This is a genomic window from Nonomuraea bangladeshensis, from assembly GCF_039529455.1.
In the GTDB taxonomy this organism is placed as follows: domain Bacteria; phylum Actinomycetota; class Actinomycetes; order Streptosporangiales; family Streptosporangiaceae; genus Nonomuraea; species Nonomuraea bangladeshensis.
Genome location: NZ_BAAAMV010000001.1, coordinates 788859 through 842496, shown reverse-complemented (window position 1 = coordinate 842496; position 53638 = coordinate 788859). Strand labels below are relative to the sequence as shown.

62 protein-coding genes (2 of these 62 only partly in view) are annotated in these 53638 nt (G+C 72.1%); 31 read left to right on the top strand and 31 right to left on the bottom strand.

Annotated features, from left to right (window positions below; all coding sequences use genetic code 11):
- Positions 1 to 860, bottom strand: partial view of a serine hydrolase domain-containing protein gene (locus ABD292_RS03730; RefSeq protein ID WP_344205196.1) — the 5' portion only. The gene continues 334 nt to the left of window position 1, outside the view; 860 of the gene's 1194 nt are visible here — the first part of the coding sequence; its start codon is at positions 858 to 860; its stop codon lies off the left edge, out of view.
- 28 nt (positions 861 to 888) lie between these two features.
- Here ABD292_RS03730 and ABD292_RS03725 point away from each other — a divergent pair, with 28 nt between their 5' ends.
- The gene (locus ABD292_RS03725; RefSeq protein ID WP_344205195.1) at positions 889 to 1797 is read left to right on the top strand and encodes a cyclase family protein; all 909 of its coding nucleotides are present in this window, start codon (positions 889 to 891) and stop codon (positions 1795 to 1797) included.
- Positions 1798 to 1819: 22 nt separating this feature from the next.
- Here the strand turns inward: ABD292_RS03725 and ABD292_RS03720 are convergent, their stop codons facing one another.
- From ABD292_RS03720 to ABD292_RS03710, 3 genes are all read right to left on the bottom strand, one after another.
- Complete coding sequence (locus ABD292_RS03720; RefSeq protein ID WP_344205193.1) at positions 1820 to 2176, bottom strand: helix-turn-helix domain-containing protein; 357 nt, start codon at positions 2174 to 2176, stop codon at positions 1820 to 1822.
- A complete protein-coding gene (locus ABD292_RS03715) occupies positions 2173 to 2544 on the bottom strand; it encodes a type II toxin-antitoxin system RelE/ParE family toxin (RefSeq protein ID WP_344205191.1) in 372 nt (123 codons plus the stop codon). Before ABD292_RS03715 ends, ABD292_RS03720 begins: the two co-directional genes overlap by 4 nt.
- A 115-nt stretch (positions 2545 to 2659) precedes the next feature.
- Positions 2660 to 3805: a cytochrome P450 gene (locus ABD292_RS03710; RefSeq protein WP_344205190.1), complete on the bottom strand. Its 1146-nt coding sequence runs from the start codon at positions 3803 to 3805 to the stop codon at positions 2660 to 2662.
- A 98-nt stretch (positions 3806 to 3903) separates the two neighbouring features.
- Here ABD292_RS03710 and ABD292_RS03705 point away from each other — a divergent pair, with 98 nt between their 5' ends.
- Complete coding sequence (locus tag ABD292_RS03705) at positions 3904 to 4515, top strand: TetR/AcrR family transcriptional regulator (protein WP_344205189.1); 612 nt, start codon at positions 3904 to 3906, stop codon at positions 4513 to 4515.
- Here the strand turns inward: ABD292_RS03705 and ABD292_RS03700 are convergent.
- From ABD292_RS03700 to ABD292_RS03675, 6 genes are all read right to left on the bottom strand, one after another.
- Positions 4491 to 5987, bottom strand: coding sequence for an AMP-binding protein (locus ABD292_RS03700; protein ID WP_344205187.1), 1497 nt, complete (start codon positions 5985 to 5987; stop codon positions 4491 to 4493). The two genes, ABD292_RS03705 and ABD292_RS03700, sit on opposite strands and share 25 nt — an antisense overlap.
- A gap of 21 nt (positions 5988 to 6008) precedes the next feature.
- Positions 6009 to 7064 carry an LLM class flavin-dependent oxidoreductase gene (locus ABD292_RS03695; RefSeq protein WP_344205186.1) on the bottom strand — a complete coding sequence of 352 codons (1056 nt, stop codon included), beginning with the start codon at positions 7062 to 7064 and terminating at the stop codon, positions 6009 to 6011.
- A gap of 358 nt (positions 7065 to 7422) precedes the next feature.
- On the bottom strand, positions 7423 to 7734 hold the full coding sequence (locus ABD292_RS03690; RefSeq protein ID WP_344205184.1) for a helix-turn-helix domain-containing protein: 312 nt from the start codon (positions 7732 to 7734) through the stop codon (positions 7423 to 7425).
- A gap of 100 nt (positions 7735 to 7834) precedes the next feature.
- Positions 7835 to 8134, bottom strand: coding sequence for a DUF6247 family protein (locus ABD292_RS03685; protein WP_344205182.1), 300 nt, complete (start codon positions 8132 to 8134; stop codon positions 7835 to 7837).
- 105 nt (positions 8135 to 8239) lie between these two features.
- Positions 8240 to 8464, bottom strand: a complete 225-nt coding sequence (locus ABD292_RS03680; protein ID WP_344205180.1) for a DUF397 domain-containing protein — start codon at positions 8462 to 8464, stop codon at positions 8240 to 8242.
- Positions 8451 to 9272, bottom strand: coding sequence for a helix-turn-helix domain-containing protein (locus ABD292_RS03675; RefSeq protein ID WP_344205178.1), 822 nt, complete (start codon positions 9270 to 9272; stop codon positions 8451 to 8453). The genes ABD292_RS03680 and ABD292_RS03675 overlap by 14 nt, the downstream gene beginning before the upstream one ends.
- Before the next feature lie 203 nt (positions 9273 to 9475).
- On the opposite strand from ABD292_RS03675, the gene ABD292_RS03670 reads away from it, so the two are divergent.
- Positions 9476 to 9922, top strand: a complete 447-nt coding sequence (locus ABD292_RS03670; protein WP_344205176.1) for an ATP-binding protein — start codon at positions 9476 to 9478, stop codon at positions 9920 to 9922.
- Positions 9923 to 10024: 102 nt separating this feature from the next.
- Here ABD292_RS03670 and ABD292_RS03665 read toward each other — a convergent pair whose 3' ends face one another.
- The gene (locus ABD292_RS03665) at positions 10025 to 10807 is read right to left on the bottom strand and encodes a hypothetical protein (protein ID WP_344205174.1); all 783 of its coding nucleotides are present in this window, start codon (positions 10805 to 10807) and stop codon (positions 10025 to 10027) included.
- A 93-nt stretch (positions 10808 to 10900) separates the two neighbouring features.
- Here ABD292_RS03665 and ABD292_RS03660 point away from each other — a divergent pair, with 93 nt between their 5' ends.
- Positions 10901 to 11692: a class I SAM-dependent methyltransferase gene (locus tag ABD292_RS03660; RefSeq protein ID WP_344205172.1), complete on the top strand. Its 792-nt coding sequence runs from the start codon at positions 10901 to 10903 to the stop codon at positions 11690 to 11692.
- 80 nt (positions 11693 to 11772) lie between these two features.
- Positions 11773 to 12060 (top strand): hypothetical protein, encoded by a 288-nt coding sequence (locus tag ABD292_RS03655; protein WP_329583460.1) that lies wholly within the window; start codon positions 11773 to 11775, stop codon positions 12058 to 12060.
- Between the two features lie 4 nt (positions 12061 to 12064).
- Here the strand turns inward: ABD292_RS03655 and ABD292_RS03650 are convergent, their stop codons facing one another.
- The 3 genes from ABD292_RS03650 to ABD292_RS03640 form a co-directional block, all read right to left on the bottom strand.
- Positions 12065 to 12664 (bottom strand): dihydrofolate reductase family protein, encoded by a 600-nt coding sequence (locus tag ABD292_RS03650; RefSeq protein ID WP_344205170.1) that lies wholly within the window; start codon positions 12662 to 12664, stop codon positions 12065 to 12067.
- Between the two features lie 71 nt (positions 12665 to 12735).
- Positions 12736 to 14175 (bottom strand): ATP-binding protein, encoded by a 1440-nt coding sequence (locus tag ABD292_RS03645; protein ID WP_344205169.1) that lies wholly within the window; start codon positions 14173 to 14175, stop codon positions 12736 to 12738.
- Positions 14172 to 15821, bottom strand: a complete 1650-nt coding sequence (locus tag ABD292_RS03640) for an NAD(P)/FAD-dependent oxidoreductase (protein WP_344205167.1) — start codon at positions 15819 to 15821, stop codon at positions 14172 to 14174. Before ABD292_RS03640 ends, ABD292_RS03645 begins: the two co-directional genes overlap by 4 nt.
- A gap of 107 nt (positions 15822 to 15928) precedes the next feature.
- Between ABD292_RS03640 and ABD292_RS03635 the strand changes: the two genes are divergently transcribed.
- On the top strand, positions 15929 to 16501 hold the full coding sequence (locus ABD292_RS03635; protein WP_344205165.1) for a TetR/AcrR family transcriptional regulator: 573 nt from the start codon (positions 15929 to 15931) through the stop codon (positions 16499 to 16501).
- Between the two features lie 59 nt (positions 16502 to 16560).
- On the opposite strand, the gene ABD292_RS03630 is transcribed toward ABD292_RS03635, so the two are convergent.
- A complete protein-coding gene (locus ABD292_RS03630) occupies positions 16561 to 17322 on the bottom strand; it encodes an SDR family NAD(P)-dependent oxidoreductase (RefSeq protein ID WP_344205163.1) in 762 nt (253 codons plus the stop codon).
- Positions 17323 to 17329: 7 nt separating this feature from the next.
- Positions 17330 to 18223, bottom strand: coding sequence for an RNA polymerase sigma-70 factor (locus ABD292_RS03625; RefSeq protein ID WP_344205304.1), 894 nt, complete (start codon positions 18221 to 18223; stop codon positions 17330 to 17332).
- A gap of 86 nt (positions 18224 to 18309) precedes the next feature.
- Between ABD292_RS03625 and ABD292_RS03620 the strand changes: the two genes are divergently transcribed.
- The gene (locus ABD292_RS03620) at positions 18310 to 18984 is read left to right on the top strand and encodes a ThuA domain-containing protein (RefSeq protein ID WP_344205161.1); all 675 of its coding nucleotides are present in this window, start codon (positions 18310 to 18312) and stop codon (positions 18982 to 18984) included.
- Here ABD292_RS03620 and ABD292_RS03615 read toward each other — a convergent pair.
- Entirely contained in the window at positions 18968 to 19387 is a 420-nt protein-coding gene (locus tag ABD292_RS03615) for a TIGR03668 family PPOX class F420-dependent oxidoreductase (protein ID WP_344205159.1), read from the bottom strand. The genes ABD292_RS03620 and ABD292_RS03615 overlap by 17 nt on opposite strands.
- Positions 19388 to 19458: 71 nt before the next feature.
- Between ABD292_RS03615 and ABD292_RS03610 the strand changes: the two genes are divergently transcribed.
- Positions 19459 to 20346 (top strand): hypothetical protein, encoded by an 888-nt coding sequence (locus ABD292_RS03610; RefSeq protein WP_344205157.1) that lies wholly within the window; start codon positions 19459 to 19461, stop codon positions 20344 to 20346.
- A gap of 4 nt (positions 20347 to 20350) precedes the next feature.
- Here the strand turns inward: ABD292_RS03610 and ABD292_RS03605 are convergent, their stop codons facing one another.
- Together ABD292_RS03605 and ABD292_RS03600 are read right to left on the bottom strand one after the other, a co-directional pair.
- Positions 20351 to 20968, bottom strand: a complete 618-nt coding sequence (locus ABD292_RS03605; protein ID WP_344205156.1) for a MerR family transcriptional regulator — start codon at positions 20966 to 20968, stop codon at positions 20351 to 20353.
- A 31-nt stretch (positions 20969 to 20999) separates the two neighbouring features.
- The gene (locus ABD292_RS03600) at positions 21000 to 21848 is read right to left on the bottom strand and encodes a LysR family transcriptional regulator (RefSeq protein WP_344205155.1); all 849 of its coding nucleotides are present in this window, start codon (positions 21846 to 21848) and stop codon (positions 21000 to 21002) included.
- 256 nt (positions 21849 to 22104) lie between these two features.
- Between ABD292_RS03600 and ABD292_RS03595 the strand changes: the two genes are divergently transcribed.
- The 9 genes from ABD292_RS03595 (at position 22105) to ABD292_RS03555 (ending at position 30803) form a co-directional block, all read left to right on the top strand.
- Positions 22105 to 23184, top strand: coding sequence for a thiolase C-terminal domain-containing protein (locus ABD292_RS03595; RefSeq protein ID WP_425564978.1), 1080 nt, complete (start codon positions 22105 to 22107; stop codon positions 23182 to 23184).
- Between the two features lie 81 nt (positions 23185 to 23265).
- A complete protein-coding gene (locus ABD292_RS03590) occupies positions 23266 to 24135 on the top strand; it encodes a MurR/RpiR family transcriptional regulator (protein WP_344205154.1) in 870 nt (289 codons plus the stop codon).
- A complete protein-coding gene (locus ABD292_RS03585; RefSeq protein ID WP_344205153.1) occupies positions 24132 to 24878 on the top strand; it encodes a sugar isomerase domain-containing protein in 747 nt (248 codons plus the stop codon). The genes ABD292_RS03590 and ABD292_RS03585 overlap by 4 nt, the downstream gene beginning before the upstream one ends.
- Before the next feature lie 87 nt (positions 24879 to 24965).
- Positions 24966 to 26315 carry a cellulose binding domain-containing protein gene (locus tag ABD292_RS03580; RefSeq protein ID WP_344205151.1) on the top strand — a complete coding sequence of 450 codons (1350 nt, stop codon included), beginning with the start codon at positions 24966 to 24968 and terminating at the stop codon, positions 26313 to 26315.
- Between the two features lie 11 nt (positions 26316 to 26326).
- A complete protein-coding gene (locus ABD292_RS03575) occupies positions 26327 to 27574 on the top strand; it encodes an extracellular solute-binding protein (RefSeq protein ID WP_344205150.1) in 1248 nt (415 codons plus the stop codon).
- On the top strand, positions 27574 to 28458 hold the full coding sequence (locus ABD292_RS03570) for a carbohydrate ABC transporter permease (protein WP_344205149.1): 885 nt from the start codon (positions 27574 to 27576) through the stop codon (positions 28456 to 28458). The genes ABD292_RS03575 and ABD292_RS03570 overlap by 1 nt, the downstream gene beginning before the upstream one ends.
- Positions 28455 to 29273 carry a carbohydrate ABC transporter permease gene (locus tag ABD292_RS03565; protein ID WP_344205147.1) on the top strand — a complete coding sequence of 273 codons (819 nt, stop codon included), beginning with the start codon at positions 28455 to 28457 and terminating at the stop codon, positions 29271 to 29273. The genes ABD292_RS03570 and ABD292_RS03565 overlap by 4 nt, the downstream gene beginning before the upstream one ends.
- An 85-nt stretch (positions 29274 to 29358) precedes the next feature.
- On the top strand, positions 29359 to 29904 hold the full coding sequence (locus ABD292_RS03560; protein ID WP_344205146.1) for an RNA polymerase sigma factor: 546 nt from the start codon (positions 29359 to 29361) through the stop codon (positions 29902 to 29904).
- A complete protein-coding gene (locus ABD292_RS03555; protein ID WP_344205145.1) occupies positions 29901 to 30803 on the top strand; it encodes a hypothetical protein in 903 nt (300 codons plus the stop codon). Before ABD292_RS03560 ends, ABD292_RS03555 begins: the two co-directional genes overlap by 4 nt.
- A gap of 96 nt (positions 30804 to 30899) precedes the next feature.
- Here ABD292_RS03555 and ABD292_RS03550 read toward each other — a convergent pair whose 3' ends face one another.
- On the bottom strand, positions 30900 to 31880 hold the full coding sequence (locus ABD292_RS03550; RefSeq protein ID WP_344205144.1) for an N-acetylglucosamine kinase: 981 nt from the start codon (positions 31878 to 31880) through the stop codon (positions 30900 to 30902).
- A gap of 79 nt (positions 31881 to 31959) precedes the next feature.
- Here ABD292_RS03550 and ABD292_RS03545 point away from each other — a divergent pair, with 79 nt between their 5' ends.
- From ABD292_RS03545 to ABD292_RS03520, 6 genes are read left to right on the top strand one after another with little or no spacing between them, the layout of a single operon-like run.
- Positions 31960 to 32829 (top strand): MurR/RpiR family transcriptional regulator, encoded by an 870-nt coding sequence (locus ABD292_RS03545; RefSeq protein ID WP_091092422.1) that lies wholly within the window; start codon positions 31960 to 31962, stop codon positions 32827 to 32829.
- On the top strand, positions 32830 to 33564 hold the full coding sequence (locus ABD292_RS03540; protein WP_344205142.1) for a sugar isomerase domain-containing protein: 735 nt from the start codon (positions 32830 to 32832) through the stop codon (positions 33562 to 33564).
- Positions 33565 to 33600: 36 nt separating this feature from the next.
- Positions 33601 to 35010 carry an N-acetylglucosamine/diacetylchitobiose ABC transporter substrate-binding protein gene (gene ngcE / locus ABD292_RS03535; RefSeq protein WP_344205141.1) on the top strand — a complete coding sequence of 470 codons (1410 nt, stop codon included), beginning with the start codon at positions 33601 to 33603 and terminating at the stop codon, positions 35008 to 35010.
- Entirely contained in the window at positions 35010 to 35921 is a 912-nt protein-coding gene (locus tag ABD292_RS03530) for a carbohydrate ABC transporter permease (RefSeq protein ID WP_344205140.1), read from the top strand. Before ngcE ends, ABD292_RS03530 begins: the two co-directional genes overlap by 1 nt.
- Before the next feature lie 2 nt (positions 35922 to 35923).
- Positions 35924 to 36838 (top strand): carbohydrate ABC transporter permease, encoded by a 915-nt coding sequence (locus ABD292_RS03525; RefSeq protein WP_344205138.1) that lies wholly within the window; start codon positions 35924 to 35926, stop codon positions 36836 to 36838.
- Positions 36839 to 36896: 58 nt separating this feature from the next.
- Entirely contained in the window at positions 36897 to 37742 is an 846-nt protein-coding gene (locus ABD292_RS03520) for a phosphotransferase family protein (RefSeq protein WP_344205136.1), read from the top strand.
- A 7-nt stretch (positions 37743 to 37749) separates the two neighbouring features.
- Here the strand turns inward: ABD292_RS03520 and metE are convergent, their stop codons facing one another.
- Complete coding sequence (gene metE, locus ABD292_RS03515) at positions 37750 to 39912, bottom strand: 5-methyltetrahydropteroyltriglutamate--homocysteine S-methyltransferase (RefSeq protein WP_344205135.1); 2163 nt, start codon at positions 39910 to 39912, stop codon at positions 37750 to 37752.
- 81 nt (positions 39913 to 39993) lie between these two features.
- On the opposite strand from metE, the gene ABD292_RS03510 reads away from it, so the two are divergent.
- Complete coding sequence (locus ABD292_RS03510; RefSeq protein WP_344205134.1) at positions 39994 to 40842, top strand: LysR family transcriptional regulator; 849 nt, start codon at positions 39994 to 39996, stop codon at positions 40840 to 40842.
- A gap of 13 nt (positions 40843 to 40855) precedes the next feature.
- On the opposite strand, the gene ABD292_RS03505 is transcribed toward ABD292_RS03510, so the two are convergent.
- On the bottom strand, positions 40856 to 41443 hold the full coding sequence (locus ABD292_RS03505) for a CGNR zinc finger domain-containing protein (protein ID WP_344205133.1): 588 nt from the start codon (positions 41441 to 41443) through the stop codon (positions 40856 to 40858).
- A 115-nt stretch (positions 41444 to 41558) separates the two neighbouring features.
- On the opposite strand from ABD292_RS03505, the gene ABD292_RS03500 reads away from it, so the two are divergent.
- Genes ABD292_RS03500 through ABD292_RS03490 form a run of 3 tightly spaced genes read left to right on the top strand, consistent with a single transcriptional unit; the run spans position 41559 to position 43099 of the window.
- Positions 41559 to 42011, top strand: coding sequence for a VOC family protein (locus ABD292_RS03500; protein ID WP_344205132.1), 453 nt, complete (start codon positions 41559 to 41561; stop codon positions 42009 to 42011).
- 8 nt (positions 42012 to 42019) lie between these two features.
- Positions 42020 to 42898, top strand: coding sequence for a pyridoxamine 5'-phosphate oxidase family protein (locus ABD292_RS03495; RefSeq protein ID WP_344205130.1), 879 nt, complete (start codon positions 42020 to 42022; stop codon positions 42896 to 42898).
- Between the two features lie 9 nt (positions 42899 to 42907).
- Positions 42908 to 43099 (top strand): ferredoxin, encoded by a 192-nt coding sequence (locus tag ABD292_RS03490; protein WP_344205128.1) that lies wholly within the window; start codon positions 42908 to 42910, stop codon positions 43097 to 43099.
- A 13-nt stretch (positions 43100 to 43112) separates the two neighbouring features.
- Here the strand turns inward: ABD292_RS03490 and ABD292_RS03485 are convergent, their stop codons facing one another.
- From ABD292_RS03485 to ABD292_RS03465, 5 genes are read right to left on the bottom strand one after another with little or no spacing between them, the layout of a single operon-like run.
- Complete coding sequence (locus tag ABD292_RS03485; RefSeq protein WP_344205127.1) at positions 43113 to 43721, bottom strand: hypothetical protein; 609 nt, start codon at positions 43719 to 43721, stop codon at positions 43113 to 43115.
- Complete coding sequence (locus ABD292_RS03480; protein WP_344205126.1) at positions 43718 to 44332, bottom strand: RNA polymerase sigma factor; 615 nt, start codon at positions 44330 to 44332, stop codon at positions 43718 to 43720. The genes ABD292_RS03485 and ABD292_RS03480 overlap by 4 nt, the downstream gene beginning before the upstream one ends.
- Before the next feature lie 46 nt (positions 44333 to 44378).
- The gene (locus tag ABD292_RS03475; RefSeq protein WP_344205125.1) at positions 44379 to 45050 is read right to left on the bottom strand and encodes a pentapeptide repeat-containing protein; all 672 of its coding nucleotides are present in this window, start codon (positions 45048 to 45050) and stop codon (positions 44379 to 44381) included.
- A gap of 3 nt (positions 45051 to 45053) precedes the next feature.
- Positions 45054 to 46610: a glycoside hydrolase family 3 protein gene (locus ABD292_RS03470; RefSeq protein WP_344205123.1), complete on the bottom strand. Its 1557-nt coding sequence runs from the start codon at positions 46608 to 46610 to the stop codon at positions 45054 to 45056.
- 26 nt (positions 46611 to 46636) lie between these two features.
- Positions 46637 to 47812, bottom strand: coding sequence for an acetyl-CoA C-acetyltransferase (locus ABD292_RS03465; RefSeq protein ID WP_344205121.1), 1176 nt, complete (start codon positions 47810 to 47812; stop codon positions 46637 to 46639).
- Positions 47813 to 47909: 97 nt separating this feature from the next.
- Between ABD292_RS03465 and ABD292_RS03460 the strand changes: the two genes are divergently transcribed.
- The gene (locus ABD292_RS03460) at positions 47910 to 48578 is read left to right on the top strand and encodes a TetR/AcrR family transcriptional regulator (RefSeq protein ID WP_344205119.1); all 669 of its coding nucleotides are present in this window, start codon (positions 47910 to 47912) and stop codon (positions 48576 to 48578) included.
- A complete protein-coding gene (locus tag ABD292_RS03455) occupies positions 48575 to 49279 on the top strand; it encodes a DNA alkylation repair protein (RefSeq protein WP_344205117.1) in 705 nt (234 codons plus the stop codon). The genes ABD292_RS03460 and ABD292_RS03455 overlap by 4 nt, the downstream gene beginning before the upstream one ends.
- Here ABD292_RS03455 and ABD292_RS03450 read toward each other — a convergent pair.
- Genes ABD292_RS03450 through ABD292_RS03435 form a run of 4 tightly spaced genes read right to left on the bottom strand, consistent with a single transcriptional unit; the run spans position 49233 to position 52520 of the window.
- Positions 49233 to 50261 carry an NAD(P)H-dependent flavin oxidoreductase gene (locus tag ABD292_RS03450; RefSeq protein WP_344205115.1) on the bottom strand — a complete coding sequence of 343 codons (1029 nt, stop codon included), beginning with the start codon at positions 50259 to 50261 and terminating at the stop codon, positions 49233 to 49235. The genes ABD292_RS03455 and ABD292_RS03450 overlap by 47 nt on opposite strands.
- Complete coding sequence (locus ABD292_RS03445) at positions 50258 to 50980, bottom strand: CoA-transferase subunit beta (protein ID WP_344205113.1); 723 nt, start codon at positions 50978 to 50980, stop codon at positions 50258 to 50260. The genes ABD292_RS03450 and ABD292_RS03445 overlap by 4 nt, the downstream gene beginning before the upstream one ends.
- Positions 50980 to 51747 carry a CoA transferase subunit A gene (locus ABD292_RS03440; protein WP_329592613.1) on the bottom strand — a complete coding sequence of 256 codons (768 nt, stop codon included), beginning with the start codon at positions 51745 to 51747 and terminating at the stop codon, positions 50980 to 50982. The genes ABD292_RS03445 and ABD292_RS03440 overlap by 1 nt, the downstream gene beginning before the upstream one ends.
- Before the next feature lie 44 nt (positions 51748 to 51791).
- Positions 51792 to 52520, bottom strand: coding sequence for an enoyl-CoA hydratase family protein (locus tag ABD292_RS03435; protein ID WP_329583358.1), 729 nt, complete (start codon positions 52518 to 52520; stop codon positions 51792 to 51794).
- Between the two features lie 54 nt (positions 52521 to 52574).
- Between ABD292_RS03435 and ABD292_RS03430 the strand changes: the two genes are divergently transcribed.
- On the top strand, positions 52575 to 53327 hold the full coding sequence (locus tag ABD292_RS03430; protein WP_344205111.1) for an SDR family oxidoreductase: 753 nt from the start codon (positions 52575 to 52577) through the stop codon (positions 53325 to 53327).
- A protein-coding gene (locus tag ABD292_RS03425; protein WP_344205109.1) for a hypothetical protein crosses the window boundary here: on the top strand, positions 53324 to 53638 show its 5' portion. It continues 9 nt past the right edge of the window; only the first 315 of its 324 coding nucleotides appear in the window; it begins with the start codon at positions 53324 to 53326; its stop codon lies beyond the right edge, outside the window. The genes ABD292_RS03430 and ABD292_RS03425 overlap by 4 nt, the downstream gene beginning before the upstream one ends.

Below are 53638 nucleotides of genomic sequence, written 5' to 3'. Positions count from 1 at the left end.
GTGGTCACCAGGCCGGCGGCCGGCCAGCCGGCGCGCAGGATGATCGGGTTGTTCGCGCCGCCCTGGACGCGGTGCATGGCGGGGTTGCCGAGGGCGCGGTTCATGAGGCTCTGAGGGTCGAGCGCGGCTTTGGTCATCGCGGCCAACACGTCATCGGGCCGCCCCTGCCCGTTGGGGGCCGCACCGCTCGCGTCCGGCCCCGCACCGGCCTCGGTGACCTTGAGTTCCTGGGGCCGTTCGGCCGCCTTCAACCGGGCCGTCCTCGAGATCACGTCGTCCGGCGCGCCCACCCACATCTCCAGTCCGAGCGGCCCGGCGATCTCCGCCGCCACCAGCTCGCCCACCGACTTGCCGGTCACCCGCCGGACCACCTCGCCCACCAGGAACCCGTACGTCAGCGCGTGATAGCCGTGCGCCGTCCCCGGCTCCCACAGCGGCTCCTGCCCGGCGAGCCGGGCCGCGATGGCGGCCTGGTCCTCGAACTCCTCCACCGGCACCGGCTCCTCCAGCACCGGCAGCCCCGACTGGTGGGTGAGCAGGTGCTCGACGGTGATCGCCCCCTTGCCCCGCGCCGCGAACTCCGGCCACACCTCGGCCACCGGCGCGCTCACGTCCACCAGCCCGCGCTCGGCGAGCCGCAGCAGCACGGTCGCGGTGACCGCCTTCGTGCAGGAGTAGGCGAAGGCGGGCGTGTCGCGCTCCCAGGGCCGTCCGGTGTTCCGGTCGGCGACGCCGTCCCACAGGTCCACGACCAGCTCGCCGTCCTGGTAGACGGCGAAGGCCGCGCCGAGCTCCTCCCCGTCGGCGAAGTGCCGTTCGAAGACCTCGCGTACGCGGGAGAAACGGGGATCGCAGTGCATCGGACCTCCACGGAAAGGGAGCGCTTACGTGGTTCACGAGCCTAACAACTGGGGACGATTCGGCCCAGACGATCAGCGCGGCACCCTGAACCTCCTCACCCCGTCCGTGGTGCTCGACGCCCTGCGCGCGGCCACGACCGGCGAGGTGCTGAGCCTGGCCCTGCCGATCCGCGGCGCGACCTCCTCGCCCGCGCCCACGACCGTGCCGCACCTGCGGGGCCGGCCGCTGCCGCAGCACTTCATGTCCGTGGACGGCGGCGACTACGCGGCCGGCGCGCGGCCGATCGGCGAGGGCCTCTGTGTGGCGGACGACGCCCTCGTCGTGACCCCGCACGGCACGACCACCCACATGGACGCCCTGTGCCACATGTGGTCCGGCGACCGGCTCTACAACGGCCATCCGGCGGCCCGCGTCCGCTCGTACGGCGCCACCCGGTGCGGCATCGAGCGGGTCGGCGGCGTGGTCGCCCGGGGGGTGCTGTTCGACGTGCCCCGGCGGCTCGGCCTCGACCACCTGCCCGCCGGGCACCGGATCGAGCCCGGCGAACTCGAGGAGATCGCCGTGCCGCGCCCCGGGGACGTGGCGGTGATCCGTACCGGCTGGCCGCAGGTGTGGGAGCGGTCGCCCGAGGAGTACTGGTCGGGCCAGCCGGGCCTGTCGGCGGCGGCCGGTCGCTGGCTCGCCGCCCACGACGTCGCCGCGGTGGCCGCCGACAACGCCGCGATCGGCGGCCTCGACGCGCGCGGCCTGGCCGGCGAGGGCCTGGCCGACGACCTGCACCTCATCCTGCTCCACCGGCACGGCATCCACCTGATCGAGCTGCTGTGGCTGGAGGAGCTGGCGGCGACGGGCCGCACGGAGTTCGTGTTCGTGGCTGCCCCGCTGCGGGTCGAGGGCGGCACCGGCAGCCCGTTGACCCCGCTCGCAATCCTCTAGCTTCTCGGGACGAGCAAGTCCCCTATGCGTTCGCGAGCTGTCGGTGATGCACGGTTAGAGGCTCGATTTCAGTGGTGTCGTCGTCAACGACGAGCTCGACGCGGAATCGAACCCCCATTGCCGCGCCGAGGCGCAGCAGTGTCGCTATATCCGGAATGCCGCCACCACCCTCGATCCGAGACAGGGCGGGCTGGGACATCCCGGCGCGCTCCGCCACGACCTTCTGCGACAAACCTCTGCGCTTGCGGATCTCACGCAGCTGGTTGCCGAGCTCCAGGTCGCGGCCCGCCTGCTCGTATTCGGCGTGGGGCTGCGCATCCGCCTCCATCTCGCGCAGACGCTTCGCCTTGTAGGTTTCCCAGCGGCTGTGACCCATCATGCGCTCCTCTCGAACACGTGCGTGGTGGCTAGGTCGTGCTCTGCTTCACATCGCTTCTTGGCAGCGATTGCACGATCGATATCGGCGGTCTGCGTCCCATCCTGTGTCTTGCGGAAGACTGTCAGGATAACGATCACCTTGTCGGCCGGCTTCCAGAAGGTCAACCGCCAGGTCGTGCGGTCAAGAGCAACACGCAGCTCGTGAACACCTTCGGCGTCCTTCAGCTTCTTCACATGATCCCCATCAGGGATGCCACCTGTGACGAGGTAGTCGTCCACGTTCCGCATGACCCGCTGGTAGAGCGGAAAAGAAAGGCCGTCCAGCCAAGACTCCACCTCCGGTTCCAGGTCGATCCCCCACTGAGACATACCATCAATAGTATATGCACTTGATGGTAACTCGTGGCGGTGGTGAACACCACGCCTGGCCCGCACTCACTCCTCGATCTTGGTTGTCGTGCCAGATCAGCCGTTACCAGATCCTTCAATCCCAGGTGACCGGGAGGCGGCCGACGCCGAACACCACCGCGTCCTGGCGGAGTGGGACCTCGGTGGCGGGGACGGCCAGTCGCAGGTCGGGGAAGCGCTCGAACAGGGCGCGGTAGCCGATGCGCAGCTCGTTCCTGGCGAGTTGCTGGCCGAGGCACTGGTGGACGCCGTGGCCGAAGGCCAGGTGGCGGCGGGCGTCCGGGCGGGCCGGGTCGAGGGTGTCCGGTGCGGTGAAGAAGGCCGGGTCGCGGTTGATCATGGGCAGCGACAGCGCCACCGTCTCGCCCTTCGCGACCCGTACGCCGGCCACCTCCACGTCCTCCAGCGCGGCCCGGCTGGGCGCGCCGAGGTGCAGGATCGACAGCCAGCGCAGCAGCTCCTCCTCCGCGCCCTCCTCGTACGTCAGGCCGGACGTGAGCAGGGCGAGGACGCCGAGGGCGAGCATGTTCGCGGTGGTCTCGTGCCCGGCGACGAGCAGGATCATCGCGACGTTGGCCAGCTCGTCGTCGGCGAGCTCCCCGGTCAGCCCGCTGATCAGGTCGTCGCCGGGCTCGGCCCGCTTGCGGCGCACCAGCTCGGCGAGGTAGGCGTGCAGGTCGGCGTTCGCGCCCGCGGCGTCCCCGTCGGGCGCGACCAGCTCGCGGCTGCGTTCCTGGAAGAAGTCGTGGTCGGCGTACGGTACGCCGAGCAGCTCGCAGATGACCATGGACGGGATCGGCAGCGCGTACGCGGTCACCAGGTCGGCGGGCGGCCCCGCCGCGGCCATGGCGTCGAGGTGGTCGGCCGCGATGCGCTCGATGCGCGGCTCCAGCAGGCGCATCCTGCGCACCGTGAACTGGCCGGTGAGCATCCGCCGGTAGCGGGTGTGCTCGGGCGGGTCGGTGGTGGCGAAGAAGCCCGGCGGCGCGGGGCGGCCGGACCCGGCGACGGCGACCGACGACCGTACGGCGGGGTGCTTGAGCTCCTGCCGGGCGCTGAACCGGGGGTCGCCGAGGACCACGCGGGCGGCGTCGAGCGTGGTGGCGAGCCAGCCGAGGTGGCCGTCGGCCATCTCCAGGCGGGTCATGGGCGGCAGGCCGCGGAGGGCGGGCGGGGGGTCGAGGGGGCGTCGCGGGTCACGTTCGACGGGAAGTCTGCGCATGATTGTGAGAGTAGACTCTCAAATCGGAGTTGACTAGCGAAAGTTGGAAATGGGCCGTGAGTGGACGTGCCGGGGCGAACCCTCCAGAATGCGATGTCATGAGCGACGGACCGGGCCTCCGGGAGCGGAAGAAGGCCAAGACCAGGGCCCTGATCCAGAAGGCGGCGCTGCGGCTGTTCCGCGAGCGGGGCTACGCGGAGACGACGGTCGAGCAGATCGCGGAGGCGGCCGAGGTCGCCCCCAGCACCGTGTTCCGCTATTTCCCGACGAAGGAGGATCTGGTGCTGGTGGACCAGTACCCGCCCTTCATCGAGGCGCTGCGGGCCGCGCCGCCCGAGCTCAACCCCGTCCAGGCCGTACGCGCCGCGATCGGCCAGGCGTTCGCGGCGCAGACGCCGGAGGAGCGCAACGACGGCCTGGAGCGTGAGCGGCTCATGTTCACCGTCCCCGAGCTGTGGACGGCGAGCATCGACAACATCCGCGGCGTCCTCGCCGGCCTGCGCGCCGAGCTGGCCGCGCGCGAGGGCCGCGGCCCCGACGACCCCGAGATCCGCAACGTCACCGGGGCGGTCTCGGGCGTGATGCTCGCGGTGTGGTTCGAGTGGGCCGCCGATCCCGCGCTCGACGCGCCCGCCGCGTTCGACCAGGCCCTCGCCCACCTGGAGGCGGGCCTGCCGGTCGCCCGTCAGGCGGGCGGCGAACCGGGATAGTTGCCGCCGCCGTGGGCGGCGTCGAGGGCGTCGTAGTCGGGGGTGAAGCCGCGCTTCGGGATCTCCGCGACGAACGCCACCTCCCGCGGCCTCTTGTACGCCGCGACCTGCGCCCTGACGTGCTCGATCAGCTCCTCGGCGGTCGCCGCGGCCCCCTCGCGCAGCGCCACGACGGCCTTGACCGCCTGGTGCCAGGCCGGGTCCGGGACGCCGATCACGGCGGCGTCCGCCACGGCCGGATGGGACTTGAGCGCACGCTCGACCTCCGCCGGGTAGACGTTCTCGGCGCCGGACTTGATCATGCGCAGTTTGGGGCCGATGAAGGTGATGGTGCCGTCGGGTTCGCGGCGGCCGAGGTCGCCGGTGTGGTGCCAGCCGTTCCGCAGTTTTTCCGCATTTAAGTCGGGCCGGGCGAGATATCCGGAGAAGAGGGTTTTGCCGCGGGCGCAGATCTCGCCCACCTCGCCCGCCGCCACCTCCACGTCGTCCGGCCCCATGATCCGCACCTGCGCCAGCGGCGACGGCCGCCCCGCGTACCCGGCCCCGCCCTCCGCCAGCCCGAGGAACGTCAGCATGCCGCCCACCTCGGTCTGCCCGTACCCGCCCATCTTCGACCGGCACCACGGCGAGTCGTCGACCGTGATCATCGCGTTCCACTCGTCGGAGGCGGCCACGAAGCGCAGCGAGGAGAGGTCGTACTTGCCGCCCGCGTTCGCCTTCACCACCGCGTCGATCATCGGCCCGAACAGGAACGCCTGCGTCACCCGCTCGGCGTCCACCAGCCGGCACACCTCCTCGGGGTCGAAGGCGGGGGTGAAGACGTTCGTGCCGCCGATCTGCAGCGTGGCCAGGCAGAACATCATCGTCCCGACGTGGAAGAGCGGCCCGTTGTTGAGGAAGGTGAAGCCCGGCTCCATCTGGCGTACGACGAGCAGCGACGTCGCGTGCGCCACCAGGGCGGCACTGCTGAGCAGGGCCGCGTTCGGGCGCCCGTCGAAGGCGGCGGTGTAGAGCGCGAGGACCGGCTCGGTGTCGGCGACCTGCGGGAACTCCCGCTCCGTCCCGCCCGCCACCAGCTCCTCGTAGTCCGCCCCCGCCCGTACCCACCGGTCGTCGTGGTCGAGGGCGCCGACGGTGTCCGAGTGCTCCCAGACCACGGCCGCCGGGGCGAGATCCTGGAGCACGAAGCGTAGCTCGTCCGCCGACTGCCGCCAGTTCGCCGGGCAGAACACCGCTCCCAGGCGGCTGCACGCGAGCAGCAGCTCCAGGACGGCGTGGCTGTTCTGGCCGAGCCACAGCACCCGGTCGCCGGCGCCGACGCCGCGTCCGGCCAGCGCGCCGGCGAGCCGGGACACGCGGGCGTCCAGCTCGGGATAGGTGAGCCGGAGCTCCCCGTCCACCACGGCCGTCGTACCGGGGCGGCTGCGGGCGTGCTCGGCGAGTACGTCGGACAGGGACAGGCTGTGGATCATCGTCAGCCTCCGGGAGGGGGGTTACTTGAAGGCGGGCATGACCTCGGCGGCGAAGAAGCGCATGACCCGCTTCATGTCCGCGAGCGGCATCGGGCGGGTGCTGCCGAAGTCGCAGAGCAGGTTCGAGAACCCGGCGTCCCTGAGCAGCGTGATCTGCTCGACGACCCGCGCCGGGTCCCCGATGACCTCCAGCTGCTCCCACCGGAAGTCGGCCGAGACCGTGCCGCCCTTGAGATAGCGGTCCTGGTAGTACTCGAAGCCCTGGGCGGCCCGGCCGGTCCTTGGGTCGATGGGGGCGCTGCGGTCGTTGAAGATGCGCGAGCGGTCGAACGACGCCTCGAAGCGCTCCTGGTCCTCGCGGGCCCGTTCGAGGGTGGGGGCGACGTACACGCTGCGGGCCACCACCAGCTCGGCCCCCTCCGGATGTCCGGCCCGCGCCGCCGTCTCCCGCCACGTCTCGGCCGCCTTGACGACCTTCCTGAACGTCGCCGCCGGGTCGGCCAGGATGGGCAGGCCGCGCTCGGCGTACATGGTGACGGTCTCGGGGGAGACCGCCGCGACGTGCAGCGGCGGATGGGGGGCCTGCACGGGCCGGGGCACCAGCGACACTTCCGTCCCGGTCCGGTAGAACTTCCCCTCGTGCCGGTACGCCTCCCGCGTCCAGAGCCCGACGATCACCTCCAGCGCCTCGTTGAACCGGTCGCGCGCCTCGGCGAGATCGATCCCGAACCCCTCGAACTCGTAACTCTGGTAGCCGCGCCCGATGCCGAGCTCCAGCCGCCCGCCGGACAACACGTCCACCTGCGCGGCCTCTTCGGCCACGTGAACGGGGTTGTGCAGGGGCAGGACGACGATCCCGGTGCCGAGCCGCAGCCGCTCGGTGCGGGCGGCGGCGTGGGCGAGCATGGTGAACAGGTTGGGGACGACGCCGTAGTCGCGGAAATGGTGCTCGGCCAGCCGTACCCCGTCGAAGCCCAGCTCCTCGGCCAGCTCGATGAGCTCCAGGTGGTAGTCGTAGACGTCCTTGAAGCTCTGGCCGTCGAAGCGGTGGAAGAGGTGGAAGGTCGAGAACTTCATGCGGCGGCCCCTCGGAGGTAAACCAAGCGCTCGCTTGGGAGCGTATCACGCTCGGACCTAAAAGCACGGCCTTCCGTCCGGGGGCGCTTCGCGCCAAGAAGCTCCAGACAGCACCTCCCAGGGGGGCTCCGCCCCCCTTCGACCCCCCGCAAGCACTCGCCCGCTGCCTAATTACCGGGGTGACCGAAGAGGGAAGGCGAAATCGTCTTTGACTTCATCCCGCGGAACGCGCAGGAAGCCCGCCACGGCCGACGAGGGTACGACTGGGCCGGTCAGCGACCAGCCCGCCCCGAGCAGATGGATCTTCCCGGTCGTCTGATCGGTGTTGCCGGGATTCGCGAGGACGAGGAATCCTTCATCAGGGTGCTGCCGGCCTGAGGCTGATGCTCGCCGTGCCGGAGGTTTGCGACCTTGCCGGCTCCCAGCCGCACGCCTGGATCTTGGCAGGTGTGGAGCTTGGCTGGCTGACTTCTCCTGGCACGCTCACCGAGTGGAAGACGTCCACGCCGATGGCCAGCGCGTAGCGCCGGATGGTGGACAGATGAGGGTCGCCCCCAAGCCGTTCGAAGTCGGACACCGCCGACTGGCTGCGGCCCATGCGTTCCGCGACGTCGCTCTGTGTCAGACCGCGTTGCCGGCGGATGCCCACCAGTGTCTCGATCAGTCGCATGTCTCGATCGATCGCGGCGTTCTCGCGCTGGACTGCGGGATCGTCAAGGTCGATGCCCAGAAGTTCGGCGATGTGCGGGTTCGTGCGGGTGCGCCGCGCATCACGGATGAGAAGCGCGGGCTCGTAGCGGCGTCTCTACCCGGCCGAAGTCGCCGGTCGTAGGTTCAAGGGCCTCTGCGTAGTGCTCAGGGTCGGCCTTGATCCGTGCGGTCGCCCGCCAGCCTGCGATGATCTCCCCGACTGTGGCATCCGGGTTCTGCGGGGACGCCGAGTCGTGCAGCGCTTGCGCAAGTTCCAGGGTGAACGCTTGCATGTCCTCCGCCGTCAGATGGCGTATCCACTGGAGGCGTCCGGGCGCGACCTCGCTGCAGTTATGCGTCCCCCGGTCCGTGGTGCCCATACGGGTGGCTGTATGGCAGGACACCGTTCTGTCAGCGCCTGTTCACGGGAAACGAAGGCCCTTTCAGCGGGTCACTCAAAGGGCCTTCGGCCGGCTGGTCGGAGGTCAGAAGTCGAATTCGCCGTCTTTGGCGCCCAGGACGAAGGCGCGGAAGACGCTGCCGCGCACGACCCACGGGGTCAGGTCCGGTCGCTCGGTGTCCCGTATGCCGATGCGGTCGCCGCTCAGTGGGGCGACTTCGATGCAGTCGCCGCCGTTCGCGCCGCTGGAGGAAGCCTTGCGCCACTCCGCACTTCGGAGTTCGGTGGCTAGTTCGTCACTCATTTTCATACATCACCATCTTCTCGCGAATAGCGTCCGCGGTCTCGTTGACGGGTCTGGCGTATGACCGGATGGCGTCGAATCTGACACTAACCCGACGAATGCGATCCTCGCGATCCGTCACTTCGCCGTCATCGGCGGAGTCCAGATAGAGAGCGTCTGGTCCTGAGACCTGCTGTGAGAGCACGAACCCGCCCAACAAGCCGATTGTCGGAACGGAGGTCATGGGCACGATCTGCAGGGTGATGCACGGGTGTGCCAGCAGCTTGAGCAGATGCTCAAGCTGCTTCCGCATCACCTTTGCACCACCGATAGGGCGGCAGAGGACCGCCTCGTCGATGATCGCCGCATACATGGGCGGCTGTGGACGGTCGAGCACGGCTTGCCGTGACAGCCGAACCTCGACGGCTTCCTCCACCTGCTGGTCTGTGATGCCCGGTTGGCCGCGCAGGATCGCACGGGCGTAATCGCTGGTTTGCAGAAGCCCTGGAACCACGAGTGGTTGCCAGGTTCGGAGGCTGTGGGCGTTCGCCTCGATCTTCGGCCATTGACGGAACCAGGTCGGCCCTGTCTTGAGTACCAGAGGAAGAAGGCGAAGGAGGTCGCCTCGCAGATCGAGAAGGGTCTCGACCTGCTCGGTGAAGTCCCACTGCGGGGTGCGCTTGGCGTTCTCGATCTGACTCACCAGGCTCTTGCTGACGTGCGCATAGTCCGCGATCGTCTCCTGGGTCACTCCCCTTTCCTCCCTCAGCCTCCTCAATTCGGCACCGAAAAGGGCGAGAGGACTCGCTCCTGGGTCCAGTTCGCTGACGCTCATCGACGCATCACAGGTCCGTTCACAAGTACACACACATCCGTGAACCCGATGTGTGCGGCAAGTGTGTTACTAGCCGACTACTAAAAGTAGCCCTCATAGGTCAACCTGTGGAGAGTCCTTCGAGAAGAAGTTGCTCAGCCGAGTTCACAGCGTGATACGCGCCGGTGACTTGGGCGAAAGGTTCACGAGAGGTGGTGAGATGAATGTCGACGAGTGTCGTTTTTCTGGCTTTTCCGGATGTGTACAGATGGAAATTCGTGACACTGACCCGCGCTGCCGAATCGTCGCGGCGTGCTCGGGAAACGGTGGCCCAATGGTTGACGGACGGCCCTCAGGAGGTCCGGGACGATGCCGCGCTGGTGGTCTCGGAACTGGTGACGAACGCGGTCCGGCACGTCCCCGGTGGCGTTCGTCGTGACTGGGTGGACGTGCAGCTCGGTTTCGGGCGGGGCTTTGTGCGACTGGAAGTCACAGACCCCGGTGTCGACACGTCGGCGCCCTGCGTCGGCGAAGACGATCTCATGGCGCAGTCGGGACGAGGGCTTCGTCTCGTGGCGGGGCTGGCCGTGCGCTGCGGCACGTGGCGTACTGGCCACGGTTGCCGCGTCGTCTGGGCTGATCTGGCGTGCGCCGGAGCGGGCGATCTCTGATGTGCGGATGGAAGCCGTACATCTCGCACGGTCGTTTGCGGGTGGTCGAGGCGTCGAGTTGTGAGACGTACGTCCTGTGTTACGAGGAGGGCACGTTTTTCGTCAGACGGCGGACCGCTGGTCGGGAGAGTTATGAGGAGACCGCCCGAGGAACCTTCGCCCTGGCATCCGCGGCCTGGATATCCCTGACCGCCACCTGCTGTACCTCATGCCGGTGACCGTGTCACGCAAGTTCCGGGGCGACCCTGCCCTAGGCGGATGCGCCGCCCTCGTCCGGTCCAACTCGCTGAGCACATCGTCCCAGGTGGGCATGCGTCTGTCATAGGGGGCCGACGGATCGAACATCAAGGTCACGCCCATCTGGCGCAGCGCGTGGAGGCTGTTCTGGAAGGCGAGGTGCCGGGCCAGGGCGGGTTTGAGCATGGGGACGGCCACGATCGGCACGCCGTAGCCGGTCAGTTCGCACAGCAGGCCGATCGCGAAGTTGCCCGTGATACCCAGAGCCCATTTGTTGATCGTGTTGAAGGTCATCAGTGCCGCTATGACCGCGTCGGCCCTGGCCAGTTCCCTGCCCTCTCCGGGCATCCGGACATCACGACATGCGAGATGCCAGAGCAGCCGTTCCAGGCACTTCCGCCGCGCTCGTCGCTGCTTCGCCGGCATGAGGTGGGTGCCGATGACGATGACCGTGTTCGGGCGGAGGGCCGCCACAGCGTGAGTGATCTCGAGACGGCGTTTCGGCCGTTCGTCGCGCCAATGCAGCCGGGGTTGTTTCCCCAGCAGCAGAGCGCGCAGCGCGGCTCGGTGCTGGTCCGCATACTCGCAGGGCACGATGACAGCGGCCAGTACATAGAGTCCATCGTGGAACCGCATGGACTCGTCCACGTATGCATGTGACTAGGCCTTGTAGAGCCGGAGGTCACCTTGGGGGTGGCTGGACGGCGACCATCGGTGGCGAGGGCTGCCAGAATCGGGGGAGTGTCCCCTGATGCGCGGCTGCGCGCGACCTTCGACGTGGCGGCCGAGACCTACCAGGACGCCCGCCCCGACTACCCCCGCGAGCTCTACGCCGACCTGCTCATGATCACCGGGCTCAGGCCGCCCGCGCGGCTGCTCGAAGTGGGGTGCGGGCCGGGGAAGGCGACGGTGCCGCTGGCGCGGATGGGCTTCCCCGTCACGGCGGTCGAGCTCGGGCCCGCGCTGGCGCGGGAGGCACGGCGGCGGCTGGCCGGGTTCGCCGGGGTGTCGGTGGTCACGTCGGCCTTCGAGGAGTGGGAGCCGGCGGCGGGGGACCGCTTCGACCTGGTGTACGCGGCCACGGCGTGGAAGTGGGTGGATCCGGCGGTCAAGTACGACAAAGCCGCCCGGCTGCTCGCCACCGGCGGCCACCTGGCCGTGTGGAACGCCGACCACGCGCTGCCCGTCGGCTTCGACCCGTTCTTCGCCGAGATCCAGAAGGTGTACGAGGAGATCGGCGAGGGCCACCCCGGCCCGTGGCCGCCGCCGGAGGACGAAGTCGATCCCACCGCCGCCGAATTCGCCGCCTCCGGGCGGTTCACGGTCGTGGCGGCGCGGCGCTACCTGTGGGCGCTGCGTTACACGGCCGACGCCTATCTCGCGCTGCTCGACACGTTCTCCGGTCATATCGCCATGGAGCCGGACAAGCGGGCGCACCTCTACGGAGAGGTCCGCCGCCTGCTCGCCGCCCGCCCGGACGGGCGGCTCACCCGCCATTGGTCGGTCGTCCTGACGGTCGGCCGCCGGTCCTGACCGGTTGCGGACGCGGCGGTGCTCGCCGGGCCCCGGGGCGTGGCAAGCTGGACCAGACGGCCGCAATGAGGAGATCGACGATGACTGACCCAGCCCTACGGCGCACCCCGCTGACCCCGGACGAGCGCGTCCGCGCCGAGGCGGGCTTCGTCCCGCTGGTGACCGAGCATCTGCGGGCGAGCGGCCGGTTCAGGATCACCGCCGACAGCCCGGAGATGGTCGATCTGTGGCAGACGGTCGCCCGCCAGGCGGGCGAGGCGCTGCGGCGGCCGGTGGTGAGCTACGCCAACGGCCGCGACATCGTGATCATGTTCGGTGGCGAGCCGTCGAACATGCCGGTGAGCGTGACCGCTCAGAACGAGCCGTGACCGCTCAGAACGAGCCGTAACCCGGCTTGCCCGCCGGCCTGTAGACGTTGAGCACGCAGCCGCTCTCGCCCCTCACCGAATCGACCAGCCGCAGCGCCGTCGGTACCCGGCCCGGCTCGAACAGCCGCTTCCCGCTGCCGAGGACGACCGGGAACGTGTACAGCCGCAGCTCGTCGATCAGCCCCCGGTCCAGCAGCGCCTGGGCGAGCACGCCGCTGCCGTGGATCTGCAGCTCGCGGCCGGGCTGGGCGCGCAGTGCGGCGATGTCGTCCAGCGAGCGGACGATCGTCGTGTTGTGCCAGTCCGCGCTGCGCAGAGTGGTCGAGACGACGTACTTCGGCAGCGCGTTGAGCGGCCCGGCGATCGGGTTGTCCGGGTCGGTGACGGCCGGCCAGTAGCCGGCGAAGATGTCGTACGTCCGCCGGCCCAGCAGGAACGCGTCCGCCTCGCCGAACCAGCGGGTGATGTGCGACCCCATCTCCTCGTCGGCGTAGGGGAACTGCCAGCCGCCGTGCTCGAAGCCGCCGCTCGTGTCCTCCTCGGGGCCGCCGGGCCCCTGCATGACCCCGTCCATCGTCAGGAACGTCGCCAGGGTGATCTTCATGTCGTTCTCCCTTCGAGGTGTTCAAGAGAGAAGACCAGTGCGGACACGAAAACTCATCGCCCGCGCCGAGATCAGGCCGCCGGCACCGGCTCCCGCAGCGGCAGGCGCACCTCGAACCACGTCTCGCCGGGCACCGAGCGCACCTTGATCTCGCCGCCGTGCCGGCCGGCCACGATGCGGTAGGAGATGTCGAGGCCGAGCCCCGTGCCCTCGCCCACGCTCTTGGTCGTGAAGAACGGCTCGAAGATGCGGTCCAGGATCGCCTCGGGCACCCCATGGCCGGTGTCGCCGATCTCGACGATCGCCTCGTCCTCGTCGTGCGCCGTGCGTACGGTCAGCGTGCCGACCTCGCCCATCGCGTCGAGGGCGTTGTGGATGAGGTTCGTCCACACCTGGTTGAGCTCACCCGCGTAGCAGGGGATGGGCGGCAGCGTACGGTCGTAGTCGGTGACCACCGTGATGCCGGGCGGGATCTTGCCGCGGAAGATGGCGAGCGTGCTGTCGAGCAGCTCGTGCACGTCCACATTCTGGAACGGCGCCCGGTCCATCTGGGAGTACTGCTTCGCCGAGCGGATCAGCGTGGTGATGCGCTCGGTCGCCTCGCCCACCTCGCTCAGCATCTGCGAGATCTCGACGGCCTCGGCGAGCCAGCGGACCGCCGCCGGGGCGTGCTCCTCGCCGACCTTGCCGCGGATCTTCTCCAGGTCCTTGAGGGAGAACTCGGCCTGGACCAGCGCGGGGGCGAGATCCCAGGCGTCCTCCACACCCAGCTCGTCCAGCGCCTCGCCGAGCTCGTCCTCGGCGTCGGAGATCTCCAGCGGCGAACGCTGCGGCTGCTTGCCCAGCTTGCTCGTGCACGCCTCCTGCGCCTCGATGAGCGCCCTCAGCTTCTCCGGCGGGATGCCGTCCTCGGCGAGCTGGGCGAGCTGCAGCCGGGAGTTCTTGATGAGCTGGCGCAGCTCGCCGACGGCGCGTACGGCCGCCGCTGCCGGGTTGTTCAGCTCGTGGGTGAGGCCCGCGGTGATGGTGCCGAGCGCGGTCAGCCGCTGCCGCCGGTCGATGATCTCGCGCTGCATGCGCCCGCCCGACAGCATGCCGTCGAGCAGGTGCATCGCCATCGGGAACCATTCGGCCACGATGTAGGCGAACTTCTTGGCGGGCAGGATGAACATCCGCGACGGGGCGGTGGCGCGCAGCGTGTGCTGGTAGGTCTGGGGGGCGCGGTCGCCGAGGTAGGCGCTGGTCGCGCCGCCGTACACGCCGGGCTGGGAGACGCGCGGCATGGCGACGGTGCCGGCGCTGACCGTCTCGCTGATCATCTGGATCTCGCCCTCGATCAGCACGGCGAAGCAGTCGGCCGGCTCGCCCTGCCGGACGATGTCCTCGTCCGCCGCGAACGTGGCCATCCGGCCGCTGGCGGCGAGCTTGGCGAGCTGGGCGTCGGTCAGTCGCTCGAACAGGAAGAGCTTGCGCAGCTCGTCGATGTCGACGCGGGTGTCTGTCTCGGTCATTGCTTCTCCAGGTAGCGGTGCACGAGCGCGACGGCCATCGCGCCCTCCCCGACGGCGGAGGCCACCCTCTTGATCGACTCGGCGCGTACGTCGCCCGCCGCGAACACCCCGGGCACGTTCGTCTCCAGGTAGTAGGGCTCGCGCCGCAGCGGCCAGTTACGCGGCCGCCGGCCGCCCTGGACCAGGTCGGGCCCGGTCAGCACGAACCCGCGCGGGTCGCGCTCGACCGTGTCGCCCAGCCACGAGGTGAACGGCTCCGCGCCGATGAACACGAACAGCCACTGGGCGTCGACCGTGCGCTGCTCGCCCCTGGTCGACAGCGTCAGCCGCTCCAGGTGCCCGTCGCCGCCGCCGCCGGCGACCTCCGTCTCCAGGTGCACCTCGATGTTGGGGATCGCGGCGATCTGCTCGATGAGGTAGTGGGACATGGACTTCTCCAAACCATCACCCCTCACCAACAAATGAACTTTGCTCGCGAATCCCGCCAGGTAGACGGCCGCCTGCCCGGCCGAGTTGGCCGCGCCCACGATGTGCACCTCGGCGTCGGAACAGGCGGGCGCCTCGGTGAGCGCCGCGCCGTAGAAGACGCCCCGGCCGACGAACTCGTCCAGGCCCGGCGCGTCCAGCCGCCGGTAGGTGACACCGGTGGCCAGGATGACCGCGTGCGCGGCGATCTCGCCGCCGTCCTTGAAACCGACCACCCGGGCCTGGCCGCGCGGCTCCAGCAGGGTCACCTTGCGCGCGGTCAGCAGCTCGGCCCCGAACTTCAGCGCCTGCCGCCGCGCCCGGTCGGCGAGCTGCTGGCCGGAGACGCCGTCGGGGAAGCCCAGGTAGTTCTCGATCCTGGAGCTCTGGCCCGCCTGGCCGCCCGAGGAGTGCGACTCGACGAGCACGGTGTTGAGCCCTTCGGAGGCGCCGTAGACGGCCGCGCCCAGCCCGGCGGGGCCGCCGCCGACCACGATCAGGTCGTAGAAGTCGGTGGCCGGGGTGGTGGACAGGCCGACGGTCGTGGCCAGCGTGGCCTGGTCGGGCGACTCCAGCGTGGTGCCGTCGGTGGTGACCACCAGCGGCAGGTGGCAGCCCTCGCCGGCCGCCTTCACGAGCTGCGCGCCCTCCGGGTCCTCGGCGAGCATCCACTGGTACGGCACGTGGTTGCGGGCCAGGAAGTCACGCACCCGGTACGACTGCGCCGACCACCGGTCGCCCACCACCCGCAGCTCCGAGCGCTCGATCCGGTCGGTGCGCAGCCACGCGTCGAGCTGCCCGTCGATGACCGGGTAGAACTTCTCCTCCGGCGGGTCCCACGGCTTGAGCAGGTAGTGGTCGAGGTCCACCACGTTGATCGCCTGGATGGCCGCCTCGGTGTCGGCGTAGGCGGTCAGCAGCACCCGCCGCGCGTACGGGTACATGTCCATGGCGGCTTCAAGGAACTGCACGCCGTTCATCTGCGGCATGCGGTAGTCGGCCAGGATGGCCGCCACGTCGTCGCCGCGCAGCCGCATCTCCTTGACCGCCTCGATGCCGTCGCGCGCGGTCTCGGCACGGACGATGCGGTATTCCTGGCCGTAGCGGCGCCGCAGGTCGCGCGCCACGGCCCGCGAGACGCCCGGGTCGTCGTCCACCGTCACGATGACCGGCTTGTCCATGCCTATGCCTCTCCCCTTTGGTCCCTGGAACGGCCCCTATGGGAAGCATGTCATGCGCGGGCGGCCAGGCGGGAATTCGCTCAGGTCACCGCTTCTATGATGGGCGGATGGGCACCCGCGAGCGCATCGTCGACGCCGCCGAGCAGGTCGTCCGCGAGTTCGGCATCGTGGGCGCGACCACCAAGCGCATCGCGGCGGCGGCCGGCTGCTCCGAGGCGCTGCTCTACAAGCACTTCCCCGGCAAGGAGTCGCTGCTGCTCGCGGTGCTGCTGGAGCGGCTGCCCGCGCTCGGCCCCGCGCTCACCCGGCTGCGGCTCGCGGCCGGCACCGGCGACGTGGCCGACCATCTCACCGCGTTCACGCTGGCCGCGCTGGAGTTCTACACGCGGGCGGCGGGCATCGCCGCGGGAGTGCTGGCCGACCCCTCGCTCACGGAGGGCTTCCGCGCCATGCTCGCCAGGAGCGGGTCGGGCCCGCACGTGCCGATCCTGGCGCTCGCCGACGTGATCGCCGGCGAGCAGGACCGCGACCGGATCGACAGGAAGATCGACGCGGGCGCGGCGGCGTCCATGCTCATGGGCGCCTGCTTCCACCGGGCCAACCTGTCCTACTACGTCGACCCGCCGGAGGACGACGCCGCCTGGGCAACCGCGATCGTCCGCACGCTGCTCAGACGCTGACGAGGGCCCAGACGCTGACCCGGGCTCAGACGCTGACCGGGCTCAGACGCTGACCGGGCTCAGGCGATGACCCGGCTCTCGCCGCCGTCGACCAGCAGCGACACGCCGTTCACGAACGAGGCCCGCTCGCTGGCCAGGAACGCCACCACGTCCCCCACCTCCTCGGGCCGCCCGATCCGGCCGACCGGCACCGCCCTGCCGCGTTCGGCGAGGTTCTCCTCGCCGCCCGACGTCTCGCGCAGCCGGTCGGTGTCGATCGGGCCCGGCAGCACGTTGTTGACCAGCACGCCGTCACCGGCGACCTCGCGGGCGAGGGTGCGCACCACCCCGGCCACGGCCGAGCGGGTGGCGTTGGACAGGGCGAGGCCGTCCAGCGCCTCGCGCACCGACCGGCTGGTGATCGTCACGATCCGGCCCCAGCCGCGCGAGCGCATCTCCGGCAGCACGGCGTGGATCAGGCGTACGGTGCCGAGCAGGTTGCGCTGGACGGCGACGTCCCAGTCGGCGAGGCTCGCGTCGGTGAAGCGGCCGGGCGGCGGGCCGCCCGCGTTGGCGACCAGGATGTCCACCGGGCCGAGCACGTCGCGAGTTTCCTCGACGACGCGCCGGGCGGCCGACGGGTCCTCCACGTCGGCCAGCACGGCGTGTACGACCTTGCCGAACTCCTGGAGTTCCACCACCGCGTCCGCGAGCCGTTCGGGGGTGCGGCCGACGACGCAGACGTCGCAGCCCTCGCGCGCGAGGCTCTTGGCCGTGGCGAGTCCGATGCCCGCGCTGCCTCCGGTGACCAGGGCGACCTTGCCCGAGATGCCGAGATCCATGGGCTGACTATAGATCGTCCTGATCGGCCGGGCGGACGCGGGCGAGTTTGTCCGGGTTGAGGACGCTGTACATGCCGTGGATCCGGCCGTCCCTGATCTCGATCATGGTGAGCTGCTCGGTCCCGGCGAACCGCGTCCAGAGGGCCGGCCCGCCGTTGACGTCCAGCAGGCGGGCGTCGCTGTACTCGTAGCGGCTGATCAGGCCGCCCAGGAAGGCCACCACCTTGCGCCGGCCGAGGATCGGGCGCAGCGCGGCGCGGACCTTGCCGCCGCCGTCGTTCCAGGCCACGACGTCCTCGTGGAACAGGTCCTTCAGCGCGTCGAGGTCGCCGCCGGTCGCCGCCGCGACGAACCTGCGCAGCAGCCGCGTGTGGTCCTCCGCCGAGGGCGTGAACCGGTCGCGGCCCTCGGCCAGCCGCACCGAGGCCCGGCGGTGGAGCTGGCGGGCGTTGGCCACCGAGACCTCGACGATCTCGGCGATCTGGTCGTAGGGCAGCTCGAACGCCTCCCGCAGCACGAACACCGCCCGCTCCGGCGGCGACAGCCGCTCCATCAGGTGCAGCGTCGCGAAGGAGACGGTGTCGCGCAGCTCGGCGGTGTCCAGGGGCCCCGCCTCGCCCGTGGCGACCGGCTCGGGCAGCCACGGCCCGGTGTACGCCTCCCGTTTCACCCGCGCCGAGCGGAGCTGGTCCAGCGCCAGCCGCGACACCACGGTCATCAGGAACGCCCGCGGCTCCCTGACCTGGTCCCGGTCGGCGCCCTGCCAGCGCAGCCAGGCCTCCTGCACCACGTCCTCGGCGTCCCACATGCTGCCGAGCAGGCGGTAGGCGAGCCCGAGCAGCGTCGGCCGGTGCTGCTCGAAATCCAAGTCGGCGTCCGTACGTGTCTCCACGGCTGGCATCATGCCGTCTCCCCCTGGAGGGCCGAATGCCGGGGCTGCCGGTTCCCGGGGTGGCCATGCCGCCACAACCGTGATGAGCTGGGAGAGTGGCAAGAAACCTGATCCTGTCGGGAGGCGTGTTCCACGACTTCGCCGCCACATCGGCCGCGTTGGCGGAGCTGCTGACCGAGGTGGGGATCGACTCCGAGATCACCGAGGACATCGCGGGCGCGCTCAGCGAGCCGCCGGAGGTCCAGCTCATCACGGTCAACGCACTGCGCTGGCGGATGGGCCAGGACCGCTTCGCCGACCTGCGCCCCCAGTGGCGCTTCGAGCTGCCGGCCGAGGCCCGCACCGCGATCCTCGACCATCTCGACCGGGGCGGCGGGCTGCTGTGCATGCACGCGGCGTCCATCTGCTTCGACGACTGGCAGGGCTGGCCGCGCGTGCTCGGCGGCCACTGGACCTGGCCCAAGTCGCACCATCCGCCGCTCGGCTGGACGAGCGTGCGCGTCCACGGCGCGCACCCGGTGGTGGCGGGCCTGCGCGACTTCGACGTGGTGGACGAGGTCTACAGCGACCTCGACATCCTGCCCGACGTCGAGCCGCTGGCCTCGGCGAACGGCCAGCCGCTGGTGTGGGCGCGGCCGGTGCGGCGCGGCCGGGTGTTCTACGACGCGCTCGGCCACGACACCCGCTCCTACGACAACGAGGTGCACAGGACTATGCTCAAGCGGGCCGCGCTCTGGCTGCTCAAGCGGCCGGTCACGGTGTCGGAGTAGCTGCCCAGCCGCGCCATCGGGTCACCTCGACCACGACGGCGGGCCCGTTGGGGCGGCGGTCGCGGTACTGCGGGTATTTCGCCGTCAGCGCGTCCAGCGCCGCCTCGCGCTCCGGGCCGGCCGCGACGACCCTGGCCAGGCCGTCGGCGCGGACCCACCACAGCAGCGACCAGTCCTCGTCGTAGTGGTCGGCCAGCAGGGTGACGCGCGGCTCGGCGCGGATGTCGGCCAGCCGGCGCAGGTCGGTGGTCGTCTTCGGCTTGTGGTCGACGGCGCTCACCACGCGCTCCCCGGCCACGGCGAACACGACGGGCACCAGGCGCGGCCCGCCGTCGGCGCGCACCGTGGCCAGCCGCGCCACCCGCGCGGCGGCGAACCGGCGCCGCGCCTCCTCCTCGTCCACGCCCCCATTCTCCCGCCAGGGCGTCCGGAACCTACAAGACTGCACGTCGCGGCCCCGGGCACGATGGGCCCATGAACGTGAACCTCGACCTGATCCCCGGCTTTCTCGCGACCCACGCACGGCTGCTCGACCGCAGACGGTACGCGTCGCTCATGGGCGGCGGCGGCGAGGCGGGCGTGCTGGCCGCGCTGGAGGGCTACCGCAACCCGGACGGCGGCTACGGGTGGGGGCTGGAGCCCGACCTGCGCTCGCCGGAGAGCCAGCCGGGCGCCGCGCTGCACGCCTTCGAGGTGTTCGAGGAGGTCGCGCCGCGCACGTCCCCGGCGGCCGTGGCGCTCTGCGACTACCTGGAGTCGGTGACGCTGCCGGACGGCGGGCTGCCGTTCGCGCTGCCGCTGACCGTGGCCGACGGCACCGCACCCTGGTGGGCGGGCGCCGATCCGGCCGTGTCGGCCCTGCAGACCACCGCCGTGACGGCGGCGGCCGCGCACCGGGTGGCCGCCCACGACCCGGCCGTGGCCGCCCACCCTTGGCTGCTGCGGGCCACCCGCTACTGCCTGGACGCGATCCAGGCGCTGGAGGAGCGGCCGCACGCGTACGTGCTGTCGTTCGCCGTCGGCTTCCTCGACGCCGTGCACGACACCGAGCCCCGCGCGGCCGACCTGCTGAAGCGGCTGGCCGGGCACATCCCGGCGGACGGCCGGGTGCCCGTGGAGGGCGGCACGGCGGACGAGGCGCTGCGGCCGCTCGACTTCGCGCCGTTCCCCGGGCGGCCGGCCCGCGAGCTGTTCGCGCCCGAGGTGATCGCCGCCGACCTCGTACGCCTGGCGGAGGGCCAGCAGGACGACGGCGGCTGGACGGTGGACTACGCGCGGATCTCGCCCGCCGGGTTCCTTGAGTGGCGGGGCGCGGCCACCGTGCGGGCGGTGCGGATCCTGCGGGTCAACGGCCTGCTCTAGAGGGTTACGTCAACCGGCGGGCCGACTCAGACTCCTGGGCCATGCGGCGCAGCGCGTCGAACGCCTTGCCGTACAGCACCGAGCCCAGCACCAGCGCCTCCACGGCGGCGTCGCGCGGCCCGTCGAAGGCGATGGTGTCCATCTCGACCTCGGCGACCAGCTTGCGCGCGGCCTCGACGTAGGGCCGCAGGTCGACGCGCAGGCCGAGCTGGCGCATCCGGACCAGCGTCTGGGCCAGCTCGTCGCGGGTCGGGGCCTCCGGGTGGATGCGCCAGCCGAGGTCGTCGATGAGGGCGTCCACGTCGGCGCGGGCGGCGCGCCACTCCTCGCCGGGCTCCGGCTCGACCGTGGGGCCGAGGGCGTAGTGGGCGGTGCCGAGCATCTGGTGGATGGGCAGCGACTCGTCGTCCACGGCGTCGATGATCTTCTTGATCGAGGACACCGGCAGCTTGCCCACCTCCAGCAGCGCCCTGACGAGGCGGAGTCTGCGCAGGTGGGAGTCGTCGTACTCGGCGCGGGTCGCCGCCGTCTGCTCGCCCTGGTGCAGCAGCCCCTCGCGCAGGTAGTACTTGATCGTGGGGATGGCGACGCCGGAGCGGGAGCTGAGTTCGGAGATGCGCATCACAGGATGATAGCGCTATTGGATATTAGTGCTATCCAGTGCGGGCGACGTGCCGGGCCGCGCTGACCAGCTCGGGGACGTCCGCCTGCCGGTTCCACAGGAAGACCACCTCCAGTGGCGGCACGTCCTCCTTCACCGGCAGGAACGTCAGGGCGTCCGGCACCGGCGTCCCCTCGTGCACGCAGAGCGTATAGCCGGCGCCGCGCTCGATCATCGTGATCGCCAGGTCGTGGGTCGCGGCGGCCGGGCCGAGCCGCGGATGCAGCCGTTGGCGGACGAAGCCCTCGAGGAACCTGCGCGCGCCCGCCACCGCGTCCGACTCGGGCATCACCAGCGGCTCGGCGGCGAGGTCCGCCAGCGACACCGCGTCCGCCCCGGCGAGCGGGTGGTCGCGGTGCATCAGCGCGCGTACGGGGAACCGGTGGACCAGCATCCGGGCCACGCCGCGCGGCAGCGAGCCGGGGGCGTACCCGAGGCCGGCCTGCAGGGTGCCGTCCACGATGGAGACGATCTGCTCGGCGGTGCTCATGGGGGCCACGCGCAGCCGCAGGCCGTGGAGCTGCGACAGCACGCGGGCGACCACGTCGGCCAGGCCGTCGGCGACGCCGAGGCGGGCGTCCCTGCCGCCGCTCCTGGCCGCCGCCACGGCCCGTTCGAAGGCGTCCACCGCGACCGTGGCCTGGGCGAGGAACGCCTCACCCGCCTCGGTGAGCTGCACGCCGCTGGAGGAGCGGCTGAACAGCTCGACGCCGATCTCCTTCTCCAGCGCCCGGAGCTGCTCCGACAGCGTGGGCTGGGCGATGTGCAGCGCGGCGGCGGCGCGGCGCAGGCTGCCCGCGCGTGCGATGGCCATGGCGTACCGGACGTAGCGTAGATCCATCGCTCACCTCGGGGTGATCATGATGGGCTGTCGGAAGATCGCACCTCCGTATTACAAGACGGGACAGCTCCCGTGAAGACGCTCAGTCACCACGGGAGCGTGACCTGGCCGGGAGGCGGGCGGTACGGGCTGGTGGCGGGCGGTGCGGGCGCGGCCGGGCGGCCAGGGGGAGCGGGCTTCGGGCGGGCTGCGGGCGGGGTTGCGGCCGGCCGATAGGCGCTTGCCTAGCAAGCGCTTGGCCGGATAGCGTGGGCGGGTGGGAACGCAGGCGTTCGCCGGGCGGGCCGCCGTGGCCGGGATCGGGATGACCGCGCTGACCCGGCGCTCCGGGCGCGCCGAGCTGGAGCTCGCCGTCGAGGCGTGCCGTGCCGCCTGCGCCGACGCCGGCCTGCGGCCCGGCGACGTGGATGCGATGCTCAGCTACCACCTCGGCGACTCCGCGCCCGTCGTCCAGGTCGCCCGCGCCCTCGGCGTCGAACGGCTCGGCTGGCACAACGACATCGCCGGCGGCGGCACGCAGGCGGCCTCGATCCTGGGCGACGCGGCCATGCTGATCCACGCCGGGCTGGCCAGGCACGTGCTCATCTACCGCGCGCTCAACGGCCGGTCCGGCCGGCGCATGAACACCGTCTCCACCGGCCCTCAAGAGCGGCTCACGTACGGGCTCGCCGGGCCGATCCCGCTGTTCGCCCTGGCCGCCACCCGCTACCTGCACGACAGCGGCCTGACCGAGGAGCACCTGCACGCCGTCGTCGCCCAGTCCAGGGAGAACGCCAGGGACAACCCCCGGGCGCTGCGCCGGGAGCCGCTGGATCTCGCCGGGTACCTCGCCCGCCCGTACGTCGCCACGCCGCTGCGCACCGTGGACTGCTGCCAGGAGACCGACGGGGCCTGCGCGCTGCTGGTGAGCGGCGAGCTGGACGGGCCGCGGGTGCGGGCGGTCGTGCGCGGGGGCGGGCCGGGCTGCTCGTCCATGGACCGGGCGGCCGACGTGAGCGCGATCTTCTCGGCGTACGTGGCCCCCATGCTCTGGGACGCCTCCGGCCTGCGGCCCGCGGACGTGGACGTGATGCTGCCGTACGACGCGTACTCGTGGCTGGTGCCCAGGCAGCTGGAGGACTTCGGGCTGGCCGCCCGTGAGGAGCTGGGGGAGTACCTGCTGGAGCGCCGCCACGCCTGGGTCAACCCGCACGGCGGCCTGCTGTCCGAGGGGTACGTGCACGGGCTCAACAACGTGGCCCAGGCCGTCAGGGAGCTGCGGGCGGGCCGGCACGAGGTGGCCCTGGTGACCGGCTTCGGCGGCAGCTACGGCAGCGCCGCCCTCCTCACCGCGTGAGGTCGCCGCCCGGAGTGACATGTCAAAAATTATCGCCGTAACACCTTGACGGCACCAGGTGCTGTGCATAATTTTCACGGCGTGGAACTTCTCACCCGCATCCAGGCCGAGCGCCCCGATCTGCCCGACGCCCTCCGCAAGGTGGCCGAGACCATCCTCGCCGCCCCCGCCGAGGCCGCCCGGCTGACGATCGTGGACCTCGCCGAGCGGAGCGGGACCTCCACGGCGACCATCACCCGCTTCTGCCGCGCGCTCGGCTTCGCCGGTTACGCCGAACTGCGCGTCGCCGTCGCCACCGAGACCGGCCGGCAGGCGCGGCAGACCTGGCAGACCGACATCGGCCAGGAGATCCTCCCCGACGACAGCCTCGACAAGGTGCTCGGCGTGGTGTCCGGCAACGACATCCGCCTGATCCAGGAGACCGCCGGCCAGCTCGACCTCGCCGTGGTGGAGAAGGTGGCGCAGGCCGTGGCGCGGGCGGGGCGGGTGCTGCTGTTCGGGGTGTCGAGCAGCGCGGCCGTGGCCAGCGAGATGGAGTACCGGCTGCAGCGCATGCGGGTGCCGACCTGGAGCAGGTCCGACGCCCACAGCGCGCTGACCGACGCCGCGCTGCTCGGCCAGGGCGACGTGGCGATCGGCATCTCGCACAGCGGGCGCACCCGCGAGGTCATCGAGGTGCTGGCCGAGGCGGGCAGCCACGGCGCGATCACCGTGGCGGTCACCTCGCAGCCGCGCTCGCCGCTCGCGGAGGTGGCCGAGCTGGTGCTGACCACGGCCAGCCGGGCGACGAGCTTCAGGTCGGAGGGGTTCGCCGCGATCCACTCGCAGCTCCTCGTGCTCGACGTCGTGTACGTGTCGGTCGCGCAGCGCACGTACGAGCGCACCAAGCAGGCCTTCGACGTCACCGTCCGCGCTGTCGCCGGACACCGCCTACCGGAAGGGGATTCATGACGATAGATCCGGAACAATACGCCGCGCAGGTCGCCGCCCTCGTCCACGAGCTTCCCGCCGACCCCGAGCTCGACCGCGCCGCCGACCTCTTCACCAAGGCGCTGACCGCGGGCGGCGTCATCCAGGCGTTCGGCTCGGGACACTCCGAGGCCGTCGCCATGGAGATCGCCGGCCGGGCCGGCGGCCTCGTCCCCACCAACCGGCTCGCGCTCAGGGACATCGTCCTCCACGGCGACGCCCCCCGCGCCGAGCTGGACCGCTACGACCTCGAACGCGACCCCGCCGTCGCCCGCACGATCCTCGACCTCGCCCCCGTGCAGCCGCACGACCTGTTCGTCCTCATCTCCAACTCGGGCGTCAACGGCGTGGTGGTCGAGCTCGCCACGCTGGTCAAGGAGCGCGGTCACGACCTGGTCGCGATCACCTCGCGCGCCCACACCGAAGCCGTCCCGTCCCGGCACCCCTCGGGCCGGCGGCTCGCCGACCTCGCCGACGTCGTCCTCGACAACCGTGCCCCGTACGGCGACGCCGTGCTCCCCCTTCCCGGCGGCGGCGCCGTCGGGGCCGTCTCCACCATCACCTCGGCGCTGCTGGCCCAGCTCGTCGTGACCCGCACCGTGCGCAACCTGCTCGACGCGGGCGAGACCCCGCCGGTGTACCTCTCCGCGAACGTCCCGGAGGGCGACGCCCACAACCTCACGCTCGAAGCGCGCTACGCCGGCCGCATCCGACGCGGCGCCTGATCACCAGCCTGGTCGACCCGGCCTGATCACCCTGCTCCTCCTGGCCTCGCCACGGGGCCAGTCCGGCATGCAAGGAGACACCCCCCAATGTCCAGAAAAGTCGCCCAAATCGCTCTCTCCTTAGCCCTCCCGCTCGTCCTCCTCGTCGGCGCCCTCGTCACCCCGGCCGGCGCCGCCCAAGCCGTACGCCTCCAGTACCGCACCAGCGCCCCCGGCGCGACCACGGCCCAGGCCGAGCCCTGGTTCAAGCTCTTCAACGACGGCACCACCACCATCCCGCTCAACCAGGTCGTCATCCGCTACTACCTCACGGGCACCGAGACCTACCGCTTCGCCTGCTCCTGGGCCGTGGTGGGCTGTTCGACGGTGACCGGCAGGTTCGTCCGCCAGTCGGGCGCGGACCAGTACCTGGAGGTCGGCTTCACCTCGGGCGCCCTCGCCCCCGGCGCCGACACCGGCGACCTGCAACTGCGCTTCTACCGCGCCGACTGGCAGTCGTTCACGCAGAGCGACGACTACTCCTACGGCCCCGGCACCGCGTACGCGAACTGGGACAAGGTGACCGTCCACGTCAACGGCGCACTCGCCTGGGGCAAGCCCCACGGCACCGAGCCGACGCCCACCATCACGCCGACCGGCCCCGGCTCGACAGGGGTGCTGTTCGACGACTTCACCTACTCGGGCCCGTCCGACCCGCTGCTCGCCCAGCGCGGCTGGACCGTACGCTCCAGCTCCGGCGGCCCCGGCGTGCCCGGCGCGACCTGGTCGCCGTCGGCCGTCTCGTTCCCCGGCGGCCTGCTGACCCTCGACTCCACCACGAACGGCACCGCCTCCGGCACCGTGCAGGCCGAGCTGTCCACCGCGAACCGCAAGTTCTTCGAGGGCACCTACGGCGCCCGCGTCCGCTTCACCGACGCGCCCACCAGCGGCCCCGACGGCGAGCACGTCGTGCAGACGTTCTTCACCATCACCCCGCTCCGCTTCAACCTGGACCCCGACTACGGCGAGCTGGACTTCGAGTACCTCCCCAACGGCGGCTGGGGCGAGCCGTCGAACATCCTCTACACCACGAGCTGGGAGACCTACCAGGGCGAGCCCTGGCAGGCCGTGAACACCCACACCGAGGAGCGGGCGAGCTTCGCGGGCTGGCACGACCTGGTCATCCAGGTCTCCGGCGGCCGGATCCGTTACTACGTGGACGGCCGGCTGTTCGCCGACCACGGGGACATCTACTACCCCGAGACCCCCATGTGGATCATGTTCAACCAGTGGTTCATCGATCTCCAGGCGGCCACCGGCACGCGTACGTACCGCCAGCAGGTCGACTGGCTCTACTACAGCAAGAACGAGGTCGTCCCGCCCGCCGACGTGGTGAGCCGGGTCGGCGCCCTGCGCGCCGCCGGCACCGCCTTCCGCGACACCGTTCCCAACTCCTAAGAGGAAGCGCCATGAACAACCGCATCCTGGCGCTGGCGGCCGTGTTCGCGCTGACCGCCTGCGGAGCCACGGAGCAGCCCCGGAACGACGCGGGCCCGGTCAAGCTGACCGTCTGGATCATGGACGGCAGCGTCACGCAGGACCTGCTGAAGTCGTTCGAGACCGAGTACGAGGCCGCGCACCAGGGCATCGACCTCGACCTGCAGATCCAGGCGTGGGACGGCATCGGCGAGCGCGTCACCGCCGCCCTGGCCAGCACCGACGCCCCCGACGTGATCGAGGTCGGCAACACCCAGGTCGCCCAGTACTCCGCCAGCGGCGGCGTCACCGACCTGACCGCCAAGATCGCCGAGCTGAAGGGCGAGGACTGGCTGCCCGGCCTGGCCCAGCCGGGCAACGTCGACGGCCACCAGTACGGCATCCCGTGGTACGCCGCCAACCGCGTCGTCGTCTACAACAAGGACCTCTGGGCCAAGGCCGGCGTCAAGGAGCCGCCGAAGACCCGCGACGAGTGGCTGGAGGTCACCGCCAAGCTCGACCGGGGCGGCGACCAGGGCATCTACCTGACCGGCCAGACCTGGTACGCCCTGGCCGGCTTCGTCTGGGACGAGGGCGGCGACCTGGCCGTCCAGGAGGGCGGCAAGTGGAAGGGCGCCCTCGACACCCCGCAGGCCCTCGCCGGCATGGACTTCTACCGGCGGCTCCAGGCGCTCGGCAAGGGCCCGAAGGACGCCGACGAGGCCAACCCGCCGCAGCACGAGGTGTTCGCGCAGGGCAAGGTCGCCCAGATCATCGCCGTGCCCGGCATCGCGGCCCGCGTGCTGGAGGTCGAGCCGAAACTGGCCGGCAAGATGGGCTTCTTCCCCATCCCCGGCAAGACGGCCGACAAGCCGGGCACGGTCTTCACGGGCGGCTCCGACCTCATCGTCCCGGCCGCGTCCAAGCGGCAGGAGGAGGCGTACGAGCTGGTCAAGGCCCTGGCCGGGGAGAAGTTCCAGACCGAGCTGGCCAAGGCGATGAGCTTCGTGCCGAACCGCACCTCGCTGGCCGGCGTCCTCGCCGGCGACGAGGGCACGGCGGCCATGGCCGCGGCGGCCGCGGGCGGCCGCGCCACCCCCAACACCCCCAACTGGGCCGCCGTCGAGGCCACCTCGGTGATCAAGCAGTACATGACCGCCGTGCTCACCGGCGCCGACCCCGCGACGGAGGCGAAGAAGGTCTCGGCGGCCATCACCACGACCCTGAACAGCGGATCCTGATGCGGGAGCGCACTTCCTCGCTCTGGCCCTACCTGCTCATCGCGCCCGCGGTGGCAGGCGGGGCCTTCCTGCTGCTGTATCCGCTGCTCAAGGCGGCGGTGATCTCGTTCCAGCACTTCCGGATGGGCGAGCTGATCCGGGGCGGCGCGACCCTCGCGGGCCTGGACAACTACGCCGAGCTGCTGGCCGGCGAGGAGTTCTGGCGGGTGCTGTGGCGCACCGTGGCCTGGACGGCGATCAACGTCGTGCTCATCGTGACGCTGTCCACGGGCGTGGCCCTCATGCTGGTACGGCTGGGCCGCGGCCTGCGCCTGGCCCTGATGAGCGCGCTGGCCCTCGCCTGGGCCACGCCGATCATCGCGGCCACGACCGTGTTCCAGTGGCTGTTCCAGTCGGAGCTGGGCGTGGTCAACTGGCTGCTGGTCACGCTCGGGTTCGACTCCTTCCGCGGCTACACCTGGTTCGCCGACGGCACGGCCACGTTCGCGGTGCTGGTGATCCTCGTGGTGTGGCAGTCGGTGCCGTTCGCCGCGCTCACCCTCTACGCCGGGCTCACCACGATCCCGTCCGAGCTGTACGAGTCGGCGCGGATCGACGGCGGCACCGGCCCGCAGATCTTCATGAAGGTCACCCTGCCGATGCTCAGGCAGCTCTTCGCGCTGGTCGCCTCGCTGGAGGTGATCTGGGTGGCCAAGTGCTTCCCGCAGATCTGGGTGCTCAGCCAGGGCGGCCCGGACGGCGCCACCACGACCCTGCCGGTGTACGCGTTCAAGGTCGCCCGCGTGCTGCACCGCTACGACCTCGGCTCGGCGGTCGCCATGCTCACGGTGGTGCTGCTCGCCGTGGCCCTGGTCAGCAACCTGCGAAGGATGGTGCGCCAATGAGGCGGCTCCTGCTCAACATAGCGGCGCTGGCGGTGCTCGCCACGACGATCTTCCCGGTCTACTGGATGTTCCTGACCGCGTTCAAGCCGACCAGGGACATCCAGTCGGCCACCCCCACGTTCTGGCCGGCGCACCCGACCCTGGAGCACTTCGTCACCGCGATCGAGGCGCCGGGCTTCTGGGTCTACTGGCGCAACAGCCTCGTGGTGACGGGGGCGGCGGTGCTGATCGCGCTGGTGGTGGCGTTGCTGGCGGCGTTCGCGGTGGCGCGGATGCGATGGCGGGGGCGCTCGGCGTTCGTGGTCGCGGTGTTCGCCGCGCAGATGGCGCCGTGGGAGGCGCTGCTGGTGCCGGTGTTCATCATCGCCCGCGACAGCGAGCTGCTGGACTCGCTGGCCATGCTGACCGGCGTCTACTTCATGATCACGCTGCCGTTCACGATCGTGACGCTGCGCGGGTTCCTCGCCGCCATCCCGGCGGAGCTGGAGGAGGCGGCGCAGGTGGACGGCTGCTCGCGGCTGGTGGCCTTCCGCCGGGTGATCTTCCCGCTGCTCGCGCCGGGGCTGATGGCGACCTCGCTGTTCGGCTTCATCACGGCCTGGAACGAGTTCGCCTTCGTCAACGTGCTCATCATCAAGGACCAGGACAAACGGACGCTGCCGGTGTGGCTGTCGTCCTTCCGCGACGTCTTCGGCACCGACTGGGGCGCCACGATGGCGGCGGCGAGCCTGTTCGCGCTGCCCGCGCTGCTGCTCTTCCTGTTCCTGCAGCGGCGGGTGGGCACCGGGATGACGGCGGGGGCGGTCAAGGGCTGAAACAGGGCGAAATGCCGGCGCGGTCGGCGACATGTAGAGGGTGTCCCGCCACCGACCCCGAGGAGGCCGACCATGGGAACCGCCCGTGGATAATGACCGGAAGATCCGGTTCGAGGCCGTCTACAGACAGACGTACGACCGCATCCTGGGCTACGCCGTCCGCCGATGCGACTCCCCCGAGGACGCCGCGGACGTGGTGGCCGAGACCTTCGCCATCGCCTGGCGGCGCGTGGACGCGCTGCCGCCAGGCGAGGAGGCCCGGTTGTGGCTCTACGGCGTCGCCAGGAACGTGCTGGCCAACCACCGCCGCGGCGAGCACCGCCGCCACGCCCATGTGGTGGCGTTCGACGCCGGCCTCGCCGACCTGTACGCCCGCGCCCCCTCGCCCGCCCACGACCTGCCCGCCGACCTGGAGGCGGTCGCTCAGGCGCTCGCCGTGCTGTCGGACGACGACCGCGAGCTGATCTCGCTGGTCGCCTGGGAGGGGCTGGACCACGGCGAGATCGCCGCCGTCCTGGGCTGCTCGCGCAACGCCGTGCGCATCCGGCTGCACCGGGCGCGCCGGCGGCTGACCAAGGCGCTGGCCGCGGCCGGCGTCCCCGCAGGCCGCATCGTGATGGAGAGCGTATGAACGAGTTGACGCGCCTCGCGCGGGTGCGCGACGAGGAGCTGACCGGGCAGTCGTCCACCGAGGGGGCGCGGGCCCTGCTCGCCGCGATCACCGCCGGGCAGGTGGAGCCGGCTCCGGCCCCCCGTTCCCGCCGGCTCGGGACACCGGCCAGGCGGCTCCTGGCGGGGGCCGCCGCCACCGCCGTGCTCGCCGCCGGGGCGGTGCTCGGCCCGGCCCTGCTCGCCGGTCCCGGCGGCACCGCCGTCTACGCCAGCACCGAGCTGGACATCACCAGGGAGGGCGGCGAGTGGGTGGCCCGCGTCAAGGACGCCTACGCCCAGTACGACGCCTACACCCGGGGGTTCGCGGCCGTGGGCCTCGACGTGCACCTGCAGATCGTGCCGGCCGGGCCGAGCCGGGCCGGTGGCGTGGTGCAGATGGGGGTGGCGAGCGCGGGCGGCGCCACGCGAGGGAGCACGGGGATGAGGACCGACAGCGAGCCGTCGGGATGCGTCGTGGGGCGGCCCGGCTGTGTGCTGGTGATCAGGCTGCCGGTCACGTTCGAGGGGCGGGCCTGGGTCAAGCTCGGCCGGTCCGCGCGGCCGGGGGAGGCGTACGAGGCTCCGGGACGCGCGGACGCCAAGGGCGAGCCCCTGGAGGGCGTCGCGATCGGCGGGCGGACCGTGGGCGAGGTGAGCGCGGCGGCGCGGGCCCGTGGCCTGGAGGTCGTCTACCAGCTCATCACGCCGCGCCCGCACGGCGGTTTCTCGGCGCGGCCGGGAGAGGAGGCGTCGGGGGTGGGACCCGGCTGGTACGTCTGGGACGCCGAGTCCATCCGCGACGGCGCGGTCCGCCTCCTGGTGACGAAGGAGCACCTGGCGAGGAACCCGGTCCGCGGCGACGCGTTCCCTACAGAGTGAGCCCGGTGAAGGCGCCGGGGTGTGCCCTACGGGCTGAGCCCGGTGAAGGCGCCGGGGTGCCCTACGGAGTGAGCCCGGTGAAGGCGCCGGGGTGCCCTACGGGCTGAGCCCGGTGAAGACGGCGTGGCGCGCCTTCGCCGCGTCGCCCAGCAGGGGGCGGGCCGCCAGCCAGGCGGCCGCGCCGGCCGCGTCGCGGGCCGTGCCGACCGGCACGCCGGGCAGCCGCGCGGTCACGGCCGCGCGCACCGGGCCCTCGCTGGTCAGCACGCTGCCGGCGAGCACCACCGGGCCGGAGACGTGCACCCGGCGCAGCGTCGCGGCCAGCCGGTCGGCGGCGTCCTCGACGATCGTGACGGCCATCGGGTCGCCCGCCGCGGCGGCCCGGCTGACCAGCGCGGCGAGGGTGGCCAGCCGCATGTGGTCGGCCTGCGCCAGCCGGACGATCCGCGCGGCGACCGCGCGCGGCGTGTCCGGCCGCTCGGCGCCGAGGAAGTCGCGCGCGACCAGGGACACGAGCCGGTCCGCCGGGTCGTCCACGGCCGTGACCGGCAGGCCGCGGTCGAAGGCGTCGACCACGGCCATCGCCGCCGCGCGCCCGATCCAGAACCCGGAGCCGGCGTCGGCCAGCAGCCAGCCCATCGCGTCGGCGACGGCGTCGAGCCGGAACCCGGTGATCCTGGCCGCCGCCGCGCCGGTGCCGGACAGCAGCAGCGCCCCGTCGGGCTCGGCCGAGCCGGCGACGTACCCGATGAGCAGGTCGCCCTCGCACTGCGGCCCCTCGGCGACGCCATGGTCGGCCCAGACCTTCGCCAGCTCCGGCGTCAGCTCGGGCACGTGCCCGGCGACCCCGGCCAGCGAGGCCGCCACCCGCCCGCTGTCGAGCCCGTCGAGCGCGGCCGACAGCGCGTCCCGGATGGCGGCCACCGCCTTGGCCATTCCGTGGGCGGTGGGGTTGCCCGCGCCGGCCCGCGCGTAGCCCACCCGCGTGCCGTCCAGCGTGTGCACGGCGACCCGGGTGGAGGTGGCTCCGGCGTCCACGCCGATCACCAGCGCTTCGCCCACTCCCGATTTCGTCACGGTCCGAGTCTGGGGGTTGACTACGCCGGTTAGCAAGAATAATTTTCGCCGCAAGGCCGGGTATTCGGAAGGAATATTCGTGACTTCAGGTGCGCTCGGACGCGTCGAGACAGAACTACCCGGTTTGCCGGAGGCGTTACGCCGGGTCGGCGAGGTGATACTCGGCGACCCCGCCGAGGCCGCGCGATCGACGATCATCGCGCTGGCCGAGCGGGCCGGCAGCTCGCCCGCGACCGTGACCAGGTTCTGCCGGGCCTTCGGCTTCTCCGGTTACGCCGAGCTGCGCGTGGCGCTCGCCACCGAGACCGGCCGGGCCGCCCAGGCGGGCTGGGGTGCGGGCGTGGGCCACGAGATCGGTCCCGACGACCCGCTCGACAGCGCCATCGAGGTCATGGCCGCCGCCGACACCCGCCTCATCCAGGACACCGCCGCCCAGCTCGACCTGGACACCGTGGCCAGGGTCGCCGACGCGATCGTGGCGGCTCCCCGGGTGCTCCTGGTCGGCGTCTCCACCAGCGGCGACGTCGCCAGGATGCTGGAGGGGCGGCTGCGCAGGATCGGCGTCCCCGGCTGGAGCGCGGGCGACGCCCACGTGGCCCTGGCCGAGGCGGCGCTGCTCAAGGAGGGCGACGTGGCGGTCGGCGTCAGCCACCGGGGCCGCACCCGCGAGGTCATGGAGGCGCTGGCCGAGGCGGGCAGCCACGGCGCGCTGACGGTCGCGGTCACCTCCTTCCCGCGCAGCCCGCTGGCCGAGCTGGCCGACCTGGTGCTGACCACCGCCAGCAGGGAGACGACGTTCCGGCTGGGCGGGCTGGCCGCCGTCCACTCGCAGGTCTTCGTGCTGGACGCCGTGTACGTGGCCGTCGCCCAGCGCACCTACGAGCGTACGAACGAGGCGTTCGAGCGCACGATCAGCGCCGTGGAGAGTCACCGGGTGGAGAGAGGCTGAATGTCGTACGTCAACGAGGTCCTGGAGCTGGCCCGGCGGGTCGCCGAGAGCCAGGCGGAGCCCGTCAGGCGCGCGGCCGCGCTGCTGGTGGCCGCGCTCAGGGCCGGCGGGGTGGTCCAGGCGTTCGGCTCGGGACACTCCGAGGCCATCGCCATGGAGATCGCCGGACGGGCCGGCGGCCTCGTCCCGAGCAACCGCCTCTCGCCCCGCGACCTGGTCCTGTACGGCGGCCACCCGCCGGGCGTGCTCACCCCCGAGCTGGAACGCGACCCCGCCGTCGCGCACGAGATCTACGCCCTCGCGCCGGTCGCGCCGGAGGACGTGTTCGTGCTGATCTCCAGCTCCGGCATCAACGGCGCGGTCGTCGAGCTGGCCAGGCTCGTCAAGGACCGCGGCCACACCCTCATCGCCCTGACCTCGGTCGCGCACAGCACCGGGATGACCTCGCGCCACCCGTCAGGGGCCAAGCTCATGGACCTGGCCGACGTCGTGCTGGACAACGGCGCGCCGTACGGTGACGCGATCCTCGACCTGCCCGGCGGCGGCAGCTACGGCGCGGTGTCCACGATCACCTCGGCGCTGCTGGCACAGCTGGTGGTCACCGAGGCGGTGGACGAGCTCGTCGCGCTGGGGGAGACGCCCCCGGTCTACCTGTCCGTGAACGTGACGGGCGGTGACGAGCACAACAAGGCCCTGGAGAGCCGCTACCAGGGCCGCATCAGACGCGGAGCGTGACGATCCGCGAATCGTAGGAAGTCAGGAGTAGTCGTTATGCCCACCCCCCATATCAGCAGGCGTGAACTCCTCCGTGGCGCGGCCCTCGTGCCCGTGGCCGGCGCGCTCGCCGCGTGCGCCACCCCCGCCGCCAAGCCCGCGGCGTCCGGCTCGGCCGCGCCGGTCGCGACCAGCGCCGCCAACCCGTTCGGCGTGGACGGCAAGAAGCCGCTGGAGGTGTGGATCTTCGACGGCGGCTTCGGCCAGGACTACGCCAAGAACATCCACCAGCCGCTGTTCGCCGCCAAGTACCCCGGCGCGCAGATCAAGCACAACGCGACCAAGGAGATCACCAAGGTCCTCCAGCCGCGCTTCGCCGGCGGCAACCCGCCCGACGTGATCGACAACTCCGGCGCCAACGCCATGGACTTCGGCGCGCTCGCCCAGGACTCCCAGCTCCAGGACCTCACGCCGCTGCTCGACGCGCCGAGCTGGGACGACCCCAACGTCAAGGTCCGCGACACGATCGACCAGGCCGTCATCGACCTCGGCACCTACGACGGCACCTTCAGCGTGCTCGGCTACGTCAACTACATCTTCGGCATCTGGTACTCCCAGAAGGCGTTCCGCGACAACGGCTGGGAGGCGCCCAAGACCTGGGACGAGTTCCTCAAGCTCTGCGAGACCATCAAGAAGTCCGGCAAGATGGCGCCCTTCACCTACGCCGGCAAGTTCCCCCAATACCTGTACGAGCCGCTGCTCACCACGGCCGCCAAGATCGGCGGCAACGAGGTCCTGGTCAACATCGACAACCTGGAGGACGGCGCCTGGACCAGCGAGGCCATGAAGACCGCGGCCACCGCCTGGGCCGAGATCGGCGCCAAATACCTCATGGAGGGCACCCCGGGCCTCGACCACGTCCAGACCCAGACCGCCCAGAACAAGTACAAGGTCGCCATGCTGCCCTCCGGCTCCTGGCTGGAGAACGAGCAGAAGACCACGACCCCGGCCGACTTCGAGTACGGCATGTTCCCCATTCCCGACATCACCGGCTCCGACGCGATGCCGTACGGCACCCTGCACAGCCAGCCGAGCGAGAACTTCATCGTCCCGTCCAAGTCGCCCAACCCGCAGGGCGGCATGGAGTACCTGCGGGCCATGCTGTCGAAGAAGGCGGCCGGCGACTTCAGCGAGCTGGTCAAGACGGTCTCGGTGGTCAAGGGCGCGGGCGAGGGCCGTCAGCTCTCCCCGGGCGCGGCCAGCGCCACCAAGGCGTTCGCCGACGCCGGCCAGAACGTCGTCTACTACCGCTGGCAGACCTGGTACGCCCAGCTCAAGGACGAGGCCGTCGCCGCCACCGGCGAGCTCATGACCGGCGGGCTCAAGCCGGAGGCCTACCTGGAGCGCCTGCAGAAGAAGGCCGACGAGCTCAAGAAGGACTCCTCGATCAAGAAGTACAAGCGCTGATGCTGTTCAACAGATATCGCCGAGGGCTGTTCATCACCGCGTTCCTGGCAGCCCCGGTGATTCTCTACCTGGTCTACGTGATCTCGCCGTACGCCCAGGCGTTCTACATCGCGATGACCGACTGGCGGGGCGTGACGGCCACGCCCGCCTTCGTCGGCCTGGACAACTTCGTCCGGCTCTTCGGTGACGAGATCTTCTGGAAGGCCGTCACGCACAACGCGGCCCTGCTGGTGCTGCTGCCGCTGAGCACGATCGTCATCGCGCTGTTCTTCGCCTTCCTGCTCAACGTGGGCGGCGCGCAGGGCGTGACCGGCATCCGCGGGTCGAAGTTCTACCGGGTGGTGTTCTTCTTCCCGCAGGTGCTGGCCGTCGCCGTGGTGGCGGTGCTGTTCCAGCAGGTGTTCCGGCCGGACGGCAGCGGCATGCTCAACGGCCCGCTCATGGCGCTCGGCATGAAACCGATCGGGTTCCTGTCGGACCCGGACGTGGCCTTCTGGTCGGTGCTCGGCGTCATGGTGTGGCAGGCCGTCGGTTTCTACGTCGTGCTGTTCTCGGCGGGCCTGGCGAGCATCCCGCGTGACATGTTCGAGGCGGCGCAGATCGACGGCGCCGGCCGGGTCAGCCTCTTCTTCCGCATCACGCTCCCGCTGCTCTGGGACACCCTCCAGGTCGCCTGGGTCTACCTCGGCATCCTCGCCCTGGACGTGTTCGCGATCGTGTGGGTGATGACCGACCAGCACGGCGGCCCCGACTGGTCGACCACCGTCATGGCCGCCGAGATCTACCGCAACGCCTTCCAGTACTTCCGCTTCGGCTACGCCTCCGCGCTCGGCGTGATGATGTTCGTCTTCATCGTCGGGTTCTCCGTCCTGTCGCTGCGCCTGTCCAGGCGCGAACGAATCGAGTACTAGAGATGAGCACGACGACCTGGACGGTGGCGAACTCGCGCAGACTCGCCCGCGCCGAGCGCAGGCGGCGGCTCGGGCCGCTCAGCGTGCTCACGCATGTGGCGCTGCTGGTCTGGACGCTGCTGGTGATCGTGCCGATGGTGTGGACGTTCCTGGCCTCGGTCAAGAGCGAGGACGAGATCTTCGGCGACGCCTGGTCGCTGCCCGCCGCCCTGCGCTGGGACAACTTCGGGCGGGCCTGGGAGCAGGCGCACATCGGGCAGTACATGCTCAACAGCGTGGTCGTGGTGGCGTTCAGCACGTTCGGCACGATGCTCGTCGGGTCGATGGCGGCGTACGTGCTGGCCCGCTATCCCTTCCGCGGCAACCGGGCGATCTACCTGCTGTTCGTGTCCGGCCTGGCCTTCCCCGTCTACCTGGCGCTGACGCCGCTGTTCTTCGTCGTCCAGAACATGGGGAACCTGCCGGTCGTCGGGCCGTTCATCGGGCTCAACACGCACGCGGGGCTCGTGCTGGTGTACATCGCGTACTCGATGCCGTTCACCGTCTTCTTCCTGTCGGCCTTCTTCCGTACGCTGCCGGCGGCGGTGGGGGAGGCGGCCATGGTGGACGGGGCCTCGCACACGCGGGTGTTCTTCCAGATCATGCTGCCGATGGCGCGGCCGGGCATCGTCAGCATCACGATCTTCAACGTGCTGGGCCAGTGGAACCAGTACCAGCTCCCGCTGGTGCTGCTCCAGGAGCGGGACAAGTGGGTGCTCACCCAGGGCATCGCCGACATCTCGACCGCCGCCGGCTACGACCAGGACTGGTCGGCCCTGTTCGCCGCGCTGACCCTGGCCATCCTGCCGATGCTGGTCGTCTACACGGTCTTCCAGCGCCAGATCCAGGCTGGTTTGACGGCAGGTGCGGTGAAATAGGCCGGTCTGCGGGCAAATCGCTCGCGCGCCCGGCCCGTCCGGATCTAGGGTGCGGGGTGTGACAGGCGACATCCGCGCGTTGCTGGCCCGCCACCTCCCCGGCTACGAGGTCGGCTCCGTCCGCCCGCTCGGCCGGGGCCTCGACCACACCGTGCACGAGGTCAACGGCGAGCTGCTGATCAGGCTGCCCAAGGCGGCCGACCCCGAGGCGCTCCGCCAGGAGGTGGACCTCCTGGCGGCCGTCGCCGGGCTGTCGCCGCTCCCGGTGCCCGAGGTCGTCTTCGCCGACGCCGAGGTGGGCGCCCTCGCCTACCGCAAGCTGCCCGGCGAGCCGCTCAACACGTCCCCGGTGGAGCGGCCCGAGCGGCTCGCCGAGCCGCTGGGGCGCTTCCTCGCGGCCCTGCACGCCGCCGACACCACCCGACTGGGCGAGCTCGCCCCGCTCGACCTCTACCCGGCCGCGACCCTGCTGGAGGAGGCCGAGCTCGACTACCGCGACGTCGAGCGGCACGTCCCCGAGGACCAGCGTCCCCTGGTCGAGCGGTTCCTGGCCGAGGAGCCGCCGGGCGAGCCCCGCTCGCTGCGCTTCTGCCACAACGACCTGGGCGCCGAGCACATCCTGGTGGACCCGGCCACGGGCGCGGTGACCGGCGTCATCGACTGGAGCGACGCCGCCGTCACCGATCCCGCGCACGACTTCGCCCGCCTCTACCGCGACCTCGGCCCCGAGGTCTTCGAGCTGGTCGTCGCCCACTACCCCGGCTCCCTGGACGAGGACGACCGCGCCCGCGTGCGCTTCTACGCCCGCTGCGCGCTGATCGAGGACCTCGCCTACGGCCTCAGCACCGGCCCCCGCCACTACGCCGACGCCGCCCTCGCCCATCTGCCCTGGACGTTCGCCTGACCCTCGCTCAGACCTCGGCGCGCAGGCGGCGCGCGGCCGCGACCACGTTGGCGAGCGCCGCCTCCACCTGCTCGTACGTCCGCGTCTTCAGCCCGCAGTCCGGGTTGACCCACACCCGGCCGGCCGGCAGCGCCCGCAACGTCCTGCGCAGCAGGTCCTCGACCTCCTCGGCCGAGGGCACCCGGGGCGAGTGGATGTCGTAGACGCCCGGCCCGAGCCCGCGCCCGAACCCCTCCACCGCGCCCAGGATGCGCGCCCCCGACCGGGCCGACTCGATGGTGGTCACGTCGGCGTCCAGCCCGTCGATCGCGGCCAGGATCTGGTCGGCGTCCGAATAGCACAGGTGCGTGTGGATCTGGGTGCTGTCGCCGGCTCCCGAGGTGGCCCTCCGGTACGCCGCCACCGCCCACTCCAGGTATTCCTCCTGGGCCGCCCGCCGCAGCGGCAGCAGCTCGCGCAGCGCCGGCTCGTCCACCTGGATGATCGGCACCCCGGCCGCCTCCAGGTCGGCCACCTCCTCCCTGACGGCCTCCGCGACCTGGAACACCACATCGCGCAAGGGCAGGTCGTCGCGGCGGAACGACCAGGCCACGATCGTCACCGGCCCGGTCAGCATGCCCTTGACCGGCCGGTCCGTCAGCGACCGCGCGTACTCCGCCCACCGGACGGTGATCGGCGCCGGCCGGCGCACGTCGCCGTGCAGGATAGGCGGCCGGGTGCAGCGCGAGCCGTAGGACTGCACCCAGCCGTTCCTGGTGACCGCGAAGCCGTCGAGGCGCTCGGCGAAATACTGCACCATGTCGTTGCGCTCGGGCTCGCCGTGCACGAGCACGTCCAGGCCGAGCCGTTCCTGCAGCCGGATCGCCCGCTCGATCTCGGCCTCGACGCGCCGCTCGTAGGCGTCCTCGGCCAGGGTGCCCGCCGCGACGGCGGCGCGGGCCGCGCGCAGCTCCCCGGTCTGCGGGAACGAGCCGATCGTGGTGACCGGCAGCGGCGGCAGCCCGAGCCGCGCGGCCTGCGCCGCCGCCCGCACCGGGTACGGGGCCCGGCCCCCGGCGGGCGGCGGGTCCGCGAGCGCCACGGACGGGCCGCTCTCCTGGAAGCCGGCCGCGGGCAGGTCGTCCAGCGCCCCCGCGAGGGCCACGACCTCGGCCACCTTCTGGTCGGCGAAGGCGAGGCGGGCCCGCAGCCCCGGATCGAGCTCCGGCTCGTCCGCCACGTCGTGCGGCACGTGCAGCAGCGAGCACGACGTGCTCACCGTGACCCGCTCCGCCCCGGTCGCGGACAGGGCCGCCAGCGCGGCGAGCGCCCGCTCCGTCGGGGTCCGCCACACGTCCCGCCCGGACACCACGCCCGCGACCACGGTCTTGCCCGTGAGGTCGGCGGCGGGGACGCCGCCCCGCACCAGATCCAGGCCGATCGCCTCCACCGGCGTGGCCGCCAGCGCGGGCAGCGCCGCGCCCAGCTCCCCGAAGTACGACGCCACGAACAGCCGGGGCCGCGCCCGCACCGCGCCCAGCCGGTCGTAGGCGGTGCGCACGGCGGCCAGCTCCTCCGGCGTCCGGTCGGCCGCCAGCGCGGGCTCGTCGAGCTGCGCCCAGGCCACGCCCTCGGCGGCCAGCTCGCCCAGCAGCTCCTCGTAGAGGGGGAGCACGTCGTCCAGCCGGTCGAGCGCCCCGGCGAGCAGCACGAACGTCACCGGCCCCACGAACACGGGCCGGGTCTCGTAGCCGAGGGCGCGCGCCTCCCGGATCTCGCCGAGCGGCTTGGCGGCGTCCAGCTTGAGCGTGGTCTCCGGGCCGAGCTCGGGGACGAGGGAGTGGTAGTTCGTGTCGAACCACTTCGTCATCCGCAGCGGCGCGAGCCCGTCGGTGCCCCTGGCCATCGCGAAGTAGGGGTCGGCGGCCTCCCGGTAGCGCTCCGGCACCGCGCCCAGCAGCACCGCCGCGTCGAGCACGTGGTCGTACAGGGAGAACGTGTTGGACGGCAGCCCCTCCAGCCCCAGCCCGGCCAGCCGGTGCCAGGTCCGGGCGCGCAGCTCCGCCCCGGTCCGCTCCAGCTCGGCCCGCGTGCTGCGCCCGTCCCAGTACGACTCCAGCGCCCGCTTCAGCTCCCTGCGTGGCCCGATCCGCGGATATCCCAGCACGGTGGACGTCGGAAACGGCGTCATCTTGCCCTCGGCTTCCTCTTCTGCGTACGAGTGATCGCCGTGATCGTGCCGAGCCTGGGCCTGGTGGTGCACCATGGATCGATGCTGCTTATGCTCAGGGAGATCCACTGCTTCACGCGGGTCGCCGCCAGGCTGAGCTTCTCGGCCGCCGCCGCCGACCTGGGCATGTCGCAGCCGGCGATGAGCCAGGCCATCACCCGGCTGGAGCGCGCCTCCGGGGTCCGCCTCTTCGAGCGTTCGGCCCGCGAGGTACGCCTCACCGCAGCGGGCAAGGCCCTGCTGCCCTACGCCGAGCAGGCGCTGGAGTCGGTCGCCGCGTTCACCGCCGAGGCCGCCAGGCTCGCCCGTCCGATCATTCACCTGGCTTATCCACCGCTCGTCGGCACGCTCGCCGCCCGCGTCGTCCGCCGCCTGGCCGGGCGCACCCCGTCGATCGGGGTGGAGCTGCGGGCGGCCGGGCGTGCCGAGGCCGCGCGGGCGCTGGCGGCGGGCGAGGTCTCGGCGGCGATCCTGGCCACCCCGGCCCCGGCCGCGTTCGTCACGGCGGCCCGCTTCCACGTGACCGTCGACCACGTGGCGGTGCCGGCCGGGCACCGCCTGGCCGCCCGGCCCCGGCTGGCTCCTGACGACCTGGCGGGCCAGACCCTGCTCACCCCGTCCGCCCGCCCGTGGGCCGGGCTGCCCGGCCACGCGCGGCTGGTGCCCGACGACGACTTCGCCGCCGGGCTCGACCTGGTGGCGGCGGGCGCGGGCGTGCTGCCGATCCCGCAGCTCCTGGTCCGCGCCGTACGCAGGGACGACGTACGCTTCGTGCCGCTGGAGGCGGGGGAGCTGCGGATCACGTACGCGCTGGCGTGGTCGAGGGAACGGGTGACGCCCGAGCTCATGGCCCTGGTGCAGGCGGTCCAGGACGCCCTGTGGACCAGGTAGGGGGCCTGACCTCTCAGCCTTGCCGCACCTTGGCGTAGTGGCGGGCGGCGCGCGCCCGGTTGCCGCAGCCGGCTGAGCACCACTCGCGCCGCGTGGTGTCGCGGACGAAGTGCAGCACGCAGCCGGGGCCGTGGCAGGCGCGCAGCTCATGACGGAGCGGCCCGGCGAACAGGACGACGGCCTCCTCGGCGAGCGCGGCGATCGCGGCCGCGACAGGGCGGCCCGCGGTGCGGACCGCCAGGTGGGGTTCCGGAGCAATGCGCAGCTCGTGCCAGCGCGGGGTGCGGCTCGCGTGACGGTTCAGTGCCTCGACGGCGGCGGGGTCGGGGTCACGGCCGTCGACGGCCGCGACGGCGAGGGCCCGGACGGCGTCCCTGACCTCCCTGGCGGCGTGCAGGTCGCCGTCGCTCACCTCGCGCAGGTCGGCGTCGGTGAGCGGGACCGCCAGGCGCGGGCGCAGGTCGCGCAGCCACGCGGCCAGGTGCTCGATGCTCTGCAGGCCGTCCTTGGGGCGGCCCCGTACCGCGTACGAGGTGTTGGCGAGTTCGATCGGCGGCGGTTCGCCGAGGAGCGGGGCGCCGCCGCCTGCGAGGTGAGCCACTTCCACTTTTCTAACGCTACCGGCGAGTTGACACCATGAGAAATCGTCTGCGATATTTCTAACGCTTGAAGCGGCAGTCAGCCGTTAGAAATCGCGCTCACTCTGGAGATTCCTCATGACCACGCCGGCCCTGCAGACCGGGCACGTCGCCCTGAACGTGACCGACCTGGCACGTTCCACCGCCTTCTACCGCCAGGTCTTCGGCTTCGACACCCTGGCCGAGCAGACCGACGGCGAGCGGAGGTTCGCCTTCCTCGGCCGCGACGGCAGCCTCATCCTGACGCTGTGGCAGCAGAGCGGCGGCGCCTTCCCCGCGGATCGCCCCGGACTGCACCATCTGTCGTTCCAGGTGCCCGACATCGAGGCGGTCCGCCGCCACGAGGCCGTCCTGCGTGACCTCGGCGTGCGGTTCGCCTACGACGGGGTCGTCCCGCACGGCGAGGGCGCGTCCTCCGGCGGCGTCTTCTTCACCGACCCGGACGGCATCCGCCTGGAGATCTACGCGCCGACCGGCGCCGAGACCGCGGCGGCCCCCGTCCAGGGCGCCCCCACCTGCGGATTCTTCTAGGAGTTCACGTGTTCCATCGAGGCGAGCACGCCGTGCAGCGCCGCGCCGGTCTGACCGCCGACGGCTGGGGGTCGGCGGGCGTGGGCACGACCGTCCCCCAGGTGGCCGCGGATTTCCTGGGGCAGCAGCGCCTGGTGGTCGTCGCGGCCGTGGACGAGACGGGCGCCGCGTGGGCCGGCGCGCTCGCCGGCCCGCCGGGATTCGTCACCGTGCCCGACGACCGCACCGTCGTCGCCGACCGGCTGCCCGGAGAACCGCTCGCCGGCCTCTTCGGCGCCGAACGGCCGGTCGGCATGATCGCGATCGAGCCGGCCACCCGGAGGCGGATGCGGGTCAACGGCCGCGCCCACGACGACGGCGGCCGCCTGGTGCTCCACACCGAGCAGGTGTACGCGAACTGCCCGAAGTACATCCAGACCCGCGCCTACGTCGCCGACGCCCCCTCGACCGGAAGGTCGGTGCTCGTCAGCGACGCGCTCGCCGCCGAGCACCGGCGGTGGATCGCCGAAGCCGACACGTTCTTCGTGGCCACGTACGCGGCCGGGCTGGGCGTGGACGCCTCCCACCGGGGCGGCAACCCCGGTTTCGTCACCGTGACCGGCGACCGGCGGCTGACCTGGCCCGACTACGCCGGCAACGCGATGTACATGACGCTGGGCAACCTCGCAATCGAACCGCGCTGCGGGCTGCTCTTCCTCGACTGGGAGAACGGCCACACCCTGCACCTGACCGGCCGCGCCCGCGTGGACTGGGACACCGGCAGGGCGGCCGCCGTGCCGGGCGCGCAGCGCCTGGTCGACTTCGACGTCGAGAAGGTCGTCCACATCGCCGGCGACGTCCCCCAGAGCTGGTCGTTCGGCAAGTACTCCCGCTTCAACCCCAGCTGAGAGGCCACCATGCACGTCCGTGTCGACAGGACCCTGTGCCAGACCCACGCCCAATGCGTCTTCGCCGCCCCGGAGGTGTTCGCCCTCGACGACGATGACGAGCTGGTGTACGACGCCGCACCCGCCGACGCGTCGTGGCCCGCCGTCGAGCAGGCCGCCCGGGCGTGCCCCGTACAGGCCGTCCTCCTGGACGGGGACTGACCCGTGCGCCGCGTCAGCCGCCGACGCCGCCCGCCGGGCCCTCCTTCATCACGGGCCCGCCGGGGACGATCTCGCAGGGCGCCACCGGGCCGGTCGCGACTCCGTAGCGGGCGCTGAACATGCGGTTCTCTCCCTGTTCCTCGTACCACATGGTGTAGACGAACGTCTGCCCCGGCCCGATCTGCTCCGGATGCAGCCTCCAGTAGTCGTCCTCGCCTTCGGCCGGCGGGTCGCTGGTGAGCAGGGCGGGGTTGTCGGGAAGGTACGTGCCCCGAGGCTCCCTGCAGTCCTGGCCGGTGGGCAGGAAGGTGACGTCCGCCTGAACGCCGAGGTCGTGCAACCGGCGTTCGATCACCTCGGGATGCCGGTAGTCCGTGATGTAGAGCTTGATGGACCCGTCAGGTTCGCGGATCACCGCGTTCGCCGGGACGGCGCCCTGGCCCAGCGTCACGGGGACGCCGACCGCCAGGGCGGCGGCGACCGCGGTCGCCAGGGCGGCGAGGCCCAGCCGGTGACGGCGCGAGCGCACCGGCTGTTCGATCACGGTCATCAGATGGGCCTTCCTGAGCGCGTGCCGGGCCGCGGGAAGGTCGCGTTCCGCCGGTGGCCGGAGGTCGGTCACAGCTCCTCTCCCTTCTTGCGGAGCGCCGAGAGGCGCTCACTCCATCCGTGTCCGGGCCGTGGCCGGGGTTCCTTCTCCAGGAGGTCCTTCAGGCGGCTCCGCGCCCGCGACAGCCGCGACCGCACGGTGCCCACCGGGACCCCCAGGGCCACGGCCGCTTCCTCGTAGGTCAGCTCCGACCAGACGCACAGGGCCAGGACCTCGCGGTCCGCCTGCGGCAGCCGGTCCACCAGCGCCAGGATCGCGCGCATCCGGCGCTCGCCGTCGAGCCGCCCGGCGACGTCCTCGGCCGGGTCGGGCTCGTACGCCTGGGCGGGAAGCCGTTCCAGCGCCGCCCGGTGGCGGCGCAGCGACCGGTGCCGGTTGCGCAGCACGTTGTTGGCCACGCCGAGCAGCCAGGGGAGCGCGCTCTCGCGATGGATCCGCACCTCGCCGCGCCGCCGCCACGCCTCCAGGAACACCACCGAGGTGAGGTCCTCGGCGGCCGACCAGTCCGCGGTGCGGCGGAAGCAGTGGTTGTAGACGTCGTGCGCGTACCTGTCGAACAAGGCGCCGAAGGCCTCGCCGCTCCCTTCGGCCGCGCGGGACCATAATTCGAGATCAGTGCTCACGACTCGTCCGTGTCCGCACGCCGGCGCGGGTTCCCCGCGATCGGCGTCAGAGGACGGTGATGCCCCGGGCGGCGAGGATGGCGTTGGCCTGGGTCTGGTTGATCACCGCGCCCGCGAAGGCGCGCAGCTTGGCGTCGTCGGGCTGCCCGAGGTCGGCGCCCCGCAGGTCGGCCTTGGCGAACGTGGTGCCGAGCAGCCGGGTGCCGATGAAGCGGCAGTCGCTGAAGGTGGCGCCGGTGAAGTCGCAGCCCGACAGGTCGGCGTCGTCGAAGCGCACGCCCTCGACCAGCTCGCCCCGCAGCGAGCAGCCGCCGAGGTTGGCGAGGGTGAGGTTGGAGCGGGACAGCCGGAAGCCGGTGCCGCGCGAGGCGGTCAGCGAGGCGCCGATCATGCGGCAGCCGGTGAAGGAGGCGTCGGTGAGCAGCGCCCCGGCGAACTGGGCCGAGGACAGGTCGACGTCGGTGAAGGCGGCGTCGATGAGGTCGGCGTCGTTGAAGCGGATCCGCATCCCGCCTCCGCCGGTGAACACCGCCCCGTCGAGGTCGGCCCGGCGGAAGTCGGTCTGGTCGAGCACGCACGCCTCGAAGACGGCCCCGCCCAGCGAGGCGCCCCACAGGTCGGTCTCGGTGAGGTCGCAGCCGCGGAAGACGTGCGGCTCGCCGGGCGGCAGCCGCTCGCTCAGCGCCTTGCGTGAGAGGTCCTCGCCGTCGAACTCCACGGCTCAGAGCCTACCGGTCAGCACCTCCGCCGCCGCCTGGCCGCAGACCCGGGCCGAGCCGTACGTGGCGACGTGCGCCGCGCCGAGGTCCGCCCGCGCGGGCAGGCCCATCTCGACCACGACCGCGTCAGTGCGGGCGCTCAGCAGGTGCCGCAGCGCCTCGCCCTGCCAGGCGTAGCGGTGCGCGTCGCGGACCGCGATCACCAGCGGGCGGCCGGTCGCCGCGCCGAGCAGGCGCTCCAGCGCCGGGCCCGTCGCCTCGGCGGCGGTCAGCCTGGCGACGGTGGTGCCGGGCAGCAGGCGCGACAGCGGCTCGCCGACGCCCCACGGGGTGTTCTTGTCGATGGCGAGGTTCATCTCGGGCGCCAGCTCCACGACGGACGCCGGGCCGGACAGCGGCAGCACCGGGGCGGCGGAGCGGCGGGTCACCCGCACGGCCCGCCGCGCCGCGACCAGCCCTAGCCCACCGTCCCCTGAGTCGGTCCCGGTCGCCGTAGAGCCGCCCGGAGAGCCGCCCGTTGAGCCGCCCGGAGAGCCGCCCGTTGAGCCGCCCGTTGAGCCGCCCGAGGAGGCGGCGGCCCAGGTCGCCAGCTCGCGGACCCGGCGTGCGGCGTCGGCCAGCCGCTCCTCGGGCAGCAGTCCGTCGGCCACGGCGGCGGCGATCGCGTCGCGGATCTCCACGGCCGTCCCCTCGTCGGCCCGCTCGCCGCCCACGCAGATCGCGTCCGCCCCGGCGGCGATGGCGCGGGCGGCGGCGCCCCCGATGCCGTACGCCTCCGACACCGCCGCCATCTCGATGCCGTCCGTGATGATCACGCCGTCGAAGCCCAGCTCCTCGCGGAGCAGCCCGGTGAGCACCTTGGGGCTGAGCGTGGCGGGCAGCTCGGCGTCGTACGCCGGCACGAGCAGATGCCCCGTCATCACCGTCCTGACGCCCTCCTTGATCGCCTCGCGGAAGGGCAGCAGCGCGTCCTCGAAGCCGTCCCCGGCGACCACGGGCACGCCGTGGTGCGAGTCCACGGAGGTGTCGCCGTGCCCGGGGAAGTGCTTGGCGCAGGCCGCCACGCCCGCCGACTGGAGGCCCCGGACGAACGCCCGCGTGTGGCGGGCGACCAGCTCGGGCTCCGCGCCGAACGCCCGCAGCCCGATGACCGGGTTGTCCGGGTTGGAGTTGACGTCGGCGGACGGCGCGAAGTCGACGGTGATCCCGGCCCGCGCCAGGTCCGCGCCGAGGTCGCGGGCGACGGCCTCGGTCAGGGCCACGTCGTCCACGACGCCGAGCGCGTACGCGCCGGGCCGGCTGCTGCCGCCGGCCACCTCCAGGCGGGTGACCTCGCCCGACTCCTCGTCGACGCCGACGAGCACCAGGGGATTCTCGGCGCGCAGCGCGGCGGTGAGCGCGGCGAGCTGGCCGGGGTCCGCGATGTTGCGCGTGAACAGCGCCACCCCCGCCAGCCCCTCGCCGAGCCTGCGGCGGATCCAGTCGGGTGGCGTCCGCCCGGCGAAGCCCGGGAAGAGGACGGCGTCGGCGAGGCGCAGCAGGTCACCGCTCTGTGGCATGCCTCCGAATCTAATAGGAAAGTTTCTTATTTGCTAGAGGCATCTTGTGACGTCAGGCGTTCGATGACGGTGACGTTCGCCTGGCCGCCGCCCTCGCACATCGTCTGCAGGCCGTACCTGCCGCCGGTCCGCTCCAGCTCGTGCAGCAGCTTGACGGCGAGCACCGCGCCGGTCGCCCCGAGCGGATGGCCGAGGGCGATCGCGCCGCCGTTCGGGTTGACCCGGGCGGGATCGGCCCCGGTCTCCTTGATCCAGGCCAGCACGACCGGGGCGAACGCCTCGTTGACCTCGATGGCGTCGAAGTCGTCGATGGACATGCCGGTCCTGCCGAGCGCGTGCGCGGTGGCCGGGATCGGCGCGGTCAGCATCGTGATCGGGTCGTCCCCGCGCGCCGAGAGGTGGTGGACGCGGGCGCGCGGGGTGAGGCCGTGGTCGCGTACCGCGCGGGGGGAGGCGATGAGCAGGGCGGCGGCCCCGTCGGAGATCTGCGAGGCGAGCGCGGCGGTCAGCCGGCCGCCGGGGACGAGGGGCTTCAGCGCGGCCATCCGCTCCGGCGTGGTGTCCCGGCGCGGGCCCTCGTCGTCGGTCACGCCGTCGCAGGGGGCGATCTCCCGCCGGAAACATCCGGCGTCGATCGCGCGCAGGGCCCGGCGGTGCGACTCGTACGCGTACCGCTCCATCTCCTCGCGCGACAGGTCCCACCGCTCGGCGATCCGCTCCGCGCCGGTGAACTGGGAGACCTCCTGGGCGCCGTACCTGGCGGCCCAGCCCTTGGAGCCGGTGAACGGGTCCGCGTGCCCGAGCGGCTGCCCGGCGAGCATGGCCGAGGAGATCGGGATCATGCTCATGTTCTGCACGCCGCCCGCCACGACCAGGTCGCTCGTGCCCGACAGCACGGCCTGGGCGGCGAAGTGCAGCGCCTGCTGGGCCGAGCCGCACTGGCGGTCCACGGTGACGCCGGGCACCTCCTCGGGCAGCCCGGCGGCCAGCCAGCAGGTACGGGCCACGTCCCCCGCCTGCGGTCCGACGGTGTCCACGCAGCCGAAGATGACGTCCTCGACGGCCGAGGGGTCGGCGTCCACGCCGCTCATCAGCTCCTTGAGCACGTGGGCGCCGAGGTCGGCGGGATGGGTGCGGGCCAGGCCGCCGTTCCTGCGCCCGACGGGGCTGCGGACGGCGCCGACGATGTACGCCTCTCTCATCCCGGCATCCTAACAAGCGCTTGGTAAAGCGCGGAATGCCGGATGAGCTGCGCTCGTAGCGTGAACAAGCGATTGTGCGAGGGCTCATAATGGTGACGTGACCACGCGAAAGAACTCCGGCACCACCACCACATCGGCGAAGCGCCAGCGGGCCGCATCAGGCTCGGCCTCCGAGCGCCGCGACCACCTCGTCAAGCTCGCCGCGGAGCTCTTCGCGCGCAAGGGCTTCCAGGCCACGACCGTACGCGAGATCGCCGACGAGGCCGGCATCCTCTCCGGAAGTCTCTACCACCACTTCGACTCCAAGGAGACGATCGTCGACGAGGTGCTCTCCACCTTCCTCGACGACCTCATCGCCCGCTACCGCGCCGCCGTCGACACCACCGCCGACCCGCGCACGGTGCTGTCGGAGATGGTCCGCATCGGCTTCGGCACCCTGGAGCCCCACCGGGCCGCCATCACCGTCATGCAGAACGACTGGAACTACCTGCGCCAGTTCGAGCGCTTCAACTACCTCGTCAAGGCCGAGGACGAGGTCGAGCAGATCTGGGTCACCCAGATCAAGGCCGGCCAGGCCGCCGGGCAGTTCCGCGCCGACGTCGACCCCAAGCTCACCTACCGGATGATCCGCGACACCATCTGGGTGGCCGTCCGCTGGTTCCGCCCGGGAGGCAGGCTCAACACCAACGGCCTGGCCGAGCACTACATCACGGTGTTGTTCGACGGCCTCGCCACCGGCGAGCGGACGACCCAGCCCCAGGGATGAGCCTCGGCAAAGCGGTCCGGCTGGCCCTCCAGGAGGCGGCCGAGCCGGACAAGGCGGAGACGATGCGGGCCTACATGAAGTCGCCCATGCCGTTCCTCGGCGTGCAGGCGGTGCCGCGGCGGGCCACGCTCCGGCGCGTCTTCGCCGAGCACCGCATCGACAGCGCCCCCGAGTGGCGGCGCGCGGTGCTCGCGCTGTGGCGCGAGGCGGAATACCGCGAGGAGCGCTACGCCGCCGTGGACCTGTCCGGTCACCACTACTACCGGCGCTTCCAGACCCTCTACACCGTCCCGATGTACGAGGAGATGATCGTCACCGGCGCCTGGTGGGACCTCGTGGACGAGCTGGCCACCCACCGCGTCGGCGCCCTGCTCGCCGCCTATCCCGACTCGATGCGCCCCCTCATGCTGGAGTGGGCGCACGACGCCGACCTGTGGAAGCGCCGCACCGCGATCCTCTGCCAGAACCGCTTCAGGGCCCGCACCGACACCGCCCTGCTGTACGCCTGCATCGAGCCCAGCCTGTCGGACAACGACTTCTTCGCCCGCAAGGCGATCGGCTGGGCGTTACGCGAATACGCCAAGACCAACCCGGCCGAGGTCGTCCGCTACGTCCGCGCCAAGGGCCTGTCGGGCCTGAGCCGCCGTGAGGCGCTCAAGAACGTCCCAGACGGCCTAGCGCCTCCGCCGCCTCGGCCATGATCCGCTCCACCAGCTCCTGACACGTCGGCAGGTCGTCGATGACGCCCACGACCTGCCCCGACGCCATCACCCCGAGGTCCGCCCTGCCCTCCACCATGGCCGCGCGCAGCAACATCGGCGTGTTGGCCGCCTGCAGCACCTGCGCCCAGGTCAGCTCCCTGCCGCGGCGCATCCGGCGGCCCTCGCGCAGCATCGCCGCCCAGGACAGGCCCGACAGCCGCTTGAACCGGGCCCCGTTCAGCACCGCGCGGGCCAGGCGCAGGCGTTCCAGCCCGGCCACGAACGGCGTGGCGAGCACCCGGTGCGGCACCCCGTCCACCTTGGTGGTCACCACGGTCTCGCGGGCGGCCAGATAGACCTTCTTCACCTCGTCCGGCACCGGCGAGTCGGCGGTCAGCAGGAAACGGGTGCCCATGGCGACGCCGCAGGCCCCGTACGCCAGCGCCGCCACCAGGCCGCGCCCGTCGAAGAAGCCGCCCGCCGCGATCACCGGGATGTCCACCGCGTCCACCACCTGGGGCAGCAGCAGGGTGGTGGCGAGCGGTCCCGTGTGGCCGCCGCCCTCGCCGCCCTGCACGATGACGGCGTCCACGCCCCACGCGGCCACCTTCTCGGCGTGCCGGCGCGCGCCCACCGACGGGATCGTGACCACGCCCGCGTCCTTGAGCCGGGCGATCAGGTCCCGCCGGGGCGCCTGCGCGAAGGAGGCCACCCGCACGCCCTCGCGCACCAGCACCTCGACCCGCTCGGCCGCGTCGTCGGCGTCGGAGCGCAGGTTGACGCCGAACGGCTGGTCCGTACGCTCCTTGACGCGGCGGATGGCCGCGGTCATCTCCTCGACCGACAGGGTGGCCGCGCCGATGACGCCCAGCGCGCCGGCCCGCGAGGCGGCCGCCGCGAGCCGGGCGCCCGCGACGTACCCCATGCCGGTCTGCACGATCGGATGCCGGCAGCCCACCAGGGCGGTCAGCGCGGTCCTCACGCCGCGACCTCGCGCTCGCGGGCCCGGCCGGGGTCGAGCCGGTCGAGCACGTCCAGCTCCGCGGCGGTCGGCTCCCGCGTCACCGGCACCTCGGCGGGCACGGTCAGCTCGAAGCCGGTCGCGGCCACCACGTCGGCCACGCTCACCCCCGGGTGCACCGACGCCAGCCGCATCGACCCGTCCGGGGTGGCGAAGTCGAGCACGGCGAGGTTCGTCACCACGCGGCGCAGGTCGTACGCGCCCCGGTCGGTGCCGAGCCCGCTCACCACGTCCACCCGCGGCACGAACACGCGCGGCGTGTGCCGGGGGATCCAGTAGCTCGTCGGGTCGCACCGGGTGTTGCCGGGCGCGCCGCGCACGCCGAGGAGCTGCGCCTTCGGCCGGGCCCAGTCGCCGATGCAGGAGATGTTGGTGTTGCCGTGCCGGTCGATCTGGCTCGCGCCGAGCATGACGTGCCGGCGGCCGTTCAGCACCAGCCACAGGTGGTCGCGGAACGGCAGCCACCCCTCCACGACCTCCGGAGGCCGCCCCAGGGCGGGCACGTCGCCGGTGAGCAGGCAGACGCCGTCGTGGGTGAGCAGATCGGGCTCGAACGTCAGCCGCGCCAGCCGCGCCGCCAGCACCGTGACCGCCCCGCCGATCCCGGCCGCGAGGATCTCGCCGTCGCCGCGGAACGCCTCCGCGCAGGCCAGCACGCACACGTCAGCCCTGCTCGTCATCACGCCCTGTCTCCATGTAGCGCCGTCTCCACGTAGCGCCGCTGCCGCTCCTCGTCGCGCCCGTAGTCCGGCTCGCACGCGGTGAACCCGGCCCCGCCGGGCGCCTCCACCACGCCGGTCACCATGGACCTGCTGATCAGCAGCGACTGCACCGGCCCCTCCTTCAGCAGGTCGGCGGTGTCGACCAGGCGCTCGCAGGAGACGTAGCAGCGGGCCGCCGCCTTGGCGTAGAGGTCGTCGAAGTAGGGGTCGGGCCCGAGATACTGGGCGTTGCCCCGGGCGTCGGCCCGGTTGAGGTGCACCAGCGCCACGTCCAGGGTGAGCGCGGGCACCGCGACCAGCTCCTCCCCGTCCCCGTACGGCGAGTACACCGTCCGCAGCTCGGGATTGACCCGCAGCACGTCCGAGCCGAGACCCGCCCGCGTCGGCAGGAACGGCAGCCGGTGCGCCGCCGCCAGCAGGCCGAACATGAACATGCCCTCGTCGTACTCGGTGAACTCGATCTCCCCGGCCTGCCGGGCGCGGCGGAAGTGCGGCTCCAGGGGAATGGAGTCGAGCGTGACGAACGGGGCCACCACCCGGCGCACCTTCCCGGCCGCGCACAGCATGCCGACGTCGGGCCCGCCGTACGAGACGACGGTGAGGTCACGGACGGGGGAGCGCAGCACGGCGGCCACCAGGGCCATCGGCTTGCGCCGCGACCCCCAGCCGCCGATGCCGACGGTCATGCCGCTCTCCAGCCCGGCCGCGACCTGCTCGGCGGTCATCACCTTCGTCCCGGTCCCCTGCGTCCCGGTCGCCTTCGGGCGGGTCACCGGAACCGCTCCCTGTGCCGCTCGCCCGCGCCCATCAGGTTGAGCTCGAAGGTGAACCCCTGCTCGAAGCGGTAGCTGCGCCGGACGTCCACCGGGTCGATGCCGTTGAGCGACTCCTTGGCGCGGCGGACGACGTACGGGTCCTTGGCCGCGATCTGCCCCGCCACCTCCAGCGCCGCCTCGCGCAGCTTGTCGCGCGGCGCGACCTCCAGCACCGAGCCGAACGCGTGCAGCTCGGCCGCCGTGACGTTCCTGCACGTGTAGACCATGGCCCGCATCAGGTGCTGCGGCACCAGCCGGGCGAGGTGGGTGGCCGCGCCGAGCGCGCCCCTGTCCACCTCGGGCAGCCCGAAGTAGGCGTCCTCGGCGGCCACCACGACGTCGGCGTTGCCGGCCAGGCCGACCCCGCCGCCCAGGCAGTGCCCGTGAACGGCGGCGATCACCGGGACCGCGCACTCGTAGACGGCGGCGAAGGCGGCGTAGCAGGCCCGGTTGACGGCGACCAGCGCCTCGTGGCCGGGGGAGTCCCGCAGCTCCTTGATGTCCACCCCGGCGTTGAAGCCGCGTCCCTCGGCGCGCAGCACGACCACCCGGGTCGCGGGGTCGTCCCCGGCCGCCCGCAGGGTCGTGGCCAGCTCCTCCCAGGCTCGTACGGTCAGCGCGTTCACCGGGGGGACGTCCATGACGACCTCGGCGACCGGCCCGGCCCGCAGCGTTATCCCCATCCCGCCGCCCCACCTCCTGGTTGCACCTAACGCTTGCTTGGTACGGTAGCACCCGTGACCGTCACTTACGACTACACCGGCAGGTCCGTCCTGGTGACCGGCGGCACCAAGGGCATCGGCCTCGGCGTCGCGCGGGCCTTCGCGCGGGCCGGCGCCGACGTCACCGTGTGCGCCCGCCACCCGCCCGAGCGGGCGGAGTTCCGGTTCGTCCCCGCCGACGTGCGCGCGCCGGAGGACGTCGAGCGGCTGATGGCCGGGTTCGGGCGGCTCGACGTGGTGGTCAACAACGCGGGCGGATCGCCGTACGCGCCGCTCGCGGGCACCTCGCCGCGCCTGCACGCCCGGGTCATCGAACTCAACCTGACGGCCCCCCTCCTGGTCGCGCAGTACGCCCGGCCCCTGCTGGCGGCCACGCGCGGGGCCGTGGTGATGATCGGCAGCGCGAGCGGCACCCGCCCCTCGCCCGGCACCTCCGCCTACGGCGCCGCCAAGGCGGGCCTGCACCACCTGGCCCGCTGCCTGGCCGCCGAGTGGGCGCCCGAGGTGCGGGTCAACACGGTCGTGGTGGGCCTGGCCGCGACCGAGGCCGCCGCCACCGGCCACTACGGCGACCAGGGCGGTGACCAGGGTCTGGGGGCGGCGATCCCGGCCGGCCGCCTCGCCACCCCCGCCGACGTGGCGGAGGCGTGCCTGTGGCTCGCCGCCCCCGGCTACGTGACGGGCGCCGAGGTACGGGTGGACGGCGGCGGCGAGATCCCCCTCTGGCGTAACCTCGCGGAGAACGAGGCCGAGGGGGAGCGCTCATGATGCGACATCCGCGTTTCAGCGCCGCTGACATCGCCGTCACGATCTACGCGGCCGTCATCGTGGCGGCCGGGGCGGTCTCCCTCGCCGGCCTGCTCATGGGCAAGGACAGCGTCGTGCTGTGGCCGCTGGCGCTGGTCAGCCTTCCCCTGAGCATCCTCTGGAGTGAGCTGGCCGCCTTCGGCGCGGTGCCCGACGAGCTGTGGTGGCTGGTCCCGTACCTGGCGTGGGCGACCCTGCTCCTCACGGGCCTCGCGCAACCCGCCGTCATCTGGGGGCTGCTGCGCCGCGCACGCCGGCGTGATCGGTCCCCG

Coding starts and splice junctions, on each gene's coding strand:
- ABD292_RS03720 (WP_344205193.1), bottom strand. CDS start 2,176: ATGATGGGTCACAGCCGCTGGGAAACCTACAAGGCGAAGCGTCTGCGC.
- ABD292_RS03715 (WP_344205191.1), bottom strand. CDS start 2,544: ATGTCTCAGTGGGGGATCGACCTGGAACCGGAGGTGGAGTCTTGGCTG.
- ABD292_RS03710 (WP_344205190.1), bottom strand. CDS start 3,805: ATGCGCAGACTTCCCGTCGAACGTGACCCGCGACGCCCCCTCGACCCC.
- ABD292_RS03705 (WP_344205189.1), top strand. CDS start 3,904: ATGAGCGACGGACCGGGCCTCCGGGAGCGGAAGAAGGCCAAGACCAGG.
- ABD292_RS03700 (WP_344205187.1), bottom strand. CDS start 5,987: ATGATCCACAGCCTGTCCCTGTCCGACGTACTCGCCGAGCACGCCCGC.
- ABD292_RS03695 (WP_344205186.1), bottom strand. CDS start 7,064: ATGAAGTTCTCGACCTTCCACCTCTTCCACCGCTTCGACGGCCAGAGC.
- ABD292_RS03690 (WP_344205184.1), bottom strand. CDS start 7,734: ATGCGACTGATCGAGACACTGGTGGGCATCCGCCGGCAACGCGGTCTG.
- ABD292_RS03685 (WP_344205182.1), bottom strand. CDS start 8,134: ATGGGCACCACGGACCGGGGGACGCATAACTGCAGCGAGGTCGCGCCC.
- ABD292_RS03680 (WP_344205180.1), bottom strand. CDS start 8,464: ATGAAAATGAGTGACGAACTAGCCACCGAACTCCGAAGTGCGGAGTGG.
- ABD292_RS03675 (WP_344205178.1), bottom strand. CDS start 9,272: ATGAGCGTCAGCGAACTGGACCCAGGAGCGAGTCCTCTCGCCCTTTTC.
- ABD292_RS03670 (WP_344205176.1), top strand. CDS start 9,476: ATGTCGACGAGTGTCGTTTTTCTGGCTTTTCCGGATGTGTACAGATGG.
- ABD292_RS03655 (WP_329583460.1), top strand. CDS start 11,773: ATGACTGACCCAGCCCTACGGCGCACCCCGCTGACCCCGGACGAGCGC.
- ABD292_RS03650 (WP_344205170.1), bottom strand. CDS start 12,664: ATGAAGATCACCCTGGCGACGTTCCTGACGATGGACGGGGTCATGCAG.
- ABD292_RS03645 (WP_344205169.1), bottom strand. CDS start 14,175: ATGACCGAGACAGACACCCGCGTCGACATCGACGAGCTGCGCAAGCTC.
- ABD292_RS03640 (WP_344205167.1), bottom strand. CDS start 15,821: ATGGACAAGCCGGTCATCGTGACGGTGGACGACGACCCGGGCGTCTCG.
- ABD292_RS03635 (WP_344205165.1), top strand. CDS start 15,929: ATGGGCACCCGCGAGCGCATCGTCGACGCCGCCGAGCAGGTCGTCCGC.
- ABD292_RS03630 (WP_344205163.1), bottom strand. CDS start 17,322: ATGGATCTCGGCATCTCGGGCAAGGTCGCCCTGGTCACCGGAGGCAGC.
- ABD292_RS03625 (WP_344205304.1), bottom strand. CDS start 18,223: ATGCCAGCCGTGGAGACACGTACGGACGCCGACTTGGATTTCGAGCAG.
- ABD292_RS03610 (WP_344205157.1), top strand. CDS start 19,459: ATGAACGTGAACCTCGACCTGATCCCCGGCTTTCTCGCGACCCACGCA.
- ABD292_RS03605 (WP_344205156.1), bottom strand. CDS start 20,968: ATGCGCATCTCCGAACTCAGCTCCCGCTCCGGCGTCGCCATCCCCACG.
- ABD292_RS03600 (WP_344205155.1), bottom strand. CDS start 21,848: ATGGATCTACGCTACGTCCGGTACGCCATGGCCATCGCACGCGCGGGC.
- ABD292_RS03585 (WP_344205153.1), top strand. CDS start 24,132: ATGACGATAGATCCGGAACAATACGCCGCGCAGGTCGCCGCCCTCGTC.
- ABD292_RS03580 (WP_344205151.1), top strand. CDS start 24,966: ATGTCCAGAAAAGTCGCCCAAATCGCTCTCTCCTTAGCCCTCCCGCTC.
- ABD292_RS03575 (WP_344205150.1), top strand. CDS start 26,327: ATGAACAACCGCATCCTGGCGCTGGCGGCCGTGTTCGCGCTGACCGCC.
- ABD292_RS03570 (WP_344205149.1), top strand. CDS start 27,574: ATGCGGGAGCGCACTTCCTCGCTCTGGCCCTACCTGCTCATCGCGCCC.
- ABD292_RS03565 (WP_344205147.1), top strand. CDS start 28,455: ATGAGGCGGCTCCTGCTCAACATAGCGGCGCTGGCGGTGCTCGCCACG.
- ABD292_RS03555 (WP_344205145.1), top strand. CDS start 29,901: ATGAACGAGTTGACGCGCCTCGCGCGGGTGCGCGACGAGGAGCTGACC.
- ABD292_RS03540 (WP_344205142.1), top strand. CDS start 32,830: ATGTCGTACGTCAACGAGGTCCTGGAGCTGGCCCGGCGGGTCGCCGAG.
- ngcE (WP_344205141.1), top strand. CDS start 33,601: ATGCCCACCCCCCATATCAGCAGGCGTGAACTCCTCCGTGGCGCGGCC.
- ABD292_RS03530 (WP_344205140.1), top strand. CDS start 35,010: ATGCTGTTCAACAGATATCGCCGAGGGCTGTTCATCACCGCGTTCCTG.
- ABD292_RS03525 (WP_344205138.1), top strand. CDS start 35,924: ATGAGCACGACGACCTGGACGGTGGCGAACTCGCGCAGACTCGCCCGC.
- metE (WP_344205135.1), bottom strand. CDS start 39,912: ATGACGCCGTTTCCGACGTCCACCGTGCTGGGATATCCGCGGATCGGG.
- ABD292_RS03510 (WP_344205134.1), top strand. CDS start 39,994: ATGCTGCTTATGCTCAGGGAGATCCACTGCTTCACGCGGGTCGCCGCC.
- ABD292_RS03500 (WP_344205132.1), top strand. CDS start 41,559: ATGACCACGCCGGCCCTGCAGACCGGGCACGTCGCCCTGAACGTGACC.
- ABD292_RS03490 (WP_344205128.1), top strand. CDS start 42,908: ATGCACGTCCGTGTCGACAGGACCCTGTGCCAGACCCACGCCCAATGC.
- ABD292_RS03470 (WP_344205123.1), bottom strand. CDS start 46,610: ATGCCACAGAGCGGTGACCTGCTGCGCCTCGCCGACGCCGTCCTCTTC.
- ABD292_RS03465 (WP_344205121.1), bottom strand. CDS start 47,812: ATGAGAGAGGCGTACATCGTCGGCGCCGTCCGCAGCCCCGTCGGGCGC.
- ABD292_RS03455 (WP_344205117.1), top strand. CDS start 48,575: ATGAGCCTCGGCAAAGCGGTCCGGCTGGCCCTCCAGGAGGCGGCCGAG.
- ABD292_RS03445 (WP_344205113.1), bottom strand. CDS start 50,980: ATGACGAGCAGGGCTGACGTGTGCGTGCTGGCCTGCGCGGAGGCGTTC.
- ABD292_RS03440 (WP_329592613.1), bottom strand. CDS start 51,747: ATGACCGCCGAGCAGGTCGCGGCCGGGCTGGAGAGCGGCATGACCGTC.
- ABD292_RS03435 (WP_329583358.1), bottom strand. CDS start 52,520: ATGGGGATAACGCTGCGGGCCGGGCCGGTCGCCGAGGTCGTCATGGAC.